At 53.5% G+C, this 57671-nt stretch carries 46 protein-coding genes and 1 tRNA gene (2 of these 47 running past the window's edge); 27 read left to right on the forward strand and 20 right to left on the reverse strand.

Translation table 11 applies throughout. From position 1 onward, the window contains the following. From fumC (OHL19_RS06135) to OHL19_RS06145, 3 genes are all read left to right on the forward strand, one after another. Positions 1 to 237, forward strand: partial view of a class II fumarate hydratase gene (fumC, locus tag OHL19_RS06135; protein ID WP_263356732.1) — the 3' portion only. Its footprint begins 1209 nt before the window's first position; only the last 237 of its 1446 coding nucleotides appear in the window; the start codon falls outside the window, past its left edge; it ends in the stop codon at positions 235 to 237. Between the two features lie 80 nt (positions 238 to 317). Next, entirely contained in the window at positions 318 to 764 is a 447-nt protein-coding gene (locus tag OHL19_RS06140) for a universal stress protein (RefSeq protein ID WP_263356733.1), read from the forward strand. Between the two features lie 311 nt (positions 765 to 1075). Then, positions 1076 to 1152 (forward strand) — tRNA-Val (locus OHL19_RS06145). Between the two features lie 173 nt (positions 1153 to 1325). On the opposite strand, the gene OHL19_RS06150 is transcribed toward OHL19_RS06145, so the two are convergent. Both OHL19_RS06150 and OHL19_RS06155 read right to left on the reverse strand, forming a co-directional pair. Continuing rightward, on the reverse strand, positions 1326 to 3428 hold the full coding sequence (locus OHL19_RS06150; protein WP_263356734.1) for a glycosyltransferase 87 family protein: 2103 nt from the start codon (positions 3426 to 3428) through the stop codon (positions 1326 to 1328). 80 nt (positions 3429 to 3508) lie between these two features. Next, complete coding sequence (locus tag OHL19_RS06155) at positions 3509 to 3778, reverse strand: UBP-type zinc finger domain-containing protein (RefSeq protein WP_263356735.1); 270 nt, start codon at positions 3776 to 3778, stop codon at positions 3509 to 3511. A gap of 318 nt (positions 3779 to 4096) precedes the next feature. Between OHL19_RS06155 and OHL19_RS06160 the strand changes: the two genes are divergently transcribed. The 3 genes from OHL19_RS06160 to OHL19_RS06170 all read left to right on the forward strand — a co-directional run bounded on the left by OHL19_RS06160 (position 4097) and on the right by OHL19_RS06170 (position 8719). Continuing rightward, a complete protein-coding gene (locus OHL19_RS06160) occupies positions 4097 to 4531 on the forward strand; it encodes a tautomerase family protein (RefSeq protein ID WP_263356736.1) in 435 nt (144 codons plus the stop codon). Between the two features lie 277 nt (positions 4532 to 4808). Then, positions 4809 to 5447 carry a response regulator gene (locus OHL19_RS06165; RefSeq protein WP_263356737.1) on the forward strand — a complete coding sequence of 213 codons (639 nt, stop codon included), beginning with the start codon at positions 4809 to 4811 and terminating at the stop codon, positions 5445 to 5447. A 191-nt stretch (positions 5448 to 5638) separates the two neighbouring features. After that, entirely contained in the window at positions 5639 to 8719 is a 3081-nt protein-coding gene (locus OHL19_RS06170; protein ID WP_263356738.1) for a ligand-binding sensor domain-containing protein, read from the forward strand. 122 nt (positions 8720 to 8841) lie between these two features. Here OHL19_RS06170 and OHL19_RS06175 read toward each other — a convergent pair whose 3' ends face one another. Next, a complete protein-coding gene (locus OHL19_RS06175) occupies positions 8842 to 9396 on the reverse strand; it encodes a cytochrome b (RefSeq protein ID WP_263356739.1) in 555 nt (184 codons plus the stop codon). Beyond that, positions 9393 to 10451 carry a catalase family peroxidase gene (locus OHL19_RS06180; protein WP_263356740.1) on the reverse strand — a complete coding sequence of 353 codons (1059 nt, stop codon included), beginning with the start codon at positions 10449 to 10451 and terminating at the stop codon, positions 9393 to 9395. The genes OHL19_RS06175 and OHL19_RS06180 overlap by 4 nt, the downstream gene beginning before the upstream one ends. Before the next feature lie 848 nt (positions 10452 to 11299). Between OHL19_RS06180 and OHL19_RS06185 the strand changes: the two genes are divergently transcribed. The 5 genes from OHL19_RS06185 to OHL19_RS06205 all read left to right on the forward strand — a co-directional run bounded on the left by OHL19_RS06185 (position 11300) and on the right by OHL19_RS06205 (position 17507). Beyond that, entirely contained in the window at positions 11300 to 12121 is an 822-nt protein-coding gene (locus OHL19_RS06185; RefSeq protein WP_263356741.1) for a LamG domain-containing protein, read from the forward strand. A gap of 94 nt (positions 12122 to 12215) precedes the next feature. Further along, positions 12216 to 15170 carry a ligand-binding sensor domain-containing protein gene (locus OHL19_RS06190; RefSeq protein WP_263356742.1) on the forward strand — a complete coding sequence of 985 codons (2955 nt, stop codon included), beginning with the start codon at positions 12216 to 12218 and terminating at the stop codon, positions 15168 to 15170. Further along, positions 15167 to 15799: a response regulator transcription factor gene (locus OHL19_RS06195; RefSeq protein ID WP_263356743.1), complete on the forward strand. Its 633-nt coding sequence runs from the start codon at positions 15167 to 15169 to the stop codon at positions 15797 to 15799. Before OHL19_RS06190 ends, OHL19_RS06195 begins: the two co-directional genes overlap by 4 nt. Before the next feature lie 461 nt (positions 15800 to 16260). After that, entirely contained in the window at positions 16261 to 17070 is an 810-nt protein-coding gene (locus OHL19_RS06200) for a LytR/AlgR family response regulator transcription factor (RefSeq protein WP_263356744.1), read from the forward strand. 17 nt (positions 17071 to 17087) lie between these two features. Then, the gene (locus OHL19_RS06205; RefSeq protein WP_263356745.1) at positions 17088 to 17507 is read left to right on the forward strand and encodes a GlcG/HbpS family heme-binding protein; all 420 of its coding nucleotides are present in this window, start codon (positions 17088 to 17090) and stop codon (positions 17505 to 17507) included. 28 nt (positions 17508 to 17535) lie between these two features. Here the strand turns inward: OHL19_RS06205 and OHL19_RS06210 are convergent, their stop codons facing one another. The 12 genes from OHL19_RS06210 to OHL19_RS06265 form a co-directional block, all read right to left on the reverse strand. Continuing rightward, entirely contained in the window at positions 17536 to 18405 is an 870-nt protein-coding gene (locus OHL19_RS06210) for an NAD(P)-dependent oxidoreductase (RefSeq protein WP_263356746.1), read from the reverse strand. 93 nt (positions 18406 to 18498) lie between these two features. Then, the gene (locus OHL19_RS06215; protein WP_263356747.1) at positions 18499 to 19878 is read right to left on the reverse strand and encodes an NAD-dependent succinate-semialdehyde dehydrogenase; all 1380 of its coding nucleotides are present in this window, start codon (positions 19876 to 19878) and stop codon (positions 18499 to 18501) included. A 144-nt stretch (positions 19879 to 20022) separates the two neighbouring features. After that, complete coding sequence (locus OHL19_RS06220; protein ID WP_263356748.1) at positions 20023 to 20799, reverse strand: alpha/beta hydrolase; 777 nt, start codon at positions 20797 to 20799, stop codon at positions 20023 to 20025. 146 nt (positions 20800 to 20945) lie between these two features. After that, a complete protein-coding gene (locus OHL19_RS06225) occupies positions 20946 to 22067 on the reverse strand; it encodes an NAD(P)-dependent alcohol dehydrogenase (protein ID WP_263356749.1) in 1122 nt (373 codons plus the stop codon). Positions 22068 to 22365: 298 nt separating this feature from the next. Then, positions 22366 to 23400, reverse strand: coding sequence for a cytochrome d ubiquinol oxidase subunit II (locus OHL19_RS06230; protein WP_263356750.1), 1035 nt, complete (start codon positions 23398 to 23400; stop codon positions 22366 to 22368). Positions 23401 to 23409: 9 nt separating this feature from the next. Then, entirely contained in the window at positions 23410 to 24726 is a 1317-nt protein-coding gene (locus OHL19_RS06235; protein WP_263356751.1) for a cytochrome ubiquinol oxidase subunit I, read from the reverse strand. A gap of 360 nt (positions 24727 to 25086) precedes the next feature. After that, entirely contained in the window at positions 25087 to 27249 is a 2163-nt protein-coding gene (locus OHL19_RS06240) for an FUSC family protein (RefSeq protein ID WP_263356752.1), read from the reverse strand. After that, on the reverse strand, positions 27246 to 28496 hold the full coding sequence (locus OHL19_RS06245; protein WP_263356753.1) for an efflux RND transporter periplasmic adaptor subunit: 1251 nt from the start codon (positions 28494 to 28496) through the stop codon (positions 27246 to 27248). Before OHL19_RS06245 ends, OHL19_RS06240 begins: the two co-directional genes overlap by 4 nt. Positions 28497 to 28508: 12 nt before the next feature. Beyond that, positions 28509 to 28781, reverse strand: coding sequence for a YtcA family lipoprotein (locus tag OHL19_RS06250; protein ID WP_317890544.1), 273 nt, complete (start codon positions 28779 to 28781; stop codon positions 28509 to 28511). A gap of 14 nt (positions 28782 to 28795) precedes the next feature. Further along, positions 28796 to 30115, reverse strand: coding sequence for a TolC family protein (locus OHL19_RS06255; RefSeq protein ID WP_263356755.1), 1320 nt, complete (start codon positions 30113 to 30115; stop codon positions 28796 to 28798). 194 nt (positions 30116 to 30309) lie between these two features. Further along, a complete protein-coding gene (locus OHL19_RS06260; protein WP_263356756.1) occupies positions 30310 to 31425 on the reverse strand; it encodes an NADH:flavin oxidoreductase/NADH oxidase in 1116 nt (371 codons plus the stop codon). Positions 31426 to 31596: 171 nt separating this feature from the next. Next, entirely contained in the window at positions 31597 to 32325 is a 729-nt protein-coding gene (locus tag OHL19_RS06265) for a type 1 glutamine amidotransferase family protein (protein ID WP_263356757.1), read from the reverse strand. Positions 32326 to 32768: 443 nt separating this feature from the next. On the opposite strand from OHL19_RS06265, the gene OHL19_RS06270 reads away from it, so the two are divergent. Together OHL19_RS06270 and OHL19_RS06275 are read left to right on the forward strand one after the other, a co-directional pair. Beyond that, the gene (locus OHL19_RS06270) at positions 32769 to 33560 is read left to right on the forward strand and encodes a response regulator transcription factor (RefSeq protein ID WP_263356758.1); all 792 of its coding nucleotides are present in this window, start codon (positions 32769 to 32771) and stop codon (positions 33558 to 33560) included. A gap of 223 nt (positions 33561 to 33783) precedes the next feature. Further along, complete coding sequence (locus OHL19_RS06275) at positions 33784 to 34557, forward strand: LytR/AlgR family response regulator transcription factor (RefSeq protein WP_263356760.1); 774 nt, start codon at positions 33784 to 33786, stop codon at positions 34555 to 34557. Positions 34558 to 34569: 12 nt separating this feature from the next. On the opposite strand, the gene OHL19_RS06280 is transcribed toward OHL19_RS06275, so the two are convergent. Beyond that, positions 34570 to 35787, reverse strand: a complete 1218-nt coding sequence (locus tag OHL19_RS06280) for a TIGR03435 family protein (RefSeq protein WP_263356761.1) — start codon at positions 35785 to 35787, stop codon at positions 34570 to 34572. A gap of 210 nt (positions 35788 to 35997) precedes the next feature. On the opposite strand from OHL19_RS06280, the gene OHL19_RS06285 reads away from it, so the two are divergent. The 12 genes from OHL19_RS06285 (at position 35998) to OHL19_RS06340 (ending at position 50364) form a co-directional block, all read left to right on the forward strand. Further along, the gene (locus OHL19_RS06285) at positions 35998 to 37068 is read left to right on the forward strand and encodes a sensor histidine kinase (RefSeq protein ID WP_263356762.1); all 1071 of its coding nucleotides are present in this window, start codon (positions 35998 to 36000) and stop codon (positions 37066 to 37068) included. Between the two features lie 146 nt (positions 37069 to 37214). Beyond that, a complete protein-coding gene (locus tag OHL19_RS06290; RefSeq protein ID WP_263356763.1) occupies positions 37215 to 38201 on the forward strand; it encodes a sensor histidine kinase in 987 nt (328 codons plus the stop codon). Between the two features lie 204 nt (positions 38202 to 38405). Then, positions 38406 to 39422, forward strand: a complete 1017-nt coding sequence (locus tag OHL19_RS06295) for an aldo/keto reductase (RefSeq protein ID WP_263356764.1) — start codon at positions 38406 to 38408, stop codon at positions 39420 to 39422. A gap of 13 nt (positions 39423 to 39435) precedes the next feature. After that, on the forward strand, positions 39436 to 40407 hold the full coding sequence (locus tag OHL19_RS06300; RefSeq protein ID WP_263356765.1) for an SRPBCC family protein: 972 nt from the start codon (positions 39436 to 39438) through the stop codon (positions 40405 to 40407). A 104-nt stretch (positions 40408 to 40511) separates the two neighbouring features. Beyond that, the gene (locus OHL19_RS06305) at positions 40512 to 42158 is read left to right on the forward strand and encodes an FAD-dependent oxidoreductase (protein WP_263356766.1); all 1647 of its coding nucleotides are present in this window, start codon (positions 40512 to 40514) and stop codon (positions 42156 to 42158) included. A 332-nt stretch (positions 42159 to 42490) separates the two neighbouring features. Beyond that, entirely contained in the window at positions 42491 to 43339 is an 849-nt protein-coding gene (locus tag OHL19_RS06310; protein ID WP_263356767.1) for an SDR family oxidoreductase, read from the forward strand. Between the two features lie 191 nt (positions 43340 to 43530). After that, positions 43531 to 44376, forward strand: a complete 846-nt coding sequence (budA, locus tag OHL19_RS06315; RefSeq protein ID WP_263356768.1) for an acetolactate decarboxylase — start codon at positions 43531 to 43533, stop codon at positions 44374 to 44376. Beyond that, on the forward strand, positions 44373 to 46055 hold the full coding sequence (alsS, locus tag OHL19_RS06320) for an acetolactate synthase AlsS (protein WP_263356769.1): 1683 nt from the start codon (positions 44373 to 44375) through the stop codon (positions 46053 to 46055). Before budA ends, alsS begins: the two co-directional genes overlap by 4 nt. 65 nt (positions 46056 to 46120) lie before the next feature. After that, a complete protein-coding gene (gene mqo / locus OHL19_RS06325) occupies positions 46121 to 47608 on the forward strand; it encodes a malate dehydrogenase (quinone) (protein WP_263356770.1) in 1488 nt (495 codons plus the stop codon). Between the two features lie 76 nt (positions 47609 to 47684). Then, entirely contained in the window at positions 47685 to 48041 is a 357-nt protein-coding gene (locus OHL19_RS06330; protein WP_263356771.1) for a cupin domain-containing protein, read from the forward strand. A 117-nt stretch (positions 48042 to 48158) separates the two neighbouring features. Further along, positions 48159 to 49655: a class II fumarate hydratase gene (fumC, locus tag OHL19_RS06335; protein ID WP_263356772.1), complete on the forward strand. Its 1497-nt coding sequence runs from the start codon at positions 48159 to 48161 to the stop codon at positions 49653 to 49655. A 52-nt stretch (positions 49656 to 49707) separates the two neighbouring features. Further along, entirely contained in the window at positions 49708 to 50364 is a 657-nt protein-coding gene (locus tag OHL19_RS06340) for an NAD(P)H-binding protein (protein WP_263356773.1), read from the forward strand. A gap of 39 nt (positions 50365 to 50403) precedes the next feature. On the opposite strand, the gene OHL19_RS06345 is transcribed toward OHL19_RS06340, so the two are convergent. The 3 genes from OHL19_RS06345 to OHL19_RS06355 all read right to left on the reverse strand — a co-directional run bounded on the left by OHL19_RS06345 (position 50404) and on the right by OHL19_RS06355 (position 53236). Beyond that, complete coding sequence (locus OHL19_RS06345) at positions 50404 to 51270, reverse strand: sensor histidine kinase (RefSeq protein WP_263356774.1); 867 nt, start codon at positions 51268 to 51270, stop codon at positions 50404 to 50406. A 288-nt stretch (positions 51271 to 51558) separates the two neighbouring features. Then, entirely contained in the window at positions 51559 to 52221 is a 663-nt protein-coding gene (locus OHL19_RS06350; protein WP_263356775.1) for an RNA polymerase sigma factor, read from the reverse strand. 418 nt (positions 52222 to 52639) lie between these two features. Beyond that, positions 52640 to 53236, reverse strand: coding sequence for a response regulator (locus OHL19_RS06355; protein WP_263356776.1), 597 nt, complete (start codon positions 53234 to 53236; stop codon positions 52640 to 52642). Positions 53237 to 53866: 630 nt separating this feature from the next. Here OHL19_RS06355 and OHL19_RS06360 point away from each other — a divergent pair. Then, on the forward strand, positions 53867 to 54559 hold the full coding sequence (locus tag OHL19_RS06360) for a response regulator transcription factor (RefSeq protein ID WP_263356777.1): 693 nt from the start codon (positions 53867 to 53869) through the stop codon (positions 54557 to 54559). Positions 54560 to 54971: 412 nt separating this feature from the next. Continuing rightward, a protein-coding gene (locus OHL19_RS06365) for a sensor histidine kinase (protein ID WP_263356778.1) crosses the window boundary here: on the forward strand, positions 54972 to 57671 show its 5' portion. Its footprint extends 342 nt past the window's final position; the window shows 2700 of its 3042 coding nt (coding positions 1-2700); the start codon lies at positions 54972 to 54974; its stop codon lies off the right edge, out of view.

The raw sequence follows: 57671 nt of genomic DNA on the forward strand, positions 1-57671 counted from the left end.
CATTCCGTTGAGGGTACGCAGGTCAACTTAACCAGGGTGAATGAACACCTCAATAATTCGCTCATGTTGGTGACCGCCCTGAGCCCGGTCATTGGCTACGATAAGGCATCCCAGATTGCCCACAGAGCGATGAGTGAGGGGGTGACTCTGCGGCAGGCCGCAATTTCCAGCGGTTTGATCGAGGAGGCCACTTTCGATCAGGTTCTCGATCCCCGGAAGATGATCGGGGCTGAGTGATGCACCCTGATTCGGTCTGGCCCGGGGGTACCATTAGATCGCTTGCCAACACTCTCGTTCCAAGATGCTGAGGCCACAAGATGGATCAAGCAGTTGCCACTGAGACTTTCCGGAAGATCCTTATTGCAGATGATGGTACGCCATGGGGCGCACGGGCAACAGAATTGGGCTTGGGTCTTGCAGCGAAGCTTGAGGCAAGCGTTGTCATGTTGGGCATCGTCGAGCCACCCAACATACAGGCGGCAGGAGAGGGATTGCCGGTCGAAGATCCCTCAAACCGGCGACGACGGATTGAGAAACGGCTCTACGAGTGCATCCGTTCAGGAGGGTTACTCGGGCTTGAAATGACGACCGAAATGGTCGAAGGCTGGGCTGAGAAGCAGATCCGCCTGCGCGCTCGCGAGAATCACGTAGACCTGATCGTGATTGGAGGGCCACCTCGTAACTGGATCCAGAGATGGTTTACGAGTTCCGTCGCAGAAACCCTGGCACGCCGTACAGGATGTTCCGTGTTGTCCGCCCAGTAGTTCCAAGCTGGAACGAGGTGTCCTTTGCGGTCCTCTCTTTTTTGAACCGAACATCGGTATTTGATTCGATTCCCCGGAAGCGACGGCGAAACGCGACAGATAATTTGCTACAATCGAGACTACAAGGCAGTGACAGTGCCGCGAGAGTCAGCTCCTGTGTGTCAAATTCAGAAACCCCTTACTGGACGTTTACTGGATGTTTCCTCCGGAAATTGGTTATATCCAATGGAAAGAGGAGAAGCAGGAGAAAGTATGGGAATTCCGGTTGACCAGTGTTTTCAATGATTTAGATAACTGGTTGAAAACAAAGCAGGCGCGTAGCTCAGTTGGTTAGAGCGCTACCTTGACACGGTAGAGGTCAGGAGTTCGAGTCTCCTCGTGCCTACCATATTTTCAATAACTTACAGCAAGTGCTTCTGATTGATTGGCGTCATGTAGGTGACAAGTCCTTAGAACTCTACTGGAACTCTCCTCTTTTTTGCCGACATCATGTATCCAGCATTAAGTAGATAGCCCCCACCATTTTCTTCACGCTTTGCGGAAACTCCGGCGGCTGCTCAATCATGGCAGCACCTTTCGCCGGGCGATGGCTGTGAACCATATGCTCCGGCCGCAATCGGTCCCGTAGAGCAAAGTCTTTGAATCGCTCGCCCAGGATGGCTGAATCTGATTGCACGGTACATCCGCGATCCGCCGCGTGGAGCCGTTGCTGTCGTCTCGCAGCCAAAGATTCCAGACACCATGATTGAGATGGCTATAGGCCAACCATCGTCCGTCGGGCGAAAGAGCCGGAAAACGTGCGGTTGCGATGGTGATGGGTGCGTCCTTGTGCGTTGCATCCATCAGGAAGATCTTTGGAAGAGAGTCGCCCTCAACGGCCGATACTGCATAGTCCCCCTCGGAACGAAACGATGCCTCGTAGACGTTCCACTGAAGAGGGGTCAACCGCGTCTCCGCACTGTTCGATTCAAACGTGGGGCGGAACATGAGCCGTCCTCGTCCATGATCGTCCTGTAGAAACGCGAGATCGTGCCCATCCGAAGAAATCATTGGCTCGCGCGCATTTTCGACCAGAGTTCGCGAGGGATTTTGAAGGTCTACAATTCGAGATCCCGAAACGGAAGCACGCTCGACCAAGGTGTGTCCGAAGCCGCTGGTAAACGAAAGATCGTCTTCCGCCGCATCAACACCAGAGTCTGCCTGAACTCCATTTCGTCCCTCCGTCATCAGCCGATATCCACCCGCAGTGAACGCGGCATAGCGAACCCCATCCACTGTAGATTGTGGCTCCGCGCTGAGAAAGCCTTGCGCCTGCAATGGCAGACGGTATGCATACTCCTCACGCTCGGCACGTTCCACGCGAAGAGTCGAACGCGTGCTGAGAAGGACGGATGCAACCATAATCACCGCCCATGCATAGCGACTCCAGTCCCGATCCGGACTCTCCTGCTTACGTCGCCACAGTAGGGCATAAATTCCGAAGAGCACCGCCATCATCAGTGGCAGGCGAGGAACATACAGCAGAAGTGCAAGACCGGAAAGTTGCAGTGGAACTGGAAGCGGAAATCCAATGCCGAGATATGCAACGATCAGGCACGCGAGCCATGCATACCGCCTGTTCTGCAGAAGGATGCTCGAGAGCACGCACACAGGAAATATCATGAGAACAAAATTGTAAGAAGCCGGGATCGTGGAGATGGCAAGTGCCGCAGTCAACAACGCAGACCATTCCAGCAGGATTTGGCGCTTGCTCTCATCCCCTTTGCGAATGAACAAAATAGCAGGCGCAAGCACAAGCATCTGCAGAGCAGGCGCAAGCAATGCGTAAATCAATGGAGAATCGTGCCACGGATGGGGATTCAATTGGGGCTCAGAGAGAAAGAGACAATGAAGAACGCCGGAGATAGAGGGAGTCGTTGTATAAATGCCAAGCCCTTCTCCGCGCGTTACCCATGGCAGGATTTCCTCCAACCAGGTACGATTTGCATTGACTCCGAAGACCGCAATCGAGACAGCAATGGCGGAAAGACCAGTGGCCGTAGCCGATGCCAGAGCTCGCCAATCCCTGCGCTGTAGAAAGAATACAAATAGCAGGAGCGGGAATATCTTGCAGGCCGCAGCGATCGCCACCAGGACGCCAGCCAAAACTCGATATCCCCTCAGATAACTGAAGCACGCCGCAGTCAAGAGCAAGAGCAGAAAAATATAGAACTGCCCATACAGAAGATTGCGATACATGGGATAACTGAGGAGTATGACTAAGCTTATTCGCTGGTAGCTCAGTCTCGTCATTGACTGCAACATCCAGGCAATAGGAACAAGGAACACAACGTTCAGAATTATCCAAATATGCTTTGCAACAAGCGGTTCCAGTTCTGCCACCGGCCACGCAGTCAGTGTTGAAAATGGTGTGATCGGAAGCAGCCCTATGACACGGATATCGATACCGCGATGGTCTTTCTCGCGTTCGATCCATGGCCACTCGTACATGCGTGATGTGTCATAACCTTCATGCGCCAGCCGAGCCGCCGTGTAATAGTTCGGAAAATCTGTATTCAGCGTCCGCCATGTACGCGGAAGGCTGTGCACGCAAAAAAAGAGCACAGCAAAACAGAGGATGACGCGTTCAGCCCAGGAGACAGCACGAATCGATATGAGCGACATGCCTTAGTGTAGTGGAGCTATGCTCGCTCAGTCGTCACTTAGTTATTAAAGAAGGGTAAGCGGCCCAATGCGTCACGCCACTATTCCTCTATTTCAAGTTCCAGTTCATCGACATAGCACCAGGCCCAGCTTTCGCCCGGTTCGATCGAGCGCACGATGGGGTGCTTCGCCGCATGGAAGTGCTTGGTCGCGTGCTTGTTCTTGGAACTATCACAGCAGCCAACATGGCCGCAGTGCAGACACATGCGCAGATGAACCCAGGTATCGCCCATCTTCAGGCATTCTTCGCAGCCTTGTGTATTGGGGCTGACGTTACGAATCGTATGGAGGTGCGTGCATTGCTGAGTCATCGTATGCTCCGGTCTAACGAGTGAAAGCAATCCATAAGCGGAGACTCCGTAACGGGCGCGAGATCGTCGATAAGCGACTGCCTCATTTTGAAGGAAGGCATAGAGATCTCATTGTTATGGAGCCAGACTGCGATTTCAAAGATAGTATTTTGTGCGCAGCCATGTATACGCAATTCCATGATGGTGGAACACTTCACGAGGAAATATTGCCGAAACATGGAATAGACCTCGAAGTTGGTGCACGGTAGATTCATTGACGTGCGACAGGAGCCAATTTCCCCGAAGAGCAATAAGTGGAAGTGTAAATAGGAGAAAACTATGCCAAAGGTTTTTATCAACTATCCAGAAGGGACATTTTCTGAGCATGCGCTTACCGCACTTGCAGAGGAAATCACAACAACTGGGCTGGAGTGCGAAAAGCTGCCAGACACACCTTACGTCCGAAGCAACATTTGGGTATATGCGAGAGGATATCCCGCAGAGAGGGTATTCCACGGCGGAAAACCAGGCGGAACGAAGGTCATTAGCCTGGAGGTGAATGTCGTTGAAGGAGCTTTGGATGCTGAGTCGAGGAAAGAGTTGATCGCACGCTTCACTGCCGTCGTAGGAAAGCACGCTGGCATTCCGCCACAGGAGCGTGTCCCCGTGTACATCGTCATCCGGGATGTTCCGCCTCATAGCTGGGGGATGTTTGGAAAGCCGATCACTCTTGAGTCTCTGCACAATCCACCCGCGGATGCAAAGCCTGTGTAGTCGCTCGCCAAGTGGTCTCAAAAGATCCCGAATCTGCAGTGTCAAAAAGCGGTTCAGCGTTGAACCTGGGATGCACGGCAAGCCTGCCATGCATCCTTTCTTTCATTCCAAAAAACACGCGGAAAGACACCGCTTCGGTTGCTCCGTGCATCCAGCAACAATTTCCGAAGATAGTCTTGGCGGCAGCATAAATACCCCTATTCAGGGGTATTTCTTCTACCACTCGACAGGGTATTCTGCATTCTGAAAAAGCGCAAAGAAAGAGCTTAAATGTCATATGCCAGTCACATCGCCAATCACATCGCGAATCAAGGTTCTCACCGTGGACGATCACCCGTTCCTCCGCGCGGGTATCGTCGCAGTCATTGACGAAGAGCAGGACATGGTGGTCGTCGCCGAGGCCTCGAACGGCTACGAGGCCATCGACATCTATCGAGCGCATACTCCGGATGTAACCCTGATGGATTTGCAACTGCCCGACTTAAGTGGCATCCAGGCTCTCATCGCAATCCGGAAGGAATTTCCAAACGCTCGCATCATTGTGTTAACCACATTTGAAGATGGTGCCCTCGCTTATCGTGCGCTCAAAGCTGGAGCTGCAGGCTATCTGCTAAAGAGCGGGATCCGTAAGGAACTGACTGACGCGATCCGCATAGTTCATACCGGCCAGAAACACATACCTGTAGAAATCGCGACTGACCTGGCTGTACACATGCACCACGAAGATCTAACCGTGCGAGAGATCGAAGTGTTGAAAGCAGCCGCCAATGGCCGATCCAACAAGATGATTGCCTCGGAGCTTTTCATTTCAGAAGAGACGGTCAAGGTACACATGAAGAATATTCTGCACAAGCTCAATGCCTCGGATCGAACCCACGCATTCAGTCTTGCGACCATTCGGGGTTTCTTCATGTAAGCATCGTCGAAACGAGCAAGGGAGAGGCTATCGGATGCAGGATGGTATCTCGAACACGAACAATTCTTAACCTTGTGGATTTAAGAGAACGCTAAAAACTAACTTCATTGAGAGCTTCGATCAAAGATACCCGGTCGCTGTGCGATCTGGCTTGCTTCAGGTTTGAGCGTTTCGTCTGCTGGAGGCTCGGAATGTCTGAAAGTGCAGTGATCGCGCGTGCGTCAGAGTTAGCGAATCAAGCAAAATCGATAGCGGTCCAATGGGCCCGATGGATGCGATGGGCCCAATGGACATTGCTGTTTCTGCTCACAGCCTCGCCATCATTTGCGCAATCGCACACTCTCGAGGTCTCGCAATACCTGCACACGTCATGGACTTCGCAGGAGGGTTTCTTTAAAGCTGGCATAAGTGCCATCAATTCCGTAGCACAAACCTCCGATGGATATCTCTGGATTGCGGGCAGTAGTGGTCTCCTTCGATTCGACGGCGTCCGCTTCGTCGAATGGAAACCTCCCGCTAACGATTCACTTCCACGCAGACCGCTCCACCGCTTGCTGGGGTCGAGGGACGGCAGTCTCTGGATCAGTGGCATCGGGTTAGCGGAACTCAAGGCCAATGGCGAGTTTCGCAGATACCATCAACTCGATAGCACGGAGGTAGAAGCACTATACGAGGATAAAGATGGCGGGATCTGGGCCGCCGGCGCAGGGCAGGCTTCTATATTGTGCCGCTTTTATCGTGGTGGCAGCCAATGCTTTCCCGCCAACAGCCCTCTTGGCACGTTTGCAGGGCCATTGCATGAGGATGAAAAAGGGCAATTATGGATTTGTACGAGTACTGGAATTTGGAAACTCCGTCCCGGTTCGCCACAAAAAGTTGCTTCGGTTTCAGGATTAACGAACGCGTATGCCTTTGACCAGGATGCGAACGGCACACTGGTTTTCACCACAGGCGAGCACATGAATAGGATTACAGCCGACGGAAAGATTCAACCTTATCCAATAGAGATGAAATTCCCCCGGACGCTATTGAAGGACAGGGATGGCGATCTATGGATTGGAACCGGCGGGCAAGGCATTGTTCACGTTCACGAAGGACGAGCGGATAGTTTCACCACGTCCGATGGATTGTCTTCTAACAGTGTCGTCTCTCTCTTCCAGGATAGGGAAGGCAATGTGTGGGCAGGTACCGGTCATGGGTTGGATAAATTTACCAAGCCTGCTGTCCCGAGTTTGACAAGCAAGCAGGGGCTCTCAATCGATTACGTCAATTCAGTTCTTACCGACCGTAAGGGCGTTACGTGGATAGGAACACGTGATGGGTTGTATCAGCTTGTCGGGGGACGCGCGGTCAAATCCACTGTCAAACTCCCCAGCGATCTTATTACCAGCCTCTTTGAGACTTCCAAAGGACGCATGCTTGTTGGGATCAATGATCCTCGAGGATTGGTATGGTTGGACGGAAGTAAGGCCTCGCATCTCCGTGTAACGACCGGGGAGAACGTCTTCGAAGTTGCGGAAGGCAAGGGCGGCGACCTATGGCTGGAAAGTGGTTCGTTAGGGCTGATGCATTTGAATGAGAAGGGAGATCAGGTCGAGGACTTCAAACGCAAGATAGGTGGAGACGCTCTCGCCTTCGATTCCAAACGTGAGGGCGTCTGGGTTGCGTTTTCCGGCGGAGGACTAAGGCTTTATAAGGACGGGAAGATCGTAGAACGATATGGAACAAAAGCTGGGCTCGGAGAGGGAATTGTTCGCGACCCGCAGGTGGACGAGGATGGAGGAGTGTGGGCTGGCACACGGGTAGGGTTAGCGCACGTGCTACACGGGAAACTATCGATGCTGAATCGCAAGAACGGCCTGCCATGCGATGCGGTGCATTGGATGCGACACGATCGAGATCACAATGTCTGGCTGTATACAGAATGCGGCCTCGTTGCCTTCCCTGAGAGCGAGCTTGTCTCCTGGATAGCGCAGCCCTCCCACACTGTGGCGATCACACATTATTTGATGAATACAGACGGCGTTGAAAGTGTTGCGTACAACGGATGGTACACACCCCAGGCATCCATAACGAATGATGGGCGTATTGTATTCGCAACGACGGTAGGGCTAAGCATTCTGGATCCTCGCAGCTTGAATCAAAATGCTTCGCCTCCGCCGGTTCACATCGAAGAGATCACCGCAGATGAACGAGACGTTAGCGGCAAAGGTCGCGTGTCGTTGCCTGTCAATGTACGAAGCGTTCGTATTGCCTTCACTGCGCTAAGTTTTGCTGCTCCCCGAAGAGTTCTCTTCCGCTACAAACTACAAAATTTCGACAAAGATTGGAGCTCGCCTGACCCGCTTCGTCAGGCAACTTACACAAACCTGCCTCCTGGCAAATACGAATTCAAAGTAATGGCGTGCAACAACGATGGCGTGTGGAACACGACCGGCGATACGCTCAGCTTTGCCATTCCACCAGCGTTCTATCAAACGATCTGGTTTAAAGTCGCCATTGTTGGCAGTGTTGCAGGCTTGCTGTGGGTCTTCTATCTCCTGCGATTACGCAGCGCCACTGCAGCAGTTACCGCAAGACTGGGTGAGCGCCTTCAAGAGCGGGAACGCATCGCACGCGATCTGCATGACACTTTATTGCAGGATTTCCAGGCAGTCACTCTGCGCTTTCAAGTAGTGTCAACGCGATTGGAGAAAGAAGACCCACGTCGTCTCGCGTTGGAAGAAGGGCTTGATCATGCAGACCAGGTATTGGCGGAAGGGCGAAATCATATACGAGACATTCGAGCCGATACGAAGACTGGCGATGAGCTATCCGAATCCCTCACGCAGTATGGAAACGAACTTTCCCAGTTGAAGAAGATCTCTTTTTCGATGATTGTTAATGGCTCACCCTATCCGCTCGATCCAATCGTTCGCGATGAAATCCACCGAATCGGCCGCGAAGCGATTGGGAACTCATTCAAGCACTCGAACGGAACAAGAGTTGAAACTGTGATTAGCTATGGAGCCGATCAGCTTCAGATGAAGGTCTACGATGACGGCATCGGCCTCGATTCAAATCTCTTGAGCAGCGGTCGGCCAGGTCACTGGGGCATTCAAAATATGCGGGAACGTGCTCGCAAGATCGGCGCCAATTTCGAGTTTTCAAGCGAGCCTAACGGAGGAACTTTATTGGTACTCGAAGTACCCGTTCGACATGCCAACACGCGCAGACGGCCGTGGCACTTTGTGAGATCAAAGGTCGATTCGCTCCCGAAGTCACCAGCGTGATGCCGTGCCACGCGACCCAGATTTTGAGAAGATCAAAATCCGGATCGCGCTAATAAGCACTGACGTTCACGATGTAGCTCGTACTCACTGTTTTCAGTCAAGCGGCGTGTCGCTCCAGCAGGTCACTTCGGCTGGTCGTGTGTGGATACGGAGGCCATAGTTTCGAAGACGCCATCGTTTCTGACCAGCTTATGAAAGAGGATTGCAGAGACGTGCATCAGGATGAGTCCGAAAAAGGCAAACGCCAGGTAATAATGCGCATTCCACAGCAGCGTATGCAAGCCAGGACTTACAGGCAGGATCGACGGCAGATGCACGCTGCCGAAAAGCACCACAGGATAAGACGCAGCAGACAACATGGCCCAGCCGATCAGTGGCATGGCTATCATCAGCGCGTAGAAGATATACTGCGATAGCTCCGCTGCCAGCTTCATCGGTTCCGGCAGATCGGCGGGCAGCGCAGGCGCACCATAAATAATGCGCAGCGTCAGACGAATAAGCACCAACACCAGGATCGCGATGCCAAGCGGCTTGTGAATCTGGACCAGTGTCAGGTATCTGGGTGTGACGGTCGAGACCATACCCACACCGATAAACAACATGGACAGAATGCAGATTGCCATGAGCCAGTGAAGCAATCGCTGCGGCGCGGTGAAGCGTGTGCGGGCTGTTGTCATTGCTTGCCTCCCGTCGCCGTACGCGGATAGTGCGAGGCTTCGGCTGTACGGCTGTTGTAAGACTGGGCATACGCTGCTGAACGCGCGGCCGGGAATGGGTCATCTGAAGTAGTAATTCCAGCGGGCAGCACAGTCGGATCGAAATTGATGTCGCGGCAGGGGCCATCGCGTTCTGGTTGAACCTGCTGCACGTTGAGCGTACCGACGTTGACCGTCTGGCGATCCGCAGGCCACGCCTTGTTGGGGTCCGCAGTTGGGTCACCGGGATTGGCAACGGTGACGACCACGCTCCAGTGCTGAGCGCCGGCTGCTACGCGCTGGGTGATCTCCTGCTCAAGAAAATCAGGACCGCGCTTGGCAAGCTCCTGAGGCGTAATCGAAACGGGCTGTGCCTCCGGGATAAACGACCAGCGGATGGGGTGTTTAGCACCGGAGCCGTCAACGAACAAGAAGGAGTCAAGACTGTTGTAGCGCTCCTCCGCATAGCTCTCGGTCCACGGGGCAGTCTTAGCCCAGCCGAGGAAGGTGAGGAATCCCGGATGCTTGCCAATAAAACTTTTCATCGCATCCGGAGCCTTGCTCGCAGCGGCAATCTGAAGATCGTAGAAATCCTGTGGGGTCGAAACGGGGAAGATCGGCGGGTCGATCATAGCGCTGCGCCATTGCTGCCCATCTGTTGCCGTGATTTGAATGCCAAGACCACGCACACGCACCATGGCATCCTCAGCATTCGCATTCGCAGTTGCAAGGTTAAATCGCCCCACCACCGGATATTCGCCCTTGACGAAGACGGGAGCTTTGGAGAGTGTTGAACCCTCGCCGTTTGCGTCAAACGTTCCCGTGAAGCAGATGCCCTTGGCGTGGTTACGGCGATGCCCCAATGCCGGGCCGCCAGGGGGTGCCAACGACGCTACGATCTTTTGCGGTGTAAGCCTATGCGGTGAGAGCCATCCAGCCGTGTATGCGAAAGCTAGCGCGGCAGAGCCCGCTATTGCGGCAATTAATACAAATGGCCAAAGCCGAAAAGCCTTCGGTGATGCAGCAGACGGAACCATTCAAACCTCGTTTCTTGCCAATATGGGTCTTGGGCCTTCACACTTTCGCTGGAGATTTCCCCGCTTAACAAAGTGCATTCACATGATCCTCTGGTCCAAGCCATCTAAGCGTCGAACTCAGGACTAGAATACAGAATGTCTGATGAGATGCTTATCTTTTGATAATCCTAACGATGCTCTTCCTGCTATTCCACCTTTCCGGAATGCTCTGTGCTCAAACTCTACGCTCAAATTCGTACGACGCCATCTTCCTCACAAATACGCCAGTAGCCCAACTTGACTCAACTTCGAAAAATCTTCATTTCATCTCGAATGCCGACTGCTCATAAACTGTGTTTGCAGGGTCACAATCAACCAGGGATGCTTTGGCGGGACGATTCGCCTTAATCTTTATCTGCCCTGTATCTGATCTGTAGTAGATAACTGGCCCACCGGAGCATACTTGTACGCGGGCAATGTTGCGTCTGGGTACAAAATACCACTTTCGAGTTCTTTTCTAACAACTAGTTGAAATGTCATCCTTCATGTAGACCGTCGAAATCCAGAGGGTGTTGATGAGAAGTCTTCAGGTACGCCGGGCGTCCCCAATCAGGGAACTAATCGCTTCGTTTCGTACTTTCGCCAGGTCTCCATTGAATGCCGCTCTCGCTGCGTCCCTTTGCGCAGCCCTGATATTTCCCATGGGCTGTAGAAGCACCCGTAAATCACCTGCGCCTGCAATACACTTTGCACATGTTCCCCCAAAAGGAGCAGGAGCGGAGTACCTTGATCACATCAACGGGCAGGTTGTAAATTCTCCGGTTGGAGTGCGGATCATTGTATATGCGCACCTCAGAGACACCTGGTGGGTGCAGCCATTCAGGAGCCGCGCGTTCACCGATGTCGGAAGCGATGGGGCCTGGGAGAATTACACCCATCTCGGCTCAGACTATGCCGCCCTGTTAGTTACCCCGGATTTTCAGCCCATAGCGAGACTTTCGGCACTGCCTCCAGCAGGCGGTAACGTGTTAGCGATCGCAACAACAAAGGCATCCTCCGAGCCGCGACCAGCTCCAAAGGTAGTTCATTTCAGTGGCTACGATTGGAGAGTTCGCTCTTCTCCCAATGATCGCGGAGGAGAGATTTGTGATTACGAACCCTCCAATGTTTGGGTTGATGATCAAGGCTATCTTCACCTGTTAATGGGTCTCGAAGGAGGCCATCGTTATTGTGCTGGAATCAGCCTGACTCGCAGTCTTGGCTACGGAACCTACAAGTTTGTGATCGAAGATACAAACCATCTCCCTACCTCTGCCGTTCTCGCTCTCTTCACGCAGGACAGTGATGGAGCTGATATGGATATTGAGTTGAGCCGTTGGGGAAATGCCTTGAACCGTAACGCTGATTACGTGGTGCAACCGTACTATATTCCGGAGAATACAGTACACTTTGAGATTCCAGCAGGGCCCACAACCCATGTGCTGCGATGGGAGCCAGGGAGAGCCACCTTCAGATCCTTCGCAGGCGTCTCTACGGCTCACTCGAAAATTATTGAACATGTGTTCAAATCTGGCGTACCAGTACCGGCCAACGAAACGCTCCTCATCGATTTCTATGATGCCCATCATCCTCAAAGCGGACTTCAGCATCCCGTCGAAGTTGTGGTCCAAAATTTCGAGTATCTGCCATGATCGCGTCAGGACGAACGTAGTCCCCGCAGTTATCGCACTTGCCTTGGCATTTTGGATTCCGGCAACAGCCGTCGCCTTGAGTAGTACTCGAACAATGGCACAGTACGTTCACGCTGTATGGGGTGCCGACAAGGGCTATGCCGGGGGCACTGTCTATGCCATCGCTCAAACTCCGGATGGTTATCTTTGGTTGGGCACGGAGCACGGACTTGTTCGATTCGACGGATCGGAATTCACCCCGATCGACCTTCCTCTTTCGGATCGCAGATCGGTTGCAGTCCGAGGACTAGTGGAGGACGCGTATGGAGATCTCTGGATCCGCCTCGATGGTCCGCGCCTACTCAGATATAGGAATGGCGCATTTGAAGATGCGGTACTGAAGTTTGACATCCACGAAGGATTCTTTGCAGCAATGTCCCGGGATCGGAGTGGCAAGTTACTCCTATGGGGGCCACAAAACAGAACCCTTCGCTTTCAAAATGGTCACTTCCAGCGCGAGTCCCCACAGGACGATATAGACGGCATAGTCATCTCTCTTCTTGATAGCCCCACTGGTGCGTTATGGCTCGGCGCGCGGGATGCAGGTCTGTACAAGATCGAGAACGGTAAGGTCGCTAAGATCCTCCCCGAGCTGTTGTTACACAGTGTCAATGCTCTTGTTCCTTCAGAGCACGAGGGAGTGTGGATAGGAGCAGAGAGTGGACTCTATCTCTGGGAACATGGAATCTCGGTTCGCTTAAAGCTCCCTGAGCGATTAGGTAAAGTACAGATTTTCGCGCTCCTGCGGGATCATCATCACAACCTGTGGGCAGGCACAGATGCCGGGCTTTACCGTATCGATCCCGAACGTAATGTTGTTACCGGATTCTTCCGCAGTCAGGACGACCCGGAAATCACCTCCATTTACGAAGACGGCGATGGAAGCATTTGGTTTGCCGGATCACACGGCCTCGAACGTCTGCGCGACGGCATGTTTACGTCCATCTCATCCCGCGACCCATCGCTCAGCGAAATTGGCGGACCTGTTTTTGTAGACGATGCCGGACGCGCATGGTTCGGTCCGTCATCGGGCGGCCTTTTCTGTCTGGAGAATGGTTCCTTTAAGCGCGTGGATATTCCCGGCGATAACAACGATGTTGTTTATTCAATCGACGGCGCCAAAGACGAGCTATGGCTCGGCCGGCAGCGAGGTGGCCTGACCGAGTTGATACGGCGCGGTGACGGGTGGTCCTCTCGAACTTATACATCCAGGCAGGGCTTAGCCCAGAACAGCGTTTATACAGTAACCCGCGCTCGCGACAAAAGCATCTGGGCGGGCACAGTCAGCGGCGGTATGAGTGTGTTGCGGAACGGTCAGTTCACGACGTATACCCTGAATAATGGCCTGCCTTCGAACGCGATTTTTTCCTCCGTCGAAGCTGCCGACGGAACAATGTGGGTTGCTTCGTCTGGTGGCCTTGCGCATTTCACAGGGGAGCATTGGCTGAAATACGGCTCCCCGCAAACCGATTTGCCACCAGGTATCAGAACAGTGTTTGAGGACTCAAGCCACGTTTTATGGATAGGTACATCTCACGGCATTGCGAGATTTAACAACGGTCGCATTGATGTGCCCCCGGGTCTGCCGCAGGCCTTGAGTGAGGAGGTATTGAGCATAGGAGAAGATGCTCAAGGTTTCTTATGGGTCTCCACTTCTGGACACGTTCTGCAGGTCGACCGGACGAAGATGCTCAATGGCACTCTTAACGAAAACGATGTGTTGAGCTATGGGGTCGATGACGGATTGAGCGAAACAAAAGGTGTAAGGCGAGATCGCTCACTCGTTTCAGATTCTTCCGGCCGCATCTGGTTATCGCTTCCACACTCCCTCGCAGTAGCCGATCCACGTGAGGCTGAAGGGTACAACAAGGCCGTTCGAGTACGCATTGAGTCCGTGTCAGCAGATACCGCATCTCTGGGCCCGCAACAGGGATTGAACCTGTCGCCAGACACCCGCAGCATCACCTTTCGCTACGCAGGGACGAGTCTGGCAACGCCGCAACGCACGCAGTTCCGCTATCGCCTAGATGGCTTGGATCAGGAATGGAGCAATGATTCATCGTCAAGGCAGGTCGTGTACACCCATTTATCTCCGTCAACGTATACGTTTCGAATCATGGCATCGAATGCGCTGGGTGCCTGGAATGGCCCTGAAAACGATGTGAAATTTACGGTGCAGCCGGCACTATGGCAGACCTGGTATTTCCAGATGCTCGCAGTTTTGCTGACCGCTGTAGTTGCCATTGGCTTGTATCGAATCCGTTTGAAGCAGGTGACAGGGCAACTCAACAGACGATTTCAAGATCGCCTAGCCGAGCGCACCCGAATAGCTCAAGAGCTACACGATACGTTGTTACAGGGCGTCATAAGCGCCTCTATGCAGCTTGATGTCGCACAAGACGATATAGCAGAGGATTCCCCTGCGAGGCCCAAGCTACAGCGCCTGTTGCACCAGATGCGTCAGGTCACAACAGAGGGTAGAAGAGCTCTGCAGGGACTTCGCACCATTGACAACACCGTGACCGCGGAAGCTGCATTCCAACGGATGATGACTGAGTTTACTTCTTCACCATCATCCCGGCACGCCGTGTATGTGCAAGGTGATAATCGTCCTTTGAAAACGGTTGTATTCGATGAGGTATATCGGATAGGCCATGAGGCCTACCTCAACGCTGTTGTTCACGCCTCTGCACGCGAGATTGAGATCACGGTAGACTACGGCCTCCGTGTTTTCCGCCTGCTGGTGAGGGATGATGGCTGCGGAATTGATCCAGGTATCCTGAGGCATGGTCGTGAAGGTCACTGGGGCCTGGCAGGCATGAGGGAACGCGCTGAAGCAATTGGCTCAGATCTAGCAATCCATACTCGTCCTTCCGGGGGGACAGAGGTAGAACTTCGTATCCCCGCCGCAATTGCCTATTCGCGCATAAAATCCCGCCGAATACAGTGGCCGTGGCCACTTCGGAAGTTCTATCCTAAACATGAGAAAAGAGACGAGCAGTCACAATGAACTTGCAATCTGTTCCAATCCGGATCTTGTGCGTTGACGATCATCCGTTCATGCGCGAGGGCATCGCAGCTTATATTCATAAAGCGTCGGATATGGAATTGGTTGCCGAAGCTGTGAACGGACGGGAAGCGATCGAGCAATTCCGAAAGACGCAACCAGACGTAACACTTATGGACCTTCGCCTGCCCGACATAAGCGGCGTGGAGGCATTGCGAGCGATCCGGAAAGAGTTCGCTCATGCGCGGGTCATCATACTAAGCACCTTTGACGGAGATGCCGATATCCAACGCGCTCTCGAAGCTGGAGCACAAGCATATCTATTGAAAACCATGCCCAGATCAGAGCTACTCGAAACCATCCGCAAGGTTCACAGCGGTCAAAGGCATGTACCACCTGAAGTGGCCGCACAGCTCATGCAACACTTAGGGCAGGCTCACCTGAGTAAGAGAGAGATCGAAGTTATGGAAAAGCTGACCGAAGGGAATCGCAATATCGATATCGCTTCAGCGCTCTTCATCAGTGAGGAAACTGTAAAGGGACACATAAAGCGCATTATGGAAAAGTTGGGAGCCAACGACCGCACCGAAGCCGTCGCAATCGCTCTCCGTCGCGGCATTATTAAACTCTGAGTTCTACCCCGGCAGCCTCACTTCCTTGCTCCCCCTATTTCGAGTGATATGAAATGCCCCTTGACGGGGTTAACAGAAATAGACATTTTCACGGGATCGATTTCAGTTTACCCAGAGCGCATAGTAGATCTCGTCGGATACCGGATCATGAAAGTAGCTGGGCCCGAGATAGAGAATCGTTCGATAATGCTGTCTCTTAATTTCAGATCTTTCTCTGAGCATTTCGAGATCTCTGAGCATCCAGTTGACTGCGCAATAAGCTAAGCTCTCGGGCCATCTACGTTCAGGTTCGGTACGTCGACTTTACTTGACGAGACGGGACGAAACTTATGCTTTCATTTTCAAACGAAATCGCGTCAACTGCCCGAGACACTCGCCAACGCTGGCAGAGTTCTCGCCCAGCAACAAGCCCCCTCCGATCAGATCAATCGATACCAACTCGTAACAGCAGGATGCGAGAGATGAGGATTCGCGTGCTCCTGGCCGACGCAGACCCGGTCGCAACATCGACCGTTCGTAGCCGCCTTCGGTTGCATCCTGACTTTGACGTAATCTGCGAAACGTCTTCCGGAGAAGATGCAATTGCGAGAATTCATTCTCTCCAGCCAGACGCCGTTTTTGTTGATGTAGGAGTGTTGGAGTCTTGCGGTCTCGATGTTATAGCGCTGCTTTGTCTACCGGTAAGACCCGTCATCGTGTTCCTTACCGAACACGCGCATTATGCCGTACAGGCATTCGACCTCGGAGTCGCCGACTATCTCTTGAAACCGATCGGCTCCGATCGCTTCGAAGTTAGTTTGGATCGCGTTCGAGAACAGGTAGCGCATCGACGCGTCACAGAGAGCGCACTTGAGACGAAGCTATCCACACTCGCACATCCGCACATCCAGCAGCACAGCTTAGGCCGCATCACTGTCTCAGATCGAAGGCGGACACACGTCATCGAAGCAATCGACATTGAGTGGATCGGCGCTGCGGGTGACTACACCGAGCTGCATGTTCATGGCGCCACTCATCTCCTGAGAGAACCGCTTTCTGTTTTGCTGAGAAGATTGCCTGCCGATGTGTTCTGCCGCATTCACAGATCGTTCGTCGTCAACCTAAGCAAGGTCTCTGGATTCAAGACGCTCCGTAACCAGGATCTTCTTGTGAAGCTGAAGGACAAAACAGTACTTCGCGCAAGCCGCACGTTTAGCGAAGAACTCAAAAGAGCCGTCAGGCAACATTGTGCCTGGCCACAACTGGTTGCTTCAGAACAATCGTCAATCTAAAACATCGGGAGGATGGTGTGCCGAAATCACTTGAGACAGTAACGCTGGAAGATGCAAAGCGTATGCTGGCCGCAGCCGAAGCAAAAGCCGTCGAACTGGGCATCGCTTACAACGTCGCTGTAGTAGACGCAGGAGGCCATCTTGTGGCCTTCCTGCGCCAGGATGGTGCATTGATTGGCAGCATTAACCTCGCTATCGACAAGGCAGTGACGGCGCGGATCTTCGACAAATCAACGGCATTTCTGGCAACGCTTGCTCAGTCAGGAAAGCCGCTTTTTGGCATACAGGAAAGCAATGCAGGTAAAGTTGTCATCTTCGGCGGTGGTATACCCATCACGATTGGCGGCAAAATCATCGGAGCCGTGGGCGCGAGTGCAGGCACAGTGGAACAGGACATTGAAGTAGCTGAAACCGCGATAGCAGCATTGCTTGCTTAGCAGACCGAAGTCGAGACAATTCGAAGAATCACTGCTCCTTGTCGAACAACTTCACGACAGCGGTCATGTTGAGATTTCCAAGATCTTCGGCAATTGCTTTTTGGAACACTCCATGCACTGCACTCGCAGTCGGCATGGACTCCTCTCCACCGCCAGCTTTCAGCGCGTAGCCAAGATCTTTTGTAAGCAGATTTATCGGGAAGCGGGTTTCAAAGTCGCCTGCCAGCATCGAGCCCGCATCCCTGGTTAAATGTGCACTCCACACCGTAGTGGCTGACACGGCGTCGAGGACTTTGCGTGGATCGGCGCCCTGTCGTTTCAACATGCCGATCAGTTCCGCCAGGGCGGCCAAGCCCACACCCATCAGCGTATTTGTGGCAAGCTTTGCGAGAGCACCGCAACCCACCGGCCCGGCATGCTGAATGCTGGAGCCCATGCTCTTGAGCAACGGTTTCGCGCTCTCAAGTGAGTCGCTGTCTCCTCCAACCAGGAACACCAACTGCGCGCTCTGCGCCTGGGGAGTACTTCCCGATACCATCGCATCCAGCAGCGTCACGCCAGCCTTGCTTGTGGCCTCCGCCAGTTCAAGCACCCATGCAGGCGTCAGTGTGGAGCTTTCGATAGCGATAGCGCCTTTCTTCATTCCCGCCAAAGCGCCATCTATCGGGTCCAGCCAGACCTGCCGTGATGCCTCGTCGTTGCTCACAATCGCTATGACGAAATCATTGCCTTCCGCTGCTTCGCGAGGAGTCTTCGCCGCTTTCGCTCCCGACGCAACCAAGCTCTCGGCTGCTTCGGGTCTGCGATTCCAAACCGTGAGATCATGGCCGGCCTTCAATAGATTAAAAGCCATGCGCGAACCCATCGCGCCCAGCCCGATAAATGCCACTTTGCTCATGTTGTTCCTCGCTTCGGCGTCCCTTGGAGGGACGCCGATCGCTATCTTCCATGCACGTTAGACTGCTTGATTATATCGGCTTGCGAATGACAGCTAGCGATTCTCGATCCAGACCGTTTGCTCGTTCACAAAAGCATGCGCTCCGAAATGAGAAAGCTCTCTGCCGTAACCGCTGTTCTTGACGCCGCCAACCGGCACACGCGGGTCCGAGGAAGTAACGCCATTGATGAACACGCCGCCCGTGTACCAGTCGCGGGCAATCTTGCGCGCCCGATCGATGTCCTTGGTCCACACGTTGCCGCTCAATCCAAACTGGCTCGCATTTGCCGCCTTCACAGCCTCATCCAGATCTGCAACGCGAGTGATAGCCGCAACCGGGCCAAAGGTCTCTTCATCGAAAGCCGCCATGCCTTCCGTAACGCCACTCAGCACAGTAGCCGGATAGAAAGCACCCTTGCCCTCGATCGGCTTTCCCCCGAGCAGCAGGCGCGCGCCCTTGGCCACGCTCGCCTCTACTTGCTTATGTAACCCGTCGCGTAGATCGATGCGAGCCATCGGCCCCATCTGTACGGTTGGATCGAACGGATCGCCTGCGCGGAGTTTACTGGCTGCTTCAACAAACTGCCCTTCGAATTCGTCCGCGATCTTTCCCACTAGGATAAACCGTTTGGCTGCCAGGCAGACCTGGCCCGTGTTGTGGTAGCGTCCCCGGATGCCCGCCGCGACAGCCGCCGGAATATCCGCGTCTTCACAGACGATGAAGGCATCTGAGCCTCCCAGTTCCATCACTGTTTTCTTGATGACCTTACCTGCTTCAGAGGCCACCGCCGAACCTGCTCGTACACTGCCCGTCACCGATGCTCCCTGCACACGAGGATCGTTGATCACGTTAACGACATCGTCTCGCTTGAGAATGAGGTTTTGAAATACTCCTTCAGGGAAACCAGCTTCGAGCATGACCCGCTCAAACTCCAGCGAACTCCTCTGTGTATTCGGTGAGTGCTTCGTCAACACAACATTGCCGGCCAGGATCGTTGGGATCGCCATGCGGGTCAACTGCCAGATTGGAAAGTTCCACGGCATGACAGCAAGGATCGCTCCCAGCGGAAGATAAGAAACATAGGCGTTCACCGCCCCTGTAGGAGCCGGAGCATCCGCCATAATTTGCGGCCCATGCTCTGCATACCAATCTGCTTCCCATGCGCATTTCTCAACCTCTGCCTCGGCCTCAGAGAGTATCTTTCCCATCTCTGTCGAGATGACCTTTGCAAGCTGGGGTGTGTTCTTTCTCAGGCTTACAGCGAGCTGGGAGAGAAGCTGTGCACGCTCGAAAAAGCTGGTCTTGCGAAACGATTGGAACGTCTTGTCAGCCCGGGCGAGGATCGTCTCAGTCTTGGCCGCGTCATAAAAGGTGAAGTCTTCGATCGGCTCACCGGTGGAAGGATTGATCGTACTGAAGCCCGTTGCGCTCATTCTTTGCTCCTTATTTTGAGGAATGGATCAGGCTCGAAAGATATGCTTTCGAGCCTGATGACTGGCTGATATTTTGGTCCCAATGTCAACAGATTGCGGACCGCGCATCGCGAACCCCCAACCACGGACCATGAAGGAATATGGTTACGGTTTGAGGGAATGATTGGCCGCCTCAGTGATGACGTCGGCAACCTTCTCCGGCTCTTGCAACATGGCGACGTGGCAGGTTTCCAGGGGCACTGCTTTACCTCCCGATTTCTTCGCGCCCGCCTCTTCCATCGCAGCAGTCAGCGTCTGATCCTTCAACGAGATCACATGCCAGGAAGGCTTGTTCTTCCAGCCTGCATGAGTCACCTTCTCATCGAACATCGGACCGTTTGTCTGCCCTTGCACAGCAGCGATGACGCGGCGTTCTGCCATCGGAAGTCCTTCCGCGAAGAAGTTGAGCACTCCCTCTTCAGAAAGCCTTGCGAAGTGCTGTGAGTCTACTGTGATCGACTTCTGTCCAGATGTGAATCCAAACGGATTGCTGTTGTCGTTGGCAGACTGGCCCACGTCAGGAGTGTAGGCTGCAACGTAAACCAGCCCTGCGACTTTGGCATCGTCGCCAACTTCGGTGATGACCGTTCCACCCCACGAATGACCCACCAGGATCACAGGTCCATCCTGCAGCGCAATGATCCGTCGAGTTGCATCGACATCGTCCTTCAGAGACGTCAATGGGTTTTGTACAGCCACCACATGAAAGCCACGAGCCTCAAGGATAGGAATGACCTTCGACCAGCTTGAACCATCTGCAAATGCACCGTGCACAAGAACGATGTTCTTCACGGGTTGATGTTGCGCTTGAGCCTGGGCACCGCCGGAAAGGGCGGTCGCGATTCCTATACTGCCTGCGATAAGGGTTTCAGCTAACTTCATCGGTTGTGTCTCCTGCTTGAATTGGGATGTGCTTACCTGGTTGTTTTCCATAAAAACCTCTCCGTAACCGCCCTGTCCGGCTGTGGTGCTAGTTGGTGTGTACGGCTTGCCGGTAGATGAAATGAGCGTCTGTGTATCCGAACTCGTTAGGCTGCGCTGGCAGGCTTCTGAGCGGTGTTCGCGTCCGTGTCCGGGGCTGCGTCTGCGTCGACGTCGAAGACAATCACGGCGCGGCCGATAATCTCTCCAGCGCGCAGTATCTCGAGATTCTCGTTAACGTCCTGGAACCGGATCTTCTTGATCGAATGCTGAATCTTTCCTTGCTGCGCAAGCGCCAGCACTTCCTGAAGATCTGCGTAGTTCGCCCAGAACGATCCGTGATATGTAAGCTCACCTGCCGTGAACGGAAAGAGTGGAATATCGATCCTGGTGCCGACCAGTCCAACCGATACGAATGCACCCGCGGTTGCGAGCAGACCTATTCCCGTTTGAATAGTTTCCGCAGCTCCTACACAATCGATAGCAGCATCGATCTTCCGTTTGCCCGTGAGCTTGAATAACTCATCGTGGAGATCGGCGAGAGACTTGCCGCGAGTGTTAATCGTGAAGTCTGCTCCACGCTCTTTGGCGATAGCGAGCTTCTCGTCGTTACGCGCAAAGACCACGACGGTAGCTCCGGCCGATAGCAGCTTGGCGTATTGCACGGCGTAACTACCAAGGCCGCTTGCGCCGAATACCGCCATCACACGATCCGGGCCGAGAACACCCGCAGCCCGCAGCTTCTTGATCGCACGGTAAGGCGTAACGCCTGCATCCGTGAGCGGCGCAAGCTCTTCCCACTTCAACCTGTGCTGAATCTTGATGAGCTGCCTGTATGGCACAGGAACATACTCAGCGTATCCGCCCGGAGGTCCAAACCCTGGCCAGCTACCATGCTCGCAGAGTTGCTCATTCCCAAGCCTGCACTGGCGGCAGATACTATCGCCCCATCCGGCCGCAACGACCACCTGGTCGCCAATAGCAAGCTGCGTACTCTCCGGTACGCGATCTCCGATTGCAGAGATCAAGCCGGCGATCTCATGGCCTGGTGTGATCGGAAACTTGGTCTGGAGAGCCTCGGCGAAGTAGCCGTCAATAAGTTGAACATCGGAACGGCACATCCCAGCTCCGCCGACTCTTACAAGTACCTGGTCGGCAAGGATCTCCGGGACCTTTATGTCTTCTATCACCAGCGGTTGCTTATAGCCATGCATTCGAGCTGCGAGCATTTCCCTTACTCCTTTTCAAATTTGGATAGGACGGTTGAAAGTTTGATCGCGGCGACTGAGGTTTACCTATGTCTAATAGGGCGACGACGACCAGAATGCTCATGACAAAAAATGGATCGGCGATGCTCATCGTTTGAAATCTCCTCAACGGGATTTAGAACGCACATCAGAGCTTCGTTCGTATGAACGAAAATAACTCCGCAGCAATGCGCTGCGAACAGTCCTGCGCCGAGGCGAGGAGAATTCGCGACGAGACGTGCGGCGTTCACTCGTCCTCGTTGGTGTGTTATTCGACCTGTCACGGCTGCACCTTTGACGACGAGGCCGCGGCCTTATTCCTTCGCTGATCTTTGAAGACATAGAGAAGAATTCCGAGAGAAGGGAAGAGCACAATGGCTCCGGCAACACAGGCCAGGACGATGTCATGAACAACCGTCGCGGACAGCATGCTATTGAAAATCGTTCTCTGCGGACGAGCAATATAGGGATACTGCGCGACAGCCCACACAACAACGATGGAGCCTGCATGAACGGCAGCCATGATGCGAGATAGTTGAAAACAGCCTTTGTACAGCGCAACAAAGCTCACCGCAATAGCGAGCCAAGCTATGATCGCGAAACAGATTGCCACGCTGTTGCGCGTGAAGCCTTCTCGCAGGCCGGTAGCATACTCGGCGCTGAGAGCGAAGGTGATTACCGTCAGGACGATACCCGCCACACCTGCTCCAACAGTGCGATTGCGGAACGTTCGGCGAAGCTCATCGGTGGCTGCCTCAGCGGTTAGATACGAAGCCGCGAGGAAAGCAAACAATGCGACAGTAAGCAAGCCCATCGATACGGAGAACGGGTTTAGCCAATTGAAAAGATACCCATTGATGCTCACATCCTCCGAGACAAGAACCCGGTTATCCGAGAGTGAACCGATAAGGATTCCCATGAAAAACGGCGTGAAACTGCTCGATATGGAGAACACGTAAGCGCATGCCTTCCGCATCTCCGAGTCGATAGTCGAATACGCTCGAAAGACAAACGATGAACCTCGCAAAACAATCCCCACAAGCATGAGAAGGATTGGTACATGAAGAGCGATCATGACCGCTCCGAAGGCAGGCGGAAACCCGGCAAACAACAGCACCAGTATCAGGATGAGCCAGACATGATTCGCCTCCCAGATGGGTTGAATAGCGTTCGCGATAAGCTCCTTTTGCGCGTCTTTGCTTGGACCGCTGCTAAGCAGATCCCAGAACCCCGCTCCGTAGTCTGCCCCAGCGAGCAGGACATACAGTAGGAGTGCGGCAGCCATGATGCAGGCGAGCACAGATGCAATGTTCACAGGCACTCCTTAAACGGCATCTGCATCTCGATTCCTCGGATCAGCAATCACATGCGCAGCAAGCAGCCACAGCACGATGCATCCAAGAACAAAATAGAGAAGAGATACCAGCAGAAACGGTAGCTGCAGATCAGGGAATTCAGTCACAGCGTCCTTCGTCCTCAGGACGCCAACAATGATCCACGGTTGACGTCCCAGTTCGGTGACGACCCATCCCGCCTCAAGCGCAACAAACCCGAGCGGAGCACAAAGGACCAGCAGCTTGAGCAGTAGAGGATGATCGCCGATTTGCTTTCGTTTCCAGGCGAACCATCCCCACAGCAGTGCAACGCAGGACAGCATGCTTCCCAGCCCCACCATGACCTGGAACGAAATGTGCACCGCTGTAACAAAGGGCCAATCCGCTTCAGGGAAATCATTAAGGCCCTTCACCGTTGCGTTGGGATCGTGAAAGGCAAGCAGACTAAGGCCGTGAGGAATCTCGATTGCATGCTTCGTCTCTCGCAGCTTCGTATCCGGCAAGCCTCCGATGCGTAACGGCGCTCCAACCTCCGTCTTGAACTGCCCCTCAAGGCTGGCAAGCTTCACCGGCTGTGTCTTGGCGACCATGCGTGCAATCGCATCGCCGCTCACACCCTGGGCCAGCACTGCGATACTGCCTACCGTGAGCGCAATGCCGATCGCCACTTCGTCGAATCGGTTTCGACCACGTCGCAGCATAAGCAGGCTGTGCACGCCGGCAGTTGCAAAGCCCACTGCACAAAAAGCAGCCAGCACCATGTGCGCTGCTTCGGGAAGCGCAGCAGGATTGAACATGGCCTCAAAAGGGCGAATGTTGGTGAACTCGCCGTTGACAAGATCGAAGCCCGCCGGGGTATTCATCCACGCGTTGACGAAGGTGACAAAGATCGCAGATGTGACTCCACTCACCGCGACCATCACACCGGATAGCAAGTGAAGAAACTCCGGCACTCTTTCCCATCCGAAGAGATAAATCCCGAGAAAGATTGCCTCCGTGAAAAACGCAAATCCTTCGAGCGAAAATGGCATGCCGATCACCGACCCGGCCTTCTCCATAAAACGCGGCCAGAGCAACCCAAGTTCAAAAGACAACACCGTGCCGGATACCGCGCCAATCGCAAACAAAATAGCTGCTCCCTTGGCCCAACGCTTGGCGAGCACTTGATACACAGGCTCCCGTGTTCTAAGCCATCGCCACTCGGCAATCGTCATCATGAGCGGAAATGAAACGCCGATCGCCGCAAAGATGATGTGAAAGGCAAGGGATATTCCCATCTGGGAGCGTGCTGACAATAAATGGCTCATGACTCACCTGCATTCTGAGATACGGATGACGTACACACTTCCCGTCCCTTTAATCTCGAACGGCACGTATCGATGGGAAAGCGTTTGACTCGACGCTGCAGTTCTCCATTGCCGAGCGCTGATAATTGCCCAGCAATGACATCTTCATCAGAATGGCGGCGAATCTCTATTCCATCTTTCGTGAACAGCAGAATGCTAATGATTCCGCACTGTTCAGCGATGGATCGACAAGATCAACATCCGCACTCCATACCATGCGAACTGCGCGCCCACGTAAGTCCGCAGGAACGCTATGATCCGCAACATGCCATGCATGTTTTGGACAGGACCACAGAAGGATGCACTGATACTAAATGTCAGTTAAGGTGAGAATGAGGGAGTGAAGACCGGTTCTTTCATTACGTCTTGCTCAAGCTCACGCACCATCTTCAAAAGTTGTAGAGAAGTCTGCGTCAGCCCTTCATCTCGAATCATTCCAGAAGGATGCTGTTCCTCCTCCAGCCTTTGAGTATCCGAAGCCACTGCTGGATTCGTAGTCGAACAAGGCTGTCCGCTCAGTTGATTCTCTAAACATGTTGCAATGTGAATCAACGGTCCCGATAACTCATCAAGCAGACTCGATTGGGCGCGCAAGACAGTCGGAGAAATCCCATCGTTGGAGCCGATCTGCAAGAGTGGCAATTCGAGAAGATAGAGGGTGCGTAGGATCGAAAGCCACCGTCGTATGCGATCGCGCGCCGCAAGATACGCGAGTCGTTGCTCTCCGTTCTCAAAAGGTATTGCATCGGCCTCGGCGTTAACGTTGGTGAAGAGGCTATTTATCTGATCGCGCATGGTGAAAAATCGCTTGACTTCAGGTTCGTTGACAGAGACGGGCTTGAGGCTGGCGACCAGCCGAGCAGACTGGGCAAACATGCGAACCATCTGGATAGCAGCAGGCCGTGGATAAAGACGCTCAAAGATGAGCCACATTGCAGCAATGCCCAGGAGTACTCCGACTGCCCGGTCGCGGCCAATGGTGAGATCAAGTGAAACGGTGAAGTCCGTGACATTGATCAGGTAAAACGCGAATGCCATCTGCAGTCCTGCGTACGAGAGCCGCGGACTCGATGTATAAACGTATGCCGATATACCCGTGACGACTGCGAATAGAATCGTCAGACCCACAATGGAGTCGATGTACGGCAGTACAAACATCTGCGACCCAAGTCCGAATACGAATGCACCGATGGATGCTCCGCCTATACGCAATATCTGCTTCTGGTGCGAAGAACCAATGTTGCTCAAAGCAGTCAGGATGCACGTCGTCACAGCGGTTGAAATGCCCGGCCAATCCAGTCCGACGAAGATGATGTAGCAGACCATCGCTGCGGCGGTGCCAGCAAGGGAGAAACGCAGATAATCCGGATTCGAGAAAGCATCTCTCACAAACAGCCGGCTCTCCAAGTGAGGATCTTCCTGCATATCCAATCTTGGCGGAGACGACGAGTTCATCCCCAGTGCAGACTCCATCAAACTGATGACTGTCTCAAGTTCGCACAACAACGGAACACCGTCAGGCGCAGGATCTAAATCTACGCTCCCACATCTAGCAGGAATCTTATCGGTACGGATGGCATCCCGGATGCATGTGAGCCGTGCCATGAGGTTCTTTGCGCGGAAACTATCTGCGCGGGCGTGCGGCCTTGTGCCCGCCTGCGTTGTATCTATCTTGGAGTAGCCAGCCACAATCGCGGCAGAAATGTCGATACCACGTCCGAGCAATGCAATCACTGCGCCCGTCTTCGCTCGCTCTACCGGAGCAATGTGTTTGCGAGCTACTTGCTGGCGAAGCATGCTGGTACCAGTCATGGCATATTGCGTGATGGATTGAGCAACCCCAGTCGCTATCGGCAGGCCTTCGCAATAATCGCGCAGCATCTCTCCGATATTCCGCAGGCGATCGTCGATGCCGTCTTCCACTGGATCCTGTTTTGAGAAATACCGGAACACCACCTCCACGAGAAGAGTCACCACAGCCCCAATGATTGTTGCCAAGATCTGCCAGAGCGTCAGTTCGACATTCAGTTCCGCAGGCCCAGGAAGATACCAGACAACCACCGTGCTCGTCGCGACAACGACGATCCCAGCCGCCAGTGGAAAGTAGGAGATGGCTTTCAGCGAATAGAAGCATATAAAGATCGTCACCGCCTCCCAAAGAAAATGCGTGATGCCGATCGAAGCGAACAACCGCGCTCCCACTGGTATCAATACGGCCCATGCCACGTAGGCCATGATGAAATAGAAGCCTGACTTGGTAGTCGAAACCAGGTTCTCGCGCGAAAGAATAAAAGCGCAGTTTGCTCCTACAGCCCCGTAAGGAATTCTGAAGGTGACGATGATAATCATGCTCACAGTTGCGGCAATAATCATGCGGCTCACCAACGACCATCGGCCTGGATAGGGAGCGAGCTCCTGGCGCAGAAATCCCGGCAACCACTCTCGAAGAGTTTGCTTCGCATTGAGATTAGGGGAGGAGTTCATGGCTGCTTCTCATCTATGACTGAGTTCTCGCCACGAATCACCACAACCGCAGATTCACCGAGACGAAAGTATTTCTGCTGCGAAGACTGCAGCCGTACCCGAACTGGAAAGCGTGATGCAAGATGTACCCAGTTCAGCGTCCTCTGAACATCAGGCAAACCCGGTGTAATTTTTCCGATCAAATCTGCATCCGGCTTAACGCCAAAGCCGACGCTGTCCACCACACCCTTAAACCTGACGGTTGGATGGGAAAGTACATAAACCTCCGCCTCCATCCCCGGCCTGATGTGTTGAATCTGTGTCTCGCGAAAGTTCGCGATTGCCCACCATACCCGCGTATCAATCAAAGTGAAGATCTGTTCCCCTGCGTGAGCGTACGCACCCTGTGAGATGGTCAGATTCGTGACACGCGCATCAAACGGAGCGAGCAGCCTGCAGTGATCGAGGTTGTATTGCGCCGTGTCGATTGCTGCACGCTTACCCGAAAGCTGCCCGAGCAGGGGCTCTAACGTTGTTACGCTATGCGAAGCCTGCAACACCTGGTGCTGGCTCTGCGTCACTGTAGCCTGCGCCTGCCGATACTGCGCCTCCGTCGCGACGAGGCCCGCCTCGGCAAGCGCCAACTGAGAAAGCGCTTGTTTTGCTGCCTGTGACCGTGTATCGAATGCAGTTCTGGCTTGATCAACCTGATCCACCGTCACGAATTGTCGCTGCAGCAGCGGTTCTATACGATGAAGATTATTCGCCGCGTATGCCTTTTCGGCATCTGCTTTGTCGACGGCGGCCTTTGCATCGGCGACATCAGCTTTAGCTTGATCCACCAATGCCGAGGCTCGATTCACACCCGCTTCTGAATTCAACGCAGCGGATTTTGCTACATCGACGCCGCTGACCAACGAAGCTATAGTCCGGCTCTGATTTCCAATCTGACCGTTCAGTGATCCGAGGTCAGACTTCGCCTGCTCCAGTGCATATCTGTATGGTCGGTCGTCGATTTCTAAAAGAGTCTCGCCTTCCTTGATCGGCTGGTTGTCTACAACATGCAGACTCATGATCGGGCCATTGACCACAGGCGCAATCCCGATGAAGTTTGCAAAGATCTCTGCATCGTCCGTTCGCGGATTAACGGTAGTTTTCCACAGTACACAGCATCCGGACACCAGCGTGTAAAGGATAATACAGGCACTCAATAGAGTGCCTGTATTACCACCACGCGCGCTGATAGTGCCAAAAGTATCGTTCGTCATAAGCAGATCCTTCTAGCTGAAGAGCAGCAACCAAAGGGTGAAAGCGATCGCAGCCGCAAGGCATGGATAGACAAGAATGGTCCATCGGATGAGTTGCTCTTTATGGAACTTTGCAAGCAACACGCGGAAGATGGAAGCTGCCGCAATGCCTGCAAGAATGCATACGAGCCAGGCTGGAAAATATGACCCGAGAATATTGAAAGATGGTGCGCGTCCACATCCATTCAGTAGAAGTGCAGCGAACATGCCGCTTATTGGAATTCGAGATCTGCATCGCACCAGCATGGTTCGCTCTCCTCTTAGGGTTTCGGGGTTTGCGTCTCCACTTGAATCATGTCCGCAGTGCGGAACGCCAGATCCGCCACCTGCAAAAGAAGCTGCGATTGCGCAGTCACATTCTCCGATAGAGCTTGCGCAAGTACTTTCTGTGCAGAGATGACATCCAGTTGATTGCGCAGCCCAAAACTGTACGATTGCCGCGCTGCCTCATAGGACTGACTCGATGCCGTCAGCAAAGCCGTTGCCGCCTGTTGCTGTCTCAAAGCAGTTCGCAGATTTGTATACGACATGAACACCTCCTGTTCAATCTGGTCTCGCTGAGCATGCAGATCCGACTCGGCCACGCGCTTCTCCGCATTCGCCGCAGCTACACGCTTCTCGCGCCTGGCACCATCGAAGAGAGTCCATCGCATCTCTAAGCCCGCAGACCAGACCTCCCCTTCGGCATAGTGGCCTGGATAAAGATCTTGCTGCGCATAGCCGCGAGCAAGCCCACCATCTCCTGCAAGATGAAGGCTTGGTAAATAGGCGGAACGCGCCTGTTTCAAGTCTCCCTGCGCCGAACGAATTCGCGCAATGTCCGCCAGCAGCTCAGGCCGCTGCTTGAATGCTCGTTCGATCTCCTGGTCGAGAGAATCAGCCGCAGCCGTTGGGAGTGGAATGTCAGAGATGCTTTGCACATGAAACTGAGCCTCAGCCGGAAGGCCCATCGTAGTGGACAACTCGCTATGGGCAATCTCTTCGTTGCCAATCGTGGCTTGCAGATCGTAATCAGCCTGGGCTCGCGCAGCGCTTGCTTCCAATAAATCAGGCTGCGTAGCAAGACCGTTCTTCAGGCAGCTTTCGGTATCTGCCTCTACCGTCTCCGCATTTTGCAAGCTGATCTCTGCCGCTGCTCGCTGCCCCTTGGCGTTCAACAGGTGGAAGTAAGCAGATGCCACTCGATAGATTAGCCGCCTGTGCGTGTTATTGAATTCCATGCCCTGGATAAGAAGATTTGCTTTCGCAACGTCCACCTCTCCGGATCGGCCACCCATATCGAAGACGAGATATTCAACATGCAACGCAGGCCGCACCACGTCGATCGTCTGCCGATGAAGATACTCACCGATCAATGCGGGTTGACGATCCGACGCAGCAAAGCCAGTCGCAACAAGAGTTGGATAATATGCTGATCGAGCAATGCCCAGCTCATCCGCCCGCAGCCTCACTCGTTCCCATGCGGCACGCGTCTCCGGGTTGTGGAGCTCAGCGAGGTCGATCAGTTCTGGCAGCGTATAAATCTTGATTGGATCAATGCTCCACGATGGCTGGCTGTCGGCGGCCAATTGTGTTGACAAGGAGTTTTCTTCTTTCGTGTGCCATGGCCGGTCCGGAGCAGGCGGTGTTTTTTGCGCAAGACTCTTGCAGGCAAAGAGAACACTCGCTATCCCAAAGACACAACTCGCTGCCCGAATACGCATATACCTGTTTGCTCACTGTTCGCGTACAAGAAGGTTTACTCCTGCTCAACAGGCTTCCATGTAGTTCTTCATTAAGAGGTCTGATCGCTCACCAGCAACTTAGGGAACTGGCGTGGTTGCGACCGCAGATACTGATTAGGTGCGTGCACGGTCGCGCCGAGGTGTGCCGCTGCATGCCACGGCCAGTGAGGGTCATAGAGCATTGTTCTCGCCAGCGCGATCATGTCGGCGTCTCCAGTTTGAACAGTAGCTTCCGCATGTTCGAACGAAGTGATGAGCCCCACAGCTATCACCGGTATGCCGACAGCCGCTTTGATTGCCCGAGCAAGAGGCACCTGGTAGCCCGGTCCCACTGGAATCTTTTGAGCAGGATCGTTGCCGCCACTGGAGACATGAATGGCATCGCATCCCATCCCCTCCAGTGCCTGTGCAAAGATGGTTGTTTCCTCGATCCCAAGCCCATCCGGCACCCAGTCCGTCGCTGAAACACGAACACTGATCGGCTTCTCCGTTGGAAAGACATCGCGCACAGCCTCGAAGACATCCAGCGGAAATCTCATGCGGTTCTCGATGCTGCCGCCATAGCTATCTGTTCGTCGATTCGAGATTGGAGAGAGAAATTGGTGCAGCAGATAACCGTGAGCAACATGCAATTGGATAAGGTCCAGTCCAAGCCTATCGGCCCTCCGTGCAGCCGCTACGAAGGCTTCGCGAATCGTGCGCAACCCATCTCGATCCAGTGCCGTTGGCGCAAGAGATCCCTGATTGAACGGTACGTCTGAAGCACCGACCGTTGGCCATCCCAATGGGTTCTCAGGGGAGATCTGACCTCCGCCTTTCCAGGGAACTTCCGTAGATGCCTTACGGCCGGCGTGAGACAGTTGAATTCCAATGGGCATTGTCGACCATCGGCGAATGCCATCGACGACTCGCTTCATCGCGGCTTCGGTCTCATCGTTGTAAAGCCCCACGTCCGCATAAGTGATTCGCCCATCGGCTGTCACCGCGGTAGCCTCGATCGTCAGAAGTGCGGCACCAGAAAGAGCAAGCTGCCCCAGGTGAATCAAGTGCCAATCATTCATGCAACCATCTTGCGCAGAGTACATACACATAGGCGCGATCACGATGCGATTCGCAAAATCAAGACCACGCAGATGAAAGGGTTGGAATAGCGCTGACTCCGACATTGCCGGTCTCCTTCAGTCTCTTTACACGCAAGCAAATTTACGTTTCACCCCTGCAAGTATGCCGTGATAAATACTGGTCGCGATTTCACGCAGGCACTTGTGAGTGATCGTCGAGAGGACGGCTCTGTGCTTTATGCTTCATAAGCTCAGAGCCGTCTCTTATTCAAAATGTCAGAGACTATCGAACACCCTGACGATTCTCTCCGCGGTGCTGCGTCCGCTTTGAGGATTCGTGCCTGTCACGACACGCCCGGATGTGACGGAATAGTCGTCGAAAGCATTCATTGAAGTGCTATAGAACGCTCCAACTGCGGTGACTGCTTCCACAACCGGGACCACCTTGTCTGCTCTCAATTTATCCAGGATGTTGAAGATCAATTCGCCTTCGATCGTGAAGCCCGTCACTGTCCTGCCTTCAATGATCGACTTGCCTGTTTTAGAGTCGATGATTCCCGGCAGGATTGCCGGACCATGACATACCGTCCCAACGACGCCTCCTCGATCCCAGACATCCGCGGCGATTGCCTGCAGACCCTTGGCTGTTGGATAGTCGTACAACGCAGCGTGACCTGCAGATGCGAAGAAGACGCCATACTCTCCCTTCTTTAGGTCCGATGCCTTCTTCAGATGCGAGTTCAGCTTCACCATGAAAGGGTGATTGGCATTGTTGTAAGCGGCCTTGTCGCTTCCTGCCAGGAACGGCGGCTGCAGTGAGTTGAAGTCAAAACCATAGGTACCGGTTTCGGAGGCAAGATCGATTTCAAAGCCAGCCTCTGTCAGAACCTCGAAAGGATGCAGTGCCTCGGTAAGAAACAGACCTGTCTTGTGGCCATCGGGATAAATCGGACCATTGAAGCTGGAAATAGCTATGACGGCTTTACGCTGAAGATTATTCGACATGACTTACTCCTTCGGTTTTGAGATTTATACATAGCATCGTTTCGCAATGCTGGATTGACGTTGACGTTTCACGAGAATCGATCAACCTCACAGCGCAGAGTGTTCTTCGCTGTTCACGCCGAACGAGAAAGAACATTTGCCTCGGCAGATCCATGGAGAGTATGCATGGTCTGCACTATGAGCCAGCCATCGATGCGACGAGACGTGCTGTCCGTGTGACGAAACGTGCACAAGGTTTCTAGGAGAGCGCGAGCCTGTAATGCCCCTGCCGATATATGTCATTCGCAGAGGCATTACAGGCTTTGCACACACTTCGTAAAGTCCGGCGAGAAAATCACAGCACTGCGACGAACCGTGCATGGAGTGCGATGGAACGGTACCGATCAATCGCATTTCCGTCCTAGAATCCGCTTAGCAGGTCATAACTTTTCGAGTAGGTGAACATGCTCTCAAGCACTCTGCAAGCGCATTCCTATGCAGCGCACCAATCGGTCAATCGGATTGGTGCTGGTGCGCGTGATCTCTCTCAGGTCGCGTACGTGGTCACTGATGACGAGCTATTGGGGCAGGAGGTTAGCTCGATCATTCAATCGCAGGGAGTCCGCACCCAACTGTTTCGATCGGCGGCTGCATATCTTGGCTGCAAGCATCCGGATGTTGCCAGTTGTTTGTTCATCGGCCGCAGCCTGTCGGATATGTCCGGCCTCGATCTTCAACGCACACTCGCATACACCGTCGCCCCGCCGATTATCTTCCTCTCAGACGATGGTGATATTCCTTCCTGCGTACGCGCGATTAAGGAAGGCGCTCATGACTTTCTCACATTGCCCGTCATCAGTTCGCATCTGCTGATGGTGATGCAATCCGCCTTCAAGAGAGAACAGGTTGCCCTTGCGCTGCGGCGTGAAGAGGAGGACTTGAGAAACCGCTGGCGGTCGCTCACTTCCAGGGAGGCAGAAGTCATGCGGTATGTCGTAGGAGGGTTTCTCAACAAGCAAACAGCGTACGAGTTGAGGATCACTGAGAACACCGTCCAGGTGCATCGTGGGCGCGCCATGCGAAAGATGCGCGCCGATTCGTTTGCATCGCTGGTTTGCATGTCACTGCGACTCGCAGAACATGGCGAGAATGCGCTCCTGCGTACGTCTGGCGAACAACGGCCCGAGGATAAGCGAGCATTCATCAGGGATGGAGTATCAATGCCGATCCAGTGGGGAGAACTAAATCCCGCGTAAAGTGTCCAGGAGAAATGTTGCGATTTGCGTTCAATCGGTTTCCTGGTGCGGTGAATAGGTCTAACCGGTGGAAACATCGACATAGAATGAAAATCGTGGAGTTGAAAGCAGTCCATCGAATCCTCGTATATCTCAGGCTCAAGATTAAGATGGTCAGGCATGGGAACGACTCACCATTCACCTGCCAGGCCAGTAGCGCTCGACAACATCATTGGATAACCAGATGACCATTCGTCTGATACTGATCGACGACGAACCGGTTGCACGACTAGGTGTTCGCGCACGCCTGCGTAAGCACACAGACTTCAAGATTGTTGAAGAAGCCTCCACCGCAGAGGAGGCGCTTGAGAAGATTTGTCGATTGCAGCCGGATGCGATCTTTCTCGATGTGGAGATACTGAATTCATCAGGTCTGGATATCGCTCGAATCCTCGATGAACGGCCAGCGAAACCGATCATAGTCTTCCTGACTGCGCATCGGCAGTACGCTCTACAGGCGTTTGATGTAGAGGCGACGGATTACCTGCTGAAACCGATCAATGACATCCGTTTCGAAATAACTTTGAACCGGATTCGCGAAGCACTCGCACTTCAACGAGCAGGGGAATCGGATGGTGGAACCCTGCGCGAAAACGCACAGGAATCCTACAGTGTGCGAAGCATGTCATTTGCGCCAATTGCGGTACCGTCCGGTAAAAGAACCCGGCTCATCGAAGTAAACGATATCGACTGGATCAGTGCTTCCGGTGACTACACGAAACTCCATGTTCGCGGCAACACCCATCTCCTGCGAGAGCCACTCTCCACCTTGCTGAACAAGTTACCGCCCAATGTGTTCTATCGCATCCACAGATCATCTGTACTAAACCTCAGCAGGGTGGCCGATTTCATCACCCTGCGCAATCAGGATCTACTGGTCACGTTGAAAGACGGAACAGTTCTACGCGCAAGTCGTACTTTCAGCGAGGAACTGAAAAGGGCATTGTTGCAGCGTTAGCAATAGGCAAATCTAGTTGCTGGAAGCCGGTCGATCATTTGCTCGCTTCGTCGCCACATAGGTCGTAATGGTCCGGACACCGCGAGTGACCTCAAGCCCCGTTGCCTTGCGAACAGCCTCAGAAAGCTGATCTACATTCGATGGCAAAGAGATCGTTCCATCGAAGCCTCCGGTGATGCCTGTTTCGTCAACGACCGGCATGCCATATTGTCGACCAATCAAATCCGCCACCCCGCTCATATTCAAATTGGTAAACGATGTTGCGCCGTCGTGTTTCTCCATGCCATGGCTAACGCGTGGATCGAACGTAGGCAACAGGATCAGCGGCGACTCTTTCGGATGCACAAGGATGAGCGCTTCCCTCTGCGTATCTTGCTTACGGATATCCATGCCGAAGGCTTCCGCAAGGACGGCTTGCTCGATAGTCTGCAGCACTTCGTCATCCATCTTGCCTCCTTTGACGATGAGGTCAAAATTACCTAAAGGGGGCTGATCAACAAGCTGAAACGGTGTCTGCGAAGATTCGAAGACGATCTCGAGCAGAGACTTGGCATCCCAGCCAATGAAGTTGTAATTGGCGCCCCCGTGATCTACGGTAAAGCTCGGTTCGTCTGGCAGCTTCCTGCGTACAGAAATCTCGGCCAGCGGATCCTCCGAGGGAGATGAGCTAGTCGCCTTCAGCGCTTTCTCCGGGGCTTGAGCGGATAGAGCATTTGCCTTCGGCTCGGCCTTTGCTTGAACTGCTCCATGTTCGGCAGGTACTCGCGAACTAATGGACTGTAGGATTTGCGCGTTCAGTTTGGCAGGGGTTGTGACCAGGGCCACATTGCCTTGTGGATCAATGACAACTGTTGCGGGACGGCTGTCGATTGCATAGGAGCGAAAGGTTGCTTTGGTAGCATCGAGTGCCACGATGGATGAGATCGTTCGCTTGGATAGGAAAGCAGCCGTCACACTCTCGTCCTCATCGTCTATCGCTATGAAAGTAAATTTGCCAGGATCGAGAGTCTTGACCAACTCATTCATATGCGGCATCGAAGCAATACACGGCCCGCACCACGTCGCCCAGAAGTCCAGCACTATGGTTCGGCCACGGAGCTTGCGCAGACTCGGAACGTCGCTTCCTTTTGGCGAGAGCACCTTCGATACATGGATCTCAGGCGCATGTGAGCCGTTGCGAGGCTGGCTCCAGGTTGGGATGGTCATCGCCAGAAGTAAGAAGGCAATCATGCAATGCAACTGTAGAGACAATGTCCGTGAACGGAGTTTATGGCGGATAAGTGTTGAAGGCATTCCTCTATTCTAGGAGTCCGCAAAATAATGTTCGCCCTGTTCGTCGCAGTGAAGACTCGCTTGATCGAATAGTTCATTTTCTCTGCTTTCTCGAATCAAAATGAAGGGATGATGTCGTCTGTTTTTCTCCTCAGTTCAAGAGCTCGAGTGTACTGGGCGCTGCAAGTCGTAGGCTGGACGGCAGTTGTCGGCACATTGCTCCTCTTCTACTGGCCATACGTCCCCACCGGGGCAAGGTTCCCTTACTTCACACTGGATATGTTTCTCGCTTTCCTCGCGACCTTCCCACTGCGCTTGCTAGGTCGAGCAGCGTGGAAGAGCGAACATCATCGAATCTCCAGCGGTATGCTTTGCATCTTCGTCGGCCTTCTCTTTGGTTTTGTGACCGAGGGACTCAGCGAACTCGCAGCACTCTTTCTCTGGGCGCCATCGAGGCACATCACAGTTCGCTCACTACTCGCCGAAGGTGTTGACTATGCCATCCTGCTTGGGTGTTGGTGCGTGTTTTATTTCGGATGTAAATCATTCCTGGAAGTGAGAAGGAATGAAGAACTTTTGCAGCGAGTGCAGGTACTCGCCAGGGAATCCCAACTGAAGGCACTGCGCTCTCAAATTCATCCCCACTTTCTTTTCAACGCGCTGAATGCCGTCTCATCTCTGGTCGTAGCTGGCCGCAGTGAAGAAGCTCGAATGATGATCCAGAGACTTGACGAACTTCTCGGAGCTATGCTCGATTCACAAGAAGACCATCTAACAGATGTCTCAACCGAGTTGTACTACGCAAAGCAATATCTTGAAATCCAGAGAGTCAGATTTGATGACAGCCTGAGCGTTGAATTCGATATCCAGCTGGGCATCGAAACCTTCCGTGTTCCAAGATGGTTTCTGCTTCCTTTGCTGGAGAATGCCGTCCGTTACGGATTGCCGGCCTCTGACAAAGGCGCGCCTGTGCGGCTAAGTATGCGACAGCGAAACGAGGTTCTCCTCGTCACCATACGGAACATGCTTCCGAGAGAAGAAGACGAGCATCGAGAGAGCGGATTTGGCATCGGCCTGCGCAACATCCATGAACTCCTGCGAACAATCTACGGTGACTTTGCATCTCTCTCCATCGAGCGAATTCACGGCGTCTTCGTACTGGCAATTGAACTCCCCAAAGTCGTCAGTTCGGAATATGCGGGCATCCTCGCCCTCAACAAGTCTTTCCTCGCGCGTTAGGCAAGGACATTGTGCGATGCACATCAGAGGTTGAGTCGATGTTCCAGCGGCACCTGGCCGGGCAAGCATCACATAGAAAGGATTCATTCCTGCCATCGAGCGTGTTCTGGAAACTGCAGGCCGCCGGCTGGGGCGGATTTGCCTGCATGATCTTCGTATTCTTCTGGCCCAGGCAAATGACACTTTCAGCCTTTGGCGTCCAGTCACTGCGAATACTATTGAGCGTCATCGCTTCGTTTGTGTTGTATCCGCTCTGCCGTTACGCATGGCGAAAGAAAGAGCATTTCGCTCCGTTGGCGCTCTCCGCCATCGCGTGTGCCGCAGTCCTCGCCTTTATCGGCGAGCTCCTCGCACAACGCGTCACGCATGCAATGCTGGGCGTGCCACCAACTGTACTCCTGCACTCAGTTCTTACCGCCAGTCTGCGATACCAGTTTGTACTTGAGGCCTGGTGTAGCTGCTACTTCGCCCTCAAGTTGTTAGACCGCATTGACCAACAGGCCGATCTCATGCGGCAGGCAAGGATAAAGCAGAGAGATGGGCTCATCGCCTCCTACCGCTATCAGCTTCCAGGGCGTCTTCTATCCGATATGCTGCATGGCATCTCGCGGAGCATTACAAAAGAGGAGAGCTTACGCGCAAGCCTCATGATCGCGCGCTTTGGAGAACTCCTCCGCAATATGCTCGAATATCCCGAACGACATTTTGCCGGGCTATACCAGGAGACCGAGGAGGCGCGCGAGTACCTTAACCTTCAAAGAGATCTGCTCGGGCGAAAGCTTCAGCTTGAGTTCGAAGTCGATTGCGATTTGGACAACCTGCTGATGCCTAGATGGCTCCTTGTGCCGTTGATTGAAGAGTTGTCCACGGCGATGGAGCACACGGATATCCCGACACCCCAAGCGAGTATCAGCATTTCCCTTAGTGGGCAACGGCTGAAATTGGACCTGATTCTCGATAGACCCATCGCTTCGCTCCGGTTTGTGGGCACGGAACCAACCTTCGAAGCCACACGGTCACTCCTTGAAACCCTCTACGATACCGGCCATCTCTTCGAACTCAACAGAGATGCTGTCACTCTTCTGAGGATCGAACTACCTCCCTGGATCGAACCGAGTGCCTCCTCGAACTAGCCATCTATCCCCATTATGAACGCGAACTCCGTTGCTCTTCGCAACATGCTCTCCCTCTGATCGTCTACATCGAGTTCAACATTCATGGAATTGCGGAAGAATGAATGCGGCCTTCATGATAACTGCGTACCTCGTGGCTTCTCACAACGAGACTTCGCAGCCACAGAGAACCGTATCGACGAATACTCCACAACAGGAGAAGTTATGGGAGTCAGAGAACATCTGCTAAATGGCCCTTTGGGATTCGGAGCAGCCCCGCTGGGTAACATGTTCCGCAACATTCCTGATGCTGAAGCCGCTGCAACCGTGGACGCAGCCTGGTCCGAAGGTACTCGCTACTTCGACACCGCCCCGTTCTACGGTGGAGGCCTCTCTGAAATCCGTCTCGGCAAAGAACTCTCCAAACATAAGCGTGACAAATATCGTCTCAGCAGCAAAGTAGGCCGCATCATTCTCGATGAGGTCGTGGACAGCGCACAGACCTTCGGCGAAAAGGGCACTCTCTTCAAGCACGGCCATCAGAACAAAATCGTTTATGACTACACCGAGAAGGGTGCCATGCAGTCGATCGAAGACAGCCTGAAGCGCATGGGTGTGGATAGTCTCGATTTCGTCTGGATCCACGACATCGCGCGGGATTTTCACGGTGACGAATGGCTCGCGCAATTTGAAATAGCACACCACGGCGCAATGGTGGCCTTGACCAAGCTGCGAGATCAGAAAGTCATCAAGGCGTGGGGACTCGGCGTCAATCGCGTTGAACCCTGTGAAGAGACGATTGAGATGACCGAGACTCACCCGGATGCATTCCTCCTCGCTGGCCGCTACACGCTTCTCGATCATGAGCTGGCGCTTCAGCGGTTGATGCCCGCATGCGAAGCCAGGAAAGTAGACATCGTCGTAGGCGGCCCCTATAGCTCTGGAGTCCTCGCTGGCGGCGCCCATTTCGAATACGCACCAGCCTCGCCCGAGATCCTGGCAAAGGTAAAGAGGATCAAAGCTCTATGCGAGCAATACAAAATTCCAATCAAAGCAGCAGCCCTGCATTTCTCGCTCGCGCATCCGGCATCCGCCGCGGTAATTCCCGGCGCAAGCAAGCCTGAACGCATCGCCGAAGACCATGCCGCACTCAAGACTGTTGTGCCTGATGACTTTTGGCATGATCTGCGTAAGCACGGTCTTGTCTCGCCGGCGGCACCACTTCCAATCGACAACCAATAAGGAGAACGCTTGTATGGCTTCAGCAAAAGCAACCATTGATCTCGATCTTCATGCAGACGATGTATGGGACTTGATCGGAGGGTTTGGCTCTCTGCCAGACTGGATGCCCACCTTCATTCCGAAGAGCACCTTGGTGAAAAGCGGACGCGTCCGGCAACTCGTAACTGCCGATGGGCAGAGCATCGTCGAACAGCTCGAAAGATATGAACGCTCCAGGCGCAGCTACAGCTACTCGATCCTGCAAGCTTCCTTTCCCGTGACGGATTATCTGGCCACCATAACTGTTACTCCGATAGAGAGTGGCAATACCTCCCACGTAGAGTGGTCCGGAACGTTTACTCCAAAGGGCGTAAGCGATGAAGAGGCTCACAACCTGTTCCAGGGCATCTTCAATACAGGCCTGGAGCAATTGGCAATCAGCATCGCCTCAAAATCTCAACTATCTCCATCTACAGGAGCTACATTCATGACGAAGTCAAAAGAAGAGCTGGTCACCCGCAGGATCGAGGCTCACTCTGCACATACAGATATCCCGGTCGAATCTGTCAGGCAAATCTCAGGAGCCTTCACCGCGCTTCTGGCAGATGTATTCGCCCTGTACATCAAGACCAAGAACTTCCACTGGCACATGAGCGGACCGCATTTCCGCGATTATCACCTGCTGCTCGATGACCAGGGCGATCAGATCTTCGCGATGACAGATGACATTGCCGAACGTGTGCGCAAGATCGGTGGAACCACGCTGCGCTCAGTAGGCCACATCGCGCGCGTCAAGCGAATCGCCGACAACGACGCCAGCTACGTTACGCCTCAGGATATGCTCGCCGAATTATGGGAAGACAATAAATCCCTCATTCTGAGCATGCGCAGCATCCACGATCTTTGTGATGATGCTGGCGATGTCGCATCTGCGAGTCTTATCGAGAACTGGATCGACGAGACACAAAGACGCTCATGGTTCTTGTACGAGATGTGTCACGGATAAACCGGTCTGCATCTGTCCTTCGCCCCTGGGAATGCAAGAAACACACAACGTCAGTCTTGAAGAGAGCGTTCCTCTCTTGAGAATCGAAACATTCAGGAGGCCTGGTGGCGACACTTCAACGTATTTCTGGCACGCAATCTCTCCCCTCTTCGAAGGCAGCTTACACCCAGCTTTCTCCGGCTCAGTTGAACAGCGCAATGCGGTACGGAGTCAGTCGCGTCTATAGCTCAGCTAAGCAACTCTATCGTCAGGGAGAGCGTGGAGCTGATCTCTACATCGTCCTTGAGGGCGCCATAGAAACGTTCTGGTCTGATCTGCTCGAACAGGAAGAACAATCGGTCATGCTTGCCCCTGGAGAGTTTACTGGGGAATTGAATCTCTTGAATCAGAAAGAGACGTTGATAGCTGCGCGTGCTATGGCAGGAAGCAGCATCCTTCGTATTCCGCGTGAACGTTTGCGAGCACTTCTCATCGCCGAACCTGAAATAGGGGAATTGGTTGTGAAGACTATCGTCCACAGGCGGCAATGGTTCATGCAAATTCAAGCCGGTGGCCTGACGATTATTCGCAGCAGTGAAAATGGAGACACTGAAAAAGTAGAGCGCTTTCTAAACGCGAATTCTTATCCTTTCCGTGTCGTCGATCTCCAGCAGTCGCCAGCAACGCAGCGTCTTGCTGAGGAAAGAGGATTAGATGCCTCTGTTCTGCCCGCTGTACTCAGCGCGAAGTGGACGCTGAAACGTCCTGAGCTTCGTGTTCTCGCGGACAAGCTCGGTATTTCGGATGACATTCGAGACGGCATCACCTGGGATGTTCTGGTTGTCGGAGCAGGACCAGCCGGGCTCGCGACCGCGGTATACACCGCCTCAGAAGGCCTTCGAACACTTGTCCTCGATAGCTATGCCCCAGGTGGACAAGCAGGAACCAGTTCGAAAATCGAAAATTACCTGGGATTCTCGCATGGAGTCTCAGGTGCAGAACTTGCCAAGCAAGCCCAGGTACAGGCCGAGAAGTTTGGCGCGACTGTAGCCGTTTGCAGAACGGTGAAAGCTATAGACTGCTCCGAAGATCCTTTCTATGTAGAACTCGACGGCGATCAGAAAATCTCGGCACGAGCAGTCATCATTGCAACCGGCGCGAACTACAGAAAGCTCAGCATCAAGGGGTTCAAACGATTTGAAGGAGTTGGCATCCACTACGCCGCGACTCCAATTGATGTGCAGCATTGCGCAGACCAGCAGGTCGTGATTGTCGGCGGTGGCAACTCAGCCGGACAAGCTGCGATGTTTCTCTCCGCACACGCCAATCATGTCCACATGCTTATCCGAGGACCACAACTTTCCAGCACCATGTCGGACTATCTCGTGCAGCGAATTCACGCCTCAAAAGGAATAACGCTGCACCCGTGTTCAGAAGTGGTAGGCGTAGAGGGCGAAGATCGTTTAAGCCATGTCACCTGGCGCTCACAGGCCACGGGCGATGACACTCGTTTCGCAACGGAACACTTATTCGTAATGATCGGCGCAGACCCATGTACAGAGTGGCTTCGCGATTGCATAGAGCTCGATTCGCATGGGTTTGTGAAAACCTCATCCGGCTCCGAAGAGCGCGGCCATTTCGAAACCTCCGTGCGTGGGATTTTTGCCGTCGGTGACGTCCGCTCTGGTTCGGTGAAGCGTGTGGCATCGGCAGTTGGAGAAGGTTCCATAGTAGTTCCTGAAATTCATCGCTACCTCGGCACTCTCGGATAGCCATTGATTTGGATGTTATTCAAGCAAGAATGCAGGGAGCTGAAGTATGAACTCGATCGCATGCGATATTCAGCCTCACAATTCACTAAAGATTGAATAGACGCATCTATCGAGTCTGCCTTCTAATCGCAGAGAAGATAACGAGTGACGCATCGATTGCAATCGCCCACTCAAGCTTCTGCTCGGTGCTTCATGAATCATTCGATTCAATGAGTGGATGCTGAACCTCAGCTCTGACATCAAGACGCTCTTAAGTCCGCTTTGATTTCATGCACGGCATAGGAATCAGGGGAAGATTGGCCCAGTTCACCAAAAAGTCGAAGGAGAAACAGATGAATAAGGTTCTTATCACGGGAGCAGGTACAGGCTTTGGGCATGAAGCCGCTATGCGGCTTGCAGTGAAGGGATTTCACGTAACCGCGACAGTCGAGATCTGGGCTCAGGTTCAGACATTGAAGCGGCAAGCAGCCGAACGCGGTGTCACCCTGCACGTCGAGAAACTCGATGTGACCAATGAGGGAGATCGCAAGAAAGCACTCGGCTGGGATATCGAAATTCTTGTGAACAATGCTGGAGTTCTCGAAGGCGGTTCTGTCCTCGATATACCCGGCGAAAACATGCGTAATCAGTTCGAAGTAAACGTGATTGGCCCCCTGCTGTTGACCCAGGGAATCGCCAAGCAAATGGTGAAGCGCGGCACGGGACGCATCGTATGGGTTTCGTCGCGTGAGGGCCTGAACACGAACCCCTTCACCGGCATCTATTCCGCCTCCAAGCACGCAGTCGAAGCGATCGCCGAGACTATGAGCCTTGAGCTCCAGGAGTTCGGAATCGAAGTAGCCACGGTAAATCCCGGTCCCTTTCTCACTGGTTTCAACGACCGCGGATTCGAGACATGGAAGAGCTGGGAAGACGATCCCTCCGAACGGCTATTCGATTATTCGAAGCTTGCTTTCCCACGTGCCCAGTTCAATCCAGAACCGGTCTACGTTACTCTCACCGCCGTCGCCGCAGGCGAGATCGATACGTACCGCAATCTTGAGCCGAAATCGATGCTTGAAGAGACGAAGCATCTCATCGAGGCTCCCTGGAACAAGAAGATCAAGGACGGGCTCGGCACCCGGCCTGCCAGCTTGCAACATTCCTTCGAGATGAAGCCAGAAACTCCAATGCCTGAGTAGTCCAGAGGCTCGTAATACCCAGGCGTAAACTCAAGGGAAGCGATGCAGAGCGTCTTAACGCTCAACGAATGAAGTGATAGCCTCCGACTCGTCCAATGCGTTTGGGGCCGTAAACAAGCGGCCTCAAACGCGGACGAATCAAGCGTAAATGCTGTGTTGGAGCAGCATGTGTTGGAACAGCGGTGGTGCTTATGGCGACGTTATCGTGTGACATTCCAGAATCCTTATCCTGGGCGTTAGAGCAGCGATTCCAGGCGACTCGAGAAGACACCTCCACCTTCGTCTCGCGTGTCCTGCTTCGGGCTTTAAGTAAGCCTGTGCATACGCTTTTCCAGGTCTCCACTTCGAGAGCTCTGGTTCAGGGTGTGTACCAGGAAGCGGTCTCGAGTACGCGCCTTCTGGGCCATGGAGATTTCGGCCTTGGCACCTTCGATGAACTCGATGGCGAGATGGTCGTTCTCGACGGTATCGTCTACCAGGTGCGCAGTGATGGAACAGTGCATCATATCGATGGAGATGTAGGCACTCCCTTCGCAACGGTTCTATTCTTCTCTCCTGGTGAAGACGTTCAACTGCAAAGTCTGGAGAGCTTCGCAGCCCTTTGCGCTGTCTGTGACCAGCATCGTGCCTCGCAGAATATCTTCTACGCCTTCCGCGTAGACGGAGTGTTCAGCCATGTGCACACGCGTGCCATGCACAAACAACAGAGCGGAGTCTCGCTCAAGACTGCAGCCGGAAGGCAGCCCGAGTTCCACTTCAACGACATTGAGGGAACACTCGTTGGATTCTGGTCGCCGCAGTATGTTGGTTCCGTTGACATCCCTGGCTATCACTTCCACTTCCTTTCAAAAGACCGCACCAAAGGAGGGCACGTTCTGGAATGCGCAGGAGCCGACATTCGCTTGCAGATCGAGATCGTCAAGGAATTTCATCTTTCCTTACCGGACACCGAAGAGTTCCTTCAGGCAGACCTAACTGTAGACCTTTCAAAAGACCTCAGCGCAGCTGAGGGAAACCACTCAGAGAGGAAATCATGAGTCAGGATAGTGCCATATCCAAAAAGCCAAAGAGTGGCGCAGAAGTAGTTGTAGAAGCTCTCGAACGCCGCAATGTCAGGTGGGCATTTGGAGTTCCCGGCGCAAAGATCGACAGCGTCTTCAATGCACTCAAGGATTCGTCGATTCAGACTGTAGTATGTCGTCACGAGCAGAATGCAGCATTCATTGCCGGCGGCATCGGCCGTATGACAGGCAAGGCAGGAGTCGCGATTGCGACCTCAGGGCCAGGCAGCTCAAACCTTGTAACCGGATTGGCCACAGCCAACACGGAAGGGGACCCGGTTGTCGCACTCGCCGGAGCGGTCGCTCTGGAAGACAGGTTGAAAAAGATTCATCAGACCTTGGACTCAGTGAGCCTCTGCAGGCCGGTCACAAAGTACAGTGTCGAGGTGGACTCTCCCTCAGCCGTTGCCGAAGTCATGGAGAATGCATTTCGCGCCGCTGAAGCAGAACGTCCCGGAGCAGCGTTTGTCAGCTTGCCTATCGACGTGATGGGCGCGCCTGCTGCATGTGAAGCAATTGAACCGTGCGAGATTCCAACGCTTGGCGCAGCCGATGTCGAGTCGATCGCTGAGGCCGCGAGGCTCATCAATAAAGCACAAAGGCCAATCGTGTTATTAGGAATGCTCGCTGGCAGGCCGGAAAATATCGAGGCCGTTCGACGTCTGCTCGACGATGGCAAGCTTCCGGTCGTAGGAACATTTCAAGCCGCAGGAGCAGTCTCGCTAACGGAGTATCCAAGCTTCGCAGGGCGTGTCTGGCAAACCAATAATATGCCCGGTGATCAAGCGTTGGCCGCTGCAGATCTCGTTGTCACAATCGGCTACGATCCTGTCGAATACTGGCCATCCATCTGGAATCGCGGGAATAAACGGACCATCATCCATATCGATTCAGGAAGGGCAGACATCGATAACAGCTATCGTCCATCTGTGGAGTTGATCGGCGGTATCGGACCAACCGTTGCAGCGTTAGCGAACATCGTCATGCACAGCGGACCCGATACCGTGATGAGCAAACTTCTGAAGGAAATAGTTCAGCAACGAGAAGAGGCAGCCCGCATCGCTGCGGCCAAGGGCGGTACGCCGATTCATCCTTTGCGCCTTGTCTCAGGACTTCAATCCCTTCTCTCTCCGGACATGACGCTTTGTCTCGATATGGGCTCGTTTCACCTGTGGATAGCGCGTAATCTGCATAGCTTTCGTGCCCGGCAAGTACTCATCACCAATGGACAACAAACATTAGGCGTCGCACTTCCCTGGGCAATCGCCGCGACACTTGTGCGTCCGGCCGACAAGGTCATATCGATATCGGGCGATGGTGGATTTTTATTCTCTGCAATGGAACTTGAGACGGCCGTTCGTCTAAAGTCAAACCTGGTGCACATGGTCTGGATCGATGGCACTTACGATATGGTGGCCACCCAGGAACGGGAGAAATATGGGCGGGCCTCCGGCATTGAGTTTGGCCCCGTCGATCCAGTGAAGTACGCGGAAGCTTTTGGGGCAAAGGGAATGATGATCAAGTCTCCAGACGAGATCGGTCCGGTGATGAAGCGAGCCCTCGACGCGCAAGGGCCCGTGATCATTGGCGTTCACGTTGACTACAGCGACAATCACCTGCTCTTTGATAACGTCGATACACGGGCGATTCACTAAACCTAGTAACGACAAGACTGTGACGGCAAAACCGTAACGACACGGCAACACAAGGAGAATTCACCATGGAGTCATTACAGCAGCCGGATGCGGTGCTCATCGGGGCAGGCATCATGAGCGTAACCCTGGCGTCGCTTCTCAAACGCCTCGATCCATCAATGGAGATTGTCATCTATGAGGTTTTGAGCTCTGAGGCGCAGGAAAGCTCGAATGCCTGGAACAACGCAGGCACGGGACACGCGGCATTGTGCGAACTGAACTACACTCCCGAGGATGCCTCCGGGAACGTCGACATCTCAAAAGCGCTGACAGTCAACACGGAGTTCGATCTCTCTCGCCAGTTCTGGTCCTACCTCGTGGGAGAGGGTGCGATCAAAGATCCGCAAGCCTTCATCCACCCTGTGCCGCACTGTAGTTTTGTGCGCGGCGAAGACAACGTCGCTTTCCTGAAGCGTAGATACGCAGCGCTCACCGCCAATCCCTGCTACCAGGGCATGGAGTATTCCGAAGACAAGGCCACGCTAAGCGAGTGGTTCCCACTGGTGATGGACGGGCGTGATCCAGCTGAAGCCGTTGCAGCTACAAGGATGCGTACTGGAACGGATGTCGACTACGGAGCATTGACAACTGTGCTGCTCGATTCCCTCCGCGGCATGGAAGGCTTCTCGATCAAGTTCATGAATCGTGTGCAGAATCTCAAGCGTGCAGGCAAGCTCTGGAACGTCACCGTACGCGATGAGATGACAGGCGAAACGGATGAGATCGAAACAAAATTCGTCTTCATCGGCGCAGGCGGCGGCTCTTTAAATCTCCTGCAAAAATCAGGCATCCCGGAAGGCGACGGATACGCAGGCTTCCCCGTAAGCGGCATCTGGCTGCGTTGCGATAACACCGAGGTTTCCGCAAGACACGACGCAAAGGTCTACGGCAAAGCGTCTGTTGGATCGCCGCCGATGTCGGTTCCTCATCTTGATACCCGTCATGTGGACGGAAAGGTATCCATTCTTTTCGGACCCTATGCCGGCTTCTCTACGAAGTTTCTCAAGCATGGATCGTACCTCGATATGTTCGGATCAATCGATCCAGGCAATCTACTGCCCCTGCTTGCCGTGGGCAAAGATAACGTCGCCCTCACCGAGTATCTTGTTGGCCAGGTATTGGAGTCAGACGAAGAACGATTCGCCGCATTGAGGGAGTTCTATCCCCATGTAGACGAAAAGGACTGGCGTCTTGAAGTAGCCGGCCAGCGCGTGCAAATCATCAAGAAGGACCCCATTCACGGTGGCATCCTTCAGTTCGGTACCGAGATTGTCAGCGCGGAAGACCAGTCGCTGGCCGCGATGCTCGGCGCGTCTCCTGGAGCATCCACATCGGTCGCGATCATGCTCGAAGTTATCGAACGCTGTTTCTCAAGCAAGCTTGATCACGGCGGCTGGATTGACAAGCTGCGCAAGATGATCCCGTCCTACGGTGAGTCGCTCATCACTAACATCGAGCTTTGCAGGAAGGTGAGAGAAGATACCGCAGCAGCTCTCAACATCGTGAACCTGTAAGGCCATCCAGCTCAGGCGGCGAACACTGACCGCCTGAGTTTCTACGCATCGAGTTTCTACATATCGAAGGAGGAATATGATCCGCGCATATCGTCTATATACCGGCCCTGATGGCGACTCGCATGTGACCGTGGGCTCAGTCCATACGGACGTACTGGTGAACGCCACGTCCATCCATTTCAAAGAGACCGCTGCACACTCCAACTACGATTGGCACAATGATCCCGTGCCGCAGTATGTTCTTACACTGAGCGGCATCCTGGAGTTCACGACCAAGGGCGGTGAGACGTTCATCCTCGAACCTGGTGACGTTCTCCTCGCCGAAGACCACACTGGCACCGGACACAAATGGAAATTGCTCAACGATGATCCCTGGCGTCGCGCCTACGTCATCTTCCAGACAGGGGCCGACACCCAGTTCATTGCGGACTGATTTCGGAGAAGCATCTGCGAGTGGTGAGGGGCCGAAGAGATCCCTCGCCGCCCGAATCTTTCCTGGCATCGATGCTCATCGCATCAACGCAATCTCTGCACAGCAAGGAGCTCTGCAATGTCACACGTAGAAGATACGCAACTCAAAGATGCCAGCTACACACCAGGCACACTTCTGGATAATGGCCGCTGGCGAATCGAATTCGATTCCATGGGGCAGGTAAAGGTTCCGGCAGATCGCCTATGGGGCGCCCAGACCCAACGATCGCTCATCCATTTCTCCATTGGCAACGACCGCATGCCGATTGAGGTCTACCATGCCTACGGTCTCGTCAAAAAGGCAGCAGCAATAGTCAATGAGCGCCTCGGACATCTGCCTAAGGATAAGGCCGAGCTTATTCTCAAGAGTGCCGATGAAGTTATCGCCGGCAAGCTCGATGAGAACTTCCCGCTGTATGTGTGGCAGACCGGCAGCGGCACACAGAGCAACATGAACGTGAACGAAGTGATCTCAAACCGCTGTATCCAAATGGTGGGCGGCATCATCGGATCGCAGGCGCCGGTGCATCCAAACGATCATGTAAACATGTCGCAAAGCTCGAACGACTCGTTCCCGACAGCCATGCATATTGCTGCGGTCAAAGAAATCAAAGAGAGCCTGCTTCCGAAAGTTCAATCTCTCGAAGCAGCAATCGCAGCGAAAGCTCGTGAATGGCAGAAGGTTGTCAAAATCGGACGCACCCACCTCGAAGACGCGGTGCCACTAACCGTCGGGCAGGAATGGTCAGGCTATGCCATGCAGATCCACAACGCGCTCGCTCGTGTTGAAGCATCTCTCGATGGCATGTATCAGCTCGCAGCAGGTGGAACCGCCGTCGGAACCGGACTCAACGCACCCAAGGAGTTTGGACCGGAGATAGCGCAGACCATTGCAGAATTGACCGGCTACCCATTCGTCACAGCTCAGAATAAATTTGAAGCGCAAGGTTCGCTGGACGCAATCGTTGCAGCCCATGCAGCGCTGCGTGGGTTAGCCGTAGCATTGATGAAGATAGCGAATGACATGCGCTGGCTCGCCTCCGGCCCACGCTGCGGCATCGGTGAACTGGACCTGCCGGAAAACGAACCCGGCTCCTCCATCATGCCCGGCAAGGTCAATCCGACCCAGTGCGAAGCCATTGTCATGATCTGCATCCAGGTTATAGGAGATGACACGGCCGTAGCCTTCGCCGGATCGCAAGGCAACTTCGAACTCAATGCGATGCGCCCGATCATCATCAACAACTTCCTGCACTCGGCGCGCATCCTGGCGGACGGATGCGAAAAGTTCTTAACCTATTCCGTTCAGGGCACACAGGTAAACGAAAAGAAGATTTCCGAATATCTGCGCAACTCATTGATGCTCGTCACAGCATTGAGCCCTGTTATCGGCTATGACAATGCTTCAAAGATTGCACACACAGCGCACCACGATGGCAGCACCTTGCGTGAAGCCGCTATCAAAACCAAACTCATCGATGAAGCGACCTTCGATAAGGTAGTCAACCCGGAAGCAATGGTCGGTGACTTGACTCTGAGTCTTCCTGAAGACCAGCCAGCGCCGACCCGGAAATAGGACTAATCGAATCGATGATTGAGCGGCTCGAACGAGTTTGCAAAGGTGACCAATGAAAGTATTCATCCTTGGAATAACAGGAAGAACCGGCAACCGCATCGCGCAGCTCCTCATCAGCCAGGGGCATGCAGTCTCGGGCCTGTATCGCCGTGCGAGCGACGTTTCCAGGCTACAGGATATGGGAATTCATGCAGTCTCAGGCGATATTGCTACCATCCGTGAGCATGACTTAGCCAAGGCGATTGCAGGCACGGATGTCCTCGTTTTCACCGCAGGCGCGGGAGAGCAGGATGACGAGTCCATGATCGATGCAGTGGACTATGGCGGCGTAAAGAAGTCCGTAGCCGCTCTGCGCCTGGCTGGGCTATCTCGGCTGCTTCTGGTCTCAGTGTTTCCCGAGGCTGCGCGCGAAAAATGCTTTGGAGGCTCCTTCGAACACTATATGTCCGCCAAGAAGAAGGCAGACGTCGAGGTAGCGAACAGCGGCTTGGACTGGGTCATTCTTCGACCGTCGTCCCTCAAGGACGATCCTGGAACCGGACGTGTAAGTCTCGGGCTTGCCAACTTCCACACCGAGATCACGAGAGACGATCTTGCTTCGACCGTGGTTGCACTACTCAACACTCCACGAATAACGAAGAAGATCCTCGAATTGACCGAAGGAGATGATCCAATCGCGAGCGCGGTGTCAGCGATTCAGCTTGCCTGATCTCCACGCATAGCAAATACGCAGTGTTCAAGCGGTCATTCAACCGCAAATCTTTAAATCCACCCCGAATGTCTCTGACACGATTTCAGCTTCTAGTGAGAATCTCGGAAGACGCAAAACAAAAATAGTCTTTCCTGGTGAGGACTCCTTCAGATGCAGGTACCCTCCGTGCTCAAACGCGGCTTGTTCTGTGATTGACAGGCCGAGCCCCACGCCGCCTGCTTTATCCGCGCTTACAAACGGTTGGAAGAGTCGGTTGCGCACAGACGCAGGAACACCGCAGCCATTGTCCTCAACCTGGATGTCGATGAAATGTTCATTGTGACTAAGGGCGACTTCAACTCTTCTTGGTAAAGGACAGTGTTTCAATGCCTGGCATGCATTGAGAGCCAGGTTATATACAGCAGTGCTAAGTTTCGGACCGTCAACTTTAATGTCAACGGACGGACCATCAGCGATCAGCAGTTCAATACCTTGTGCATCCGGGTGCGATCGAACAGAGCAGAGTGAACGTTCGATCAGCAAATTGAGTGAAGACAACTGCAGGTGCAAAGACTTTCCTGTTCGAGCAGCAAGAAGATAAGAATCCAACAAGTCGGTCATATTGCGGATCGCGCTTTGCACATCTTCAAGCAGTTCCTGGCGGTCCGTCGGACAGATCGTCGGATCGCTCATAAACTCAACGTTGCAGTAGATGCCAGCCAAATGATGGCGAAAATCGTGGGAAATGAAAGCAAGCAAATGTGAGCTTTGGATTGATCGCTCAAACTCCAAGGATTCACCATTCGGAATATTGATCTCCTCGGCTGGTTCGCTGCTTATCTGACGAATCCTTGGCATACTGATCTCACGATTGTGGCGAAGCACAGTCCGGTTCCGTCTTTCCCGCGTTTGAACACTTGGCATGATGCCTCCATTGTTCTTAGAGATAGAACCACTGAGTACTTTAATGACCGGCTATTGGTGCAGTTTTGGGTATCAGCAAGACATCCTGCGAGAGTTACACGACTTGCACCTTTTAACCTCAGCGCTCTTGTCGAACTTCATCCGCTCTCTCTTTGTTCACAATTCACAGCGAAAGAGAACGCCGAAGATTATGCAGCCCGTATCGCACATGGTCGAAAATCCATGCTCCGATAACACGCCTCTGCTTTCGGGCAGCCGAAAGACACTTATTGCCAGTTTCGTCGAGCATTAGGATCGGACGGAGGCCAGCTTGGTCAGTTCAGACGGTGGCAAGTATCGAGCATGGCGAGCCATGGAAGCGCGAAGAGAGATTCTCGCTCTCAAGAGGCGGGACTTCGTGGCCGCCTCAGTAAGACCCAGCGTGTTCGCGATCTCCTTCACATTCGTGTCGATCAACTGGTGGAGCTCCACAACCTCTCTGAGATTCGGCGACAATCGGCGAATGGCCGACTTCAGTCTTCTCTCAACATCTCTTGAAATGCAGAGTTGTTCCGGGCCTTCGGAGTCTTCAACTATTTCAAGAAAGTTAGTGTGCTCGGCGTCCGATGCCGAATCTAAGCTACACGTCTGATGACGTCTCTTCTTGCGAAGCATCATGAGCGCAGAATTGATCGCAATGCGTGTGAGCCATGTGGAGAAAGCAGAACGCTCATCGAAGCTTGATAGATACAAGTACGCCTTCATTAAGGATTCTTGCAGCGCGTCTTCTGAGTCTTCGAAATTCCGAGTTATGCGCTGTATCGTTCCGAGTATCTGCTTGGAGTGACGATTGCAGAGTTCAGCATAGGCATGATGATTACCCTTCTTGGCGTATGCCACCAACCGTTCGTCACATACATCCGTGAAGTTGATAACTATGCATTCTGTCTCGATAATAGTGGTTAGGGACATGGATATCTCCTAGTGACTTATTCGAGTGTTAAAAGGTATGCTCTTTGAGCAGCCGGCATTAAGCTTTGAACTTTGTTCTAGCCCTTACGCCTCAGCCTTTGCCCGTGCCTGTCTGCCATTCCCGCAAGAAAATTGCTTCAGCTTTTGCTTTTGTTTTTGCTTTTCTGGCTGTCATTCCCGAAGGGAATCTGCTTCTCCCTTCTTAACAAAAAAGGCAATGCCCAAACTGGCCAATACCAACATTGCGATTTCATAAACGGATCATCTACATCAGTAACTCTATCGACGACCGTTCGCAATGGAAATTATGTATTTATATGGTCTTCTTCGCTGCCCCTACTCTGAACTCACACATCTCAAATGCGTGCCACATAGTAAGTTCAGATTGCCGCACATATCACCGAATCGGACGCTTCATTCAAATCTGAAGAAGACCACGACGTACCGCAATTGTTACAGCATGTGTACGATCGTTTGCCTGTAGCTTTTCCATGATGTTCTTGATGTGGGAGTTGACAGTGGATTCCGCTATATCCAGTTCGTCTGCGATCAGCTTATTTCGATAGCCATCGCGTACGAGGCCGAGTACTTCCAACTCCCTGGTTGTGAGTTGTTCGTCGCCAATGTGATCCATGATACGAGTTGCCAATTGCGCCGATATGTATCGGCCTCGCTCATGTACCGTCCGGATGACCGCAATGATCTCCTCGTTTGGCATGTTTTTCAGAATGTAGGCAGCCGCGCCGGCGTGAAGAGCTCGTTGCAGATCGGCGTCGCTGTCTGAAGTTGTAAGCACGATAATCCTGGCGTCCCTGAAGCGCTTCCGTATTGACGCGAGAGCTTCAACACCATCTTGTCCCGGTAATCGAAGATCCATAAGGGTGATGTCAGGAAGTTCCCGATGGTAGAGCACCAGTGCCTCGCACGCATCCATCGCTTGTCCCACAAGCTCCATATCCTCTTCAGACGAAATAATGGTTCTCAGTCCCGCCCGAAACACCGGGTGGTCCTCCACCGTGAGGATTCGAATTCGTAAGGAGTTTTTCAGTTTGCCCTTTTCCTGGCCTGCAGATCTTGATGTATGCCACGTCAACAACTAGATTAGCCCTATTGGGCTGAGAGGGAACTCACTAAATTCATTGGGTTGAAAATCACGATATTTAACGATAGCAATCCGTATGTCAATCCGATAGAAACAAGGTGAATCTGTGGGAACTCCAGCCGAGATTCATCCCACACAACCCCAGATCCTTCTTCAGACGTTGAGAGGTGCGGCTCGCCATGCTTCTCTCGTCACTATGAGGCTATATGGAACTTATCGCTGATGCACCCCAGAAAAGCATTCAGGCAACTACTGCTCAGGTAATGGCCGGCCTGATCGATATCGCAACCGCTCTCGGGCTCAATAGCCAAACCTGCAGCATTCATCTAAGCGAACAAACGCCGGATATCTCGACAGTTCGACAACTGATAGATAGGCTGTTACGAGACGCCAGAGATATCAGTTGTTTGACGGAGAGGTTACAACGTCTGATGATGTCAGAGGCTGACTTGTGCGGCCGTGAATTCTGTTCCTCAGCAGGCTTAGCACCTCAGCTTTCATTTTTCTACGGCCGCCGTTCTTCTGACATAGGAGGCCCGCACCATGACACTAACTGAAGTGGTCTATCTCGTAGACGACGATTTCCGCGTTCGGGAGTCCATGGCAGACTTCTTCGCGGTTCACGCCTTGCGGACGAAGTGCTTCGACTCGGCCAGCGCCTATCTCGCACACCAAGACGACGCCGCTTCCTCATGCCTGATCCTGGACCTTGAATTAGCCGATGTGAATGGGTTGGAACTGCAGCGGCAACTGCGTGGAAGTGAATCAGCTCCGCCCATCATCTTCGTGAGCGGGGGCAAAGACGTAGCTACGACCGTTCGCGCAATGAAGGCCGGGGCCGTTGACTTCCTTACCAAGCCGGTCGATACCTGTTTACTTTTGTCGGCAGTTCAGTCAGCTTTGGAAAAAGACAAACGCCAGCGAAAGAAGCAAAGCGAACTCGCTGTGCTCCGAGTCAGGTTTGAGTCTTTAACCCCGAGAGAACGCGAAGTGTTCCCTCTGATTGTGGGTGGGCTACTGAACAAACAGTCAGCCGGAGTTCTCGCTATCGCGCATGTCACGTTGCAGATTCACCGCGGGCAGGTGATGCGCAAGATGAAGGCTGAATCGTTGCCTGATCTCGTAAGAATGGCTATACGATTGGGAATACGTCCGTACATGGTGAGGGCTGCTGAAACAGGATGTGTCCGCACCCTCCCGTCCGCGCGCTTATCTTTGGCAACAAGCACTCGGTAAAAATGCTACCGAAGATCACTGTACGCTGCTGTCTTCTTCCTTAATTCCTGTATTAAGCTTAGGCTGTTCTCGCATCCCGTTTTGTCCGGCCGCTCGAAGCCTGTCACACGCCATAAATTGATGCGCATAAGATGTGTCAGGTCGTTGGAGAGCAAACGCAATGCTGTCACGGAAAGAACAACGGTATCCTACTCGTCGAGAATGGTCAGGGGCCTCTTTGAAAAGGCATGAGTGCGCTCAATTGTTGAACTGGGGGACTCTCCGGACGCAAGCCGCGAGCCTCAGAATCTGTGCATTGCATGTCTTCGGAGTACTCCGCGAGATAGCTTCGCCATTGTTCGCGCTCTGCCTATCGATGCTGGTGAGCTTCGGATGTTCTTCTATTGCGACAGCTCTGGAACCAAGCCGTTCAATGGCCCAGCTTGCTCACCGATCATGGGGTGATAAGGAAGGATATCCAGGGCTCGCGTATGCGATTACGCAGACCAAGGACGGATTTATATGGTTGGGAGTACCCAGCGGCCTCTATCGATTCGACGGAGTTAGCTTCGAACATTATGAGCCGGCGTCAGTCGGCAAGTCTCTATACCGGAATGTAGTCAGCCTGCTCGCCCTTCCAGACGGCAGGTTGTGGATCGGCTATATTTCGGGCCAGGTCGGCGTCTTGCAGAACGGCACAATCAAAATCTACGGAAAGGCTGATGGGGTGCCGGACGGAGGAATATGGAAGATAGCTCAGGACCGCGATGGAAATATATGGATAGCAACCGACAATGGATTGACCCGCTTCGATGGCCACCGATGGGAGGAAGTAGGAGCCCGGTGGAACTGTCCGAAGAAGCAGGCTACAGCCTTATTTGTCGATAGCCACGGGACGCTTTGGGCAGCTATAGGACATTCAATCCTGTTTCTCAAACAGGGGTTGAACAGGTTCGAGGACACAGGCGAGTTTGCTCTATCCACGACGTCGATTGCGGAAGCGCCCGACGGGAAAATTTGGATGGCGGACACACAAATGGCCGTTCGGCCCATCGGCATGCCAGGCAGCCCAAGGTTGGCGACCGCCCGGTGTGCAGCGGCAGCCGCAAGCAAAGGAATGCGCGTATTGGGCCCAGCGTGCAACAGCGCCAGCCAGTTGGAGATCCAGTTCGGTTCCTCTGGCATACTTTTTGATCGCAATGGAAGCCTCTGGATTACGACGCTGGGAGACGGACTGCGCCGTTCCCCCTTCCCTCTGCGCCTTAAGAACCAGCCGATAGGCAGGTTTAGCGACGCCCTGGAGTCTTTCACGTCGAAAGACGGCTTAAGCGCAGATTATTCTTTTCCAATATTTGAAGACAGGGAAGGAAATATCTGGGTGGGAACGCAAAATGGATTGGATGAATTCCACGATTCAGCTTTGGTTCCCGTAGTGTTCACGCCGCAAACCCCCTCCGTCTCAATCTCTCCTGATGTGGGAGGCTACGTCTGGGCTGCAAGCAACCTCAACCTTATTGCACGAGTCCATGGCAATTCGACAAATATCCCCATGACCAGATCCGCTGTCGTTTCGGTCTTTCGGGATCTCGTTGGCCAGGTCTGGATGAGCAATGTAACGCATCTGGATCGAATGGAAAATGGGAAGCGTACACGACTCACGAGGCTTCCTACAACGTCTACAACGTTGACCCTGGATGGCGTCGATGTGAAGCTCGGAGGCGACAAATCCGGCACCCTGTGGGCATTTGCAAAGGGCAGGGGATTCGTTTCACTGGATGGCAACAGTTGGAAAGCTTTGAAGACTCCACCTGAAATAACAAATCTGGCTCCGAACTTCGCGTATACGGATTCGACCGGTCGTATCTGGATTGGATTCACCAACGGTGAGATCGCCACGCTGGAGAATGGAAGAGTTACGGTATATCCCGCTGAAGTTGTTCGGCTAAAGATGATAACTGCAATCGACGTGCGCGGACCGCAAATATGGGTCAGCGGAAGCCTTGGAGTGGCTCTCTTTAAGGGCGGGCGCTTTCAACAAATCGAATCCTCAGACACGGAAAGCTTTGCCCATGTTTCCGGAGTTGTGGATGCCGGGAGCGGAGGTTTGTGGTTGAACCAGCGCGATGGTGTCCTTCACATCCCCGCAGACGAGGTCAACAGGTTCATACAGGATCCTTCTTATCGCGTACATTACGATACGTTCGATTCATTCGATGGTCTTCCGGGGAAGAGCCAGCTTAACCCACCCTACCCGACCGCGATTCGTGGAACCGATGGTCGGCTTTGGTTTGTCGCTCAAAAAGGCATCGCATGGGTTGACCCGGCGAGGATTTCCAGGAACACTCTCCCGCCTCCCGTCCAGGTTACAGCTGTGCTGACGGATGGTTCATCCCAATCGAATCTCGCCAATTTACATATCCCTCCTCTGACCTCGACCGTTCAGCTCAACTACACGGCGTTAAGCTTCTCCGTGCCGGAGCGCGTGCGCTTCCGGTATAGATTGGACGGCATCGACAAGGGATGGCAGGACCCGGGCACTAGGCGGGAAGCCTACTACAGCCATTTATCTCCCGGCCGCTATCATTTCCAGGTGATCGCCTGCAATAACGATGGAGTCTGGAATGAAACAGGCGCAACTCTGGACTTTAGAGTCATGCCAGCCTGGTATCAAACTGCCGCGTTTCGGGTCACCTGTGTCATCCTCGTTCTTTGCCTTGTGTGGAATGCCTATCGCCTTCGAGTTCGGCATATTGCGGGCGTCATCAGCGCGCGCTTCGATGAGCGATTGGCAGAACGCACGCGCATCGCTGGCGATCTCCATGACACACTTCTGCAAACCATCCAGGGCAGTAAGCTCGTTGCCAATGATGCGTTGAATAAACGCTCCGACGAAGCCAAAATGCGGCTCGCGCTGGAGCAACTATCGCTCTGGCTTGAGCAGGCAACGCAAGAGGTCCGCGCGGCTGTGAACTCGTTGCGAGACTCAACCATGCTCAGAAACGATCTTGCAGCAGCCTTTCAGCGAGCGGCTGAGAGTGGGCCCGCCATCGGAGTCCTGGCAGCTACATTCTCCGTTATCGGCACCTCCAGGGAGATCCACCCCATCCTGCGCGACGAGATTTATCGCATCGGC

This window comes from Acidicapsa ligni (assembly GCF_025685655.1).
Taxonomy (GTDB): Bacteria; Acidobacteriota; Terriglobia; order Terriglobales; family Acidobacteriaceae; genus Acidicapsa; species Acidicapsa ligni.

Bases quoted from the DNA above. Each gene is read 5' to 3' on its own strand.
- OHL19_RS06140 (WP_263356733.1), top strand. From the start codon at position 318: ATGGATCAAGCAGTTGCCACTGAGACTTTCCGGAAGATCCTTATTGCA.
- OHL19_RS06150 (WP_263356734.1), bottom strand. From the start codon at position 3,428: ATGTCGCTCATATCGATTCGTGCTGTCTCCTGGGCTGAACGCGTCATC.
- OHL19_RS06155 (WP_263356735.1), bottom strand. From the start codon at position 3,778: ATGACTCAGCAATGCACGCACCTCCATACGATTCGTAACGTCAGCCCC.
- OHL19_RS06160 (WP_263356736.1), top strand. From the start codon at position 4,097: ATGCCAAAGGTTTTTATCAACTATCCAGAAGGGACATTTTCTGAGCAT.
- OHL19_RS06165 (WP_263356737.1), top strand. From the start codon at position 4,809: ATGCCAGTCACATCGCCAATCACATCGCGAATCAAGGTTCTCACCGTG.
- OHL19_RS06170 (WP_263356738.1), top strand. From the start codon at position 5,639: ATGTCTGAAAGTGCAGTGATCGCGCGTGCGTCAGAGTTAGCGAATCAA.
- OHL19_RS06175 (WP_263356739.1), bottom strand. From the start codon at position 9,396: ATGACAACAGCCCGCACACGCTTCACCGCGCCGCAGCGATTGCTTCAC.
- OHL19_RS06180 (WP_263356740.1), bottom strand. From the start codon at position 10,451: ATGGTTCCGTCTGCTGCATCACCGAAGGCTTTTCGGCTTTGGCCATTT.
- OHL19_RS06190 (WP_263356742.1), top strand. From the start codon at position 12,216: ATGGCACAGTACGTTCACGCTGTATGGGGTGCCGACAAGGGCTATGCC.
- OHL19_RS06195 (WP_263356743.1), top strand. From the start codon at position 15,167: ATGAACTTGCAATCTGTTCCAATCCGGATCTTGTGCGTTGACGATCAT.
- OHL19_RS06200 (WP_263356744.1), top strand. From the start codon at position 16,261: ATGAGGATTCGCGTGCTCCTGGCCGACGCAGACCCGGTCGCAACATCG.
- OHL19_RS06210 (WP_263356746.1), bottom strand. From the start codon at position 18,405: ATGAGCAAAGTGGCATTTATCGGGCTGGGCGCGATGGGTTCGCGCATG.
- OHL19_RS06215 (WP_263356747.1), bottom strand. From the start codon at position 19,878: ATGAGCGCAACGGGCTTCAGTACGATCAATCCTTCCACCGGTGAGCCG.
- OHL19_RS06220 (WP_263356748.1), bottom strand. From the start codon at position 20,799: ATGAAGTTAGCTGAAACCCTTATCGCAGGCAGTATAGGAATCGCGACC.
- OHL19_RS06225 (WP_263356749.1), bottom strand. From the start codon at position 22,067: ATGCTCGCAGCTCGAATGCATGGCTATAAGCAACCGCTGGTGATAGAA.
- OHL19_RS06235 (WP_263356751.1), bottom strand. From the start codon at position 24,726: ATGAGCCATTTATTGTCAGCACGCTCCCAGATGGGAATATCCCTTGCC.
- OHL19_RS06240 (WP_263356752.1), bottom strand. From the start codon at position 27,249: ATGAACTCCTCCCCTAATCTCAATGCGAAGCAAACTCTTCGAGAGTGG.
- OHL19_RS06245 (WP_263356753.1), bottom strand. From the start codon at position 28,496: ATGACGAACGATACTTTTGGCACTATCAGCGCGCGTGGTGGTAATACA.
- OHL19_RS06250 (WP_317890544.1), bottom strand. From the start codon at position 28,781: ATGCTGGTGCGATGCAGATCTCGAATTCCAATAAGCGGCATGTTCGCT.
- OHL19_RS06260 (WP_263356756.1), bottom strand. From the start codon at position 31,425: ATGTCGGAGTCAGCGCTATTCCAACCCTTTCATCTGCGTGGTCTTGAT.
- OHL19_RS06265 (WP_263356757.1), bottom strand. From the start codon at position 32,325: ATGTCGAATAATCTTCAGCGTAAAGCCGTCATAGCTATTTCCAGCTTC.
- OHL19_RS06270 (WP_263356758.1), top strand. From the start codon at position 32,769: ATGCTCTCAAGCACTCTGCAAGCGCATTCCTATGCAGCGCACCAATCG.
- OHL19_RS06275 (WP_263356760.1), top strand. From the start codon at position 33,784: ATGACCATTCGTCTGATACTGATCGACGACGAACCGGTTGCACGACTA.
- OHL19_RS06280 (WP_263356761.1), bottom strand. From the start codon at position 35,787: ATGATTGCCTTCTTACTTCTGGCGATGACCATCCCAACCTGGAGCCAG.
- OHL19_RS06290 (WP_263356763.1), top strand. From the start codon at position 37,215: ATGATCTTCGTATTCTTCTGGCCCAGGCAAATGACACTTTCAGCCTTT.
- OHL19_RS06295 (WP_263356764.1), top strand. From the start codon at position 38,406: ATGGGAGTCAGAGAACATCTGCTAAATGGCCCTTTGGGATTCGGAGCA.
- OHL19_RS06300 (WP_263356765.1), top strand. From the start codon at position 39,436: ATGGCTTCAGCAAAAGCAACCATTGATCTCGATCTTCATGCAGACGAT.
- OHL19_RS06310 (WP_263356767.1), top strand. From the start codon at position 42,491: ATGAATAAGGTTCTTATCACGGGAGCAGGTACAGGCTTTGGGCATGAA.
- budA (WP_263356768.1), top strand. From the start codon at position 43,531: ATGGCGACGTTATCGTGTGACATTCCAGAATCCTTATCCTGGGCGTTA.
- alsS (WP_263356769.1), top strand. From the start codon at position 44,373: ATGAGTCAGGATAGTGCCATATCCAAAAAGCCAAAGAGTGGCGCAGAA.
- mqo (WP_263356770.1), top strand. From the start codon at position 46,121: ATGGAGTCATTACAGCAGCCGGATGCGGTGCTCATCGGGGCAGGCATC.
- OHL19_RS06330 (WP_263356771.1), top strand. From the start codon at position 47,685: ATGATCCGCGCATATCGTCTATATACCGGCCCTGATGGCGACTCGCAT.
- fumC (WP_263356772.1), top strand. From the start codon at position 48,159: ATGTCACACGTAGAAGATACGCAACTCAAAGATGCCAGCTACACACCA.
- OHL19_RS06340 (WP_263356773.1), top strand. From the start codon at position 49,708: ATGAAAGTATTCATCCTTGGAATAACAGGAAGAACCGGCAACCGCATC.
- OHL19_RS06345 (WP_263356774.1), bottom strand. From the start codon at position 51,270: ATGCCAAGTGTTCAAACGCGGGAAAGACGGAACCGGACTGTGCTTCGC.
- OHL19_RS06350 (WP_263356775.1), bottom strand. From the start codon at position 52,221: ATGTCCCTAACCACTATTATCGAGACAGAATGCATAGTTATCAACTTC.
- OHL19_RS06360 (WP_263356777.1), top strand. From the start codon at position 53,867: ATGACACTAACTGAAGTGGTCTATCTCGTAGACGACGATTTCCGCGTT.